Below are 56,489 nucleotides of genomic sequence, written 5' to 3'. Positions count from 1 at the left end.
TGGAATAAGCTCTTGACGCAGTGGTTGGCTGGCTTTCCTTTTGCCACGAGGCCAAAGCGGAAAACCTAGCCAACTGTGCGGGGGTGGGAAGACGAACCAAAATTTTCAATTTTTGGGTTCTTTCCCACTCCCTGCCTCTCCCACTAACCTCGTTTGCTTAGTAAGATCGACCAAGCAAACGACGTGTCGCAAAGAGCGTGAAGAAAATAGAACTCTAACGCCATGCGCTGGCGCCTTAGGCAGGCTGTTTTTTCTTGACGCTTTTAGCCCGTGCTTAATTATGTTTATGGCTACTATTATATCACAAAATTAGCCGCTGATAAGCCAAAGTGATAATATTCACAAAAAGTCTGCTCTCTTCTTATTAAAAGACAGACAGCTGTTTGACTATTTGAGGCTTGAGATATATCCGGCGCTCCTTTGAGTCTATAAAAAAACGGCTCCAGACCCTGACAAAAGTAAGATCAGAATCCGGAGCGGCTTTTTAGTTTCTAAAAGTGATTGACAATATACTGATAAGCTTCCTGAGCTGCTGTCGCACCGTCTCCGACTGCTGTCGTAATCTGGCGCAAATCTTTTTGACGGACATCGCCGACAGCAAAGATTCCTGCAGCCTTGGTATTCATGTGCTCATCTGTCGGAATCCAGCCTGCCTCATCGGTAATAGATAAATCTTCCACCATGCTTGAAACCGGATCAAGCCCGACATAGATAAAGACACCGCCGAATTCATGATTGGTCACCTGACCGGTTTTGACATTTTCAATATCAACGCTGGTAACTTTGACATCATTGCCTTTGATTTCCTTGACAACCGAATCCCAAATAAAGTCGACCTTATCATTGGCAAAAGCACGATCCTGCAGTACTTTTTGGGCACGCAGCTCATCACGGCGGTGCACAATGGTCACTTTATTAGCAAATCTGGTTAAGAAAAGAGCTTCTTCAACGGCCGAATCACCGCCGCCGACAACCAGCAAGTCCTGACCGCGGAAAAAAGCACCGTCACAGACCGCACAGTAAGAAACGCCTCGGCTGTTATAGGTTTCTTCCCCTGCTACTTCTAAAGGTCGGTGTTTGGCTCCTGTGGCCACAATAACCGTTCTTGTTTCATAGCTGGCATCTTCGGTGAGCACTTTTTTAAATTCGCCATGGTCTTCAACCGCAGAAACGATGCCGTAAAGATTTTCAACCCCAAACTTTTCAAGAGGTTCGTGCATCTTCATTGATAATTCAGGGCCCGAAATCATTTCGTAGCCGGGATAATTTTCAATGTCAGACGTATTGTTCATCTGGCCGCCCGGTGCCCCCTGCTCCAAGACAGCAACCTTGAGATTGCTTCTGGCTGCATAAAGAGCAGCTGTCATTCCTGCCGGGCCCGAACCGATAATAATTGTATCGTACATAGTTTCCCTTCCTTGCTTTTTTGTTCTTATATTCTAAATCAAATTTTCAAAATTTGCCAATGTTATGCTTTAATCATCAAAATAATAGCCATAAAAGCAAAAGACAAGATGGGAATCGTCACTAAATCCATCAAAAGAGCTTCGTAGAGAATGGTCAGGCGTTCTTTGGACGTCTTATCTTTTTTTCTGACCGCACGGTAAAGAATCCAGCCGGCACTGACTAAAACAACTGTTAAAGCAGACAAAAGCAGCCCTTGTACATATAAATTAAAAATCTCTGCTAACATATTACCACCCTAAATAAAAATACTCTAAGTCAAGAGTATTCTTATTATATCAAATAAAGGTTTTTTTGTAACTGGCAAAAAATTCTTTTGTCCGTTCTTCTTTTGGATGATTAAAGAGCTGATCAGGTGTTCCTTCTTCCAGAATATGGCCCTTCTCAAGGAAAAGCACCTTATCTGCCACTTGGCGGACAAAACTCATATCATGACTGACTAAAACCATGGTCTGACCGCTTTTAGCAGCATCTGCGATAGACTTTTCAACCTCACCGACAAGCTCAGGATCCAAAGCAGACGTAGGCTCATCAAGGAGCAGCACGTCCGGTTTCATCGCAAGAGCCCGAGCCAGCGCCACACGCTGCTTCTGTCCGCCCGATAAATGACGGGGATAGTGATTTTCGCGATCAGAAAGACCAACCTTGCGCAATTCTTCCTTGGCAATTTTGCTTGCTTCTTCGTCTGATAATTTTTTGACAATCTTAAGGCCTTCCTTAACATTGTCGAGTGCTGTCCGGCGTTCAAACAGGTTGAACTGCTGAAAAACCATGGCCAATTTTCGGCGCAGGATCAAAACGTCTTCCTTACTGATAGTCGTGAAATCCACCTTAAAATCATCAATCTCAATCGTTCCGGAATCAGGCTGCTCTAAGTAATTCATGCTGCGCAAAAACGTCGACTTGCCTGCACCAGAGGCACCGACAAGAGCAACAACTTCTCCTTTTTCGATATCAAGATTAAGGCCATCGAGCACCTTTTGTCCGGAAAATTCTTTGGTTAAATTGGAAATTCGAATCACTAGCGCACACCTCCTTCCACTGCCTGGTCGTTAACAAGGTTATCAGGGGCGGAAATCTCCATTTTCTTTTCAATCAGACGTCCGGCCTGTTCAATCAAAATGCTGACTCCCCAATAAATAATCGCTACCGAAATAAAACGTTCAAAATAGCGGTAATCGCTGCCGCCCAGAATCTGAGCCTGAGCAAACATTTCGACAATACCGGCATTGAAGGCCAGAGAGGTTCCCTTGGTCAAACCGATTAAGGTATTAATCAGGGTCGGTGTCGCAACGACTGCAGCATTAGGGATAATGACCCGGCGATAGACCTGAAGAGTTGTCATTCCAAGACTCTTAGCCGCCTCAATTTCTCCTGAATTAACTGATTGAATAGCTGCCCGAATGGTCTCACTGGTATAGGCAGCTTCATTAAAGGCAAAAGCTGTAATGGCAAAAACAGACGCCGGAATAGCATTGATATTAAAATCGGTTCCCAGTTTTTGATTCAGAGCTTTCAGCAATAGAGGAATCCCATAGTAGGTCAGCATGAGCTGAACCAAGATAGGTGTTCCCCGCAAAAAAGAAACAAAGAATGCCTGAATAGGGTAGAGAATTTTAACCCGATTAATTTTGACAATGGCAAACAGAAGAGCCAAAACCAAACCAAAGACAGAGCCGCCCAGGGTTAAAATCAGCGTTGTCGGCAGCTTTTCTAATATAGCCGGGATAGCATCAAATACAGCCCGCCAGCTAAAGAGTTTGCCGCTGGGCAAGCTGCTGACAAATTTATCATACCAGCTGATTGTTAAAAATGTACTAAACATCGTTTTCCTTTTCTATTATTTCTGAAGTGAAGACACATAATCACCGCCAAAATATTTTCGGCTGAGCTTTTTCAATGTTCCGTCTTTTTGCAGCACTTTGATGCGCTTGTTGACAAATTTTTGCAGTTCTTGACCGGTCTCATCCTTAGCAAAAAGAAGGTATTCCAGACCGTCTTTTTTACCGCCGACTTTTTCTTGGACATTGGCAACCTTCAACTGCATTGCTTGATCCTTGATAAGTGTTCTAAGAGAGATAGCATCGTAAAGCAAAAAATCGATTTTCCCTGCTTCAACATTTTGGAGGCGCTGAGTCAGGGTCACACTGTTTGCGACATAATGAATGTCAATAGCTTTCCCATCTGAATGGCGCTTATTCCAATTTTCAAGGATAGCAGCATAATTAGAACCTGCATATACCTCTACTGATTTGCCGGATAAATCATCTAAAGTCTCATAGCTGCCTTTTTTACTGGCAATGGCGTAGTTAGACTTTGAGACAGGATCTGAAAAGAGGTATTTTTCTGCTCTGTCTTCACTGTAGTTAAAATTATTGGCTGACATCTGATAACGTCCGGCATCAATCCCTGTTAGGATAGACGAAAAAGCCACGGTCTCAAACTGAGCTTTGTATTGTTTGGAGCCCTTAAAAATAGCTTTCACTAAAGCAATGTCATAACCGTCAAAGCGCTTGTCTTTTTTGTAGGTGAAAGGTGCCGTATCTGAATCTGTCGCTACAGTCACTGTTTCTTTTGCAGCTGCCTTAGCCGGCAGAGCCAAAGTCAAAACTGCTGCAAGCAAAATAAAAGAAGCCAGTAATTTTTTCATTTTCATATCGTTCTCTCCTCAAGTAAGTATACAGCTTATGCTGACTATCTTTCAGTCTATCACGATAAACAGACCCTGTATAATAGTTTTTTTCTATCGCAGTGATTAATTTTCTCTATCACTGCTGTGAAAACAGTTATCTTAGGCGACAATAGCTGAGGAGACTTTAATCATAGCATTTGTTTGCTTCTCTTTCAAAGAATTGAACTTGGTTGGCCAGAGAAAAAGAGCCGGAAACCACTGTCCGACTTTTATCTTGCTGCTTTATTGGTTTTAGTTTAACGCATGCAGCTTTGTTCATTTAAAAGCTCTGTCTTTTGGCTTTGCGGGCTGCGCGGCCTTTAGCACGAGCTTCTGAACGGCGGGCTTTGCGGCGTTTTTCATCCACTTTCCACTGAATTTTCTTTTTATAGCCCGGCTTGATTTTTTTCTTTTTCTTCTTCACCAAACCGATCATTTCAGTATCTAATTTCTGATAGGTTTTCTCCCGGTTTGCGCGGCGGTCGCGGTCATAGGTGTCCTGGATAGCACCGTTTTTCACAATCTTCGGTGTAAAGGCAATCCCCATTTTTTCAAGCTCTCTGATGTCTGAGTCATCGCTTGGCTGATAAAGAGTAATAGCTGTGCCCGAAAGCCCCATACGGCCGGTACGCCCCACACGGTGTACAAAGAAGGACAGATCCTGCGGAATAGCATCGTTGATGACATGGCTGATGCCGTCAATGTCAATGCCCCGCGCAGCAAGGTCCGTTGCCACGATGTAGTCAAATTGCAGCTGTTTCACCTGATTCATAATGCGCTTACGTTCACGCGGCGGAATGCCTCCATGAATTTTAGCAACTTTCAGCCCATTGGCTGTCAAATAGGCATGCAATTCATCAGCCCGCTCCTTGGTATTGACAAAAATAATCGCCAAGTAAGGGTTTAACAGCTGAGCAATTTCCAAAATCTGGCTGTTTTTATCGCGGCCCTTGGTGGAAATCAGCCAGTTATCAATCGTATCAGAGATAACTGTTGCTGTTTTGATTTTCTCTATGACAGGATTGCTCAGGTATTTTTTTAAGAAGGGCTGCAGCTTTTGCGGAATCGTCGCTGAAAAGACTAAGATCTGCACTTCTTTAGGCAGAGCAGCAGCAATCTTATCTACCGTATCTAAAAAGCCCATATCAAGTGTCATATCCGCTTCGTCAACAACAAAGGTCCCTGCCTTATGAATAGCAAGATAGCCCGATTGAACGAGATCATAGATACGCCCCGGCGTACCGATAACAATTTGCGGCTGACCGGATTTTAATTTTTCAATCTGACGCAGCTTGTCCGTTCCGCCAACATAATTGGCAAGGCGAATTTCCTTATCGGAAAAAGCCGCAATCTGCTTGGCAACTTCGTATATCTGTCTGGCTAATTCTCGGCTGGGTGCCGTAATCACAGCCTGAACCGCATCAAGGTTCTCATCCAGCTTTTCAAAAACAGGCAGCAAAAAAGTATGTGTTTTCCCTGAACCTGTCTTTGATTCTCCGACTAAATCCTTCCCCGATAAAACAAGAGGAATCAGGCGCTTTTGCACCTCTGTCGGTTCGTCAAAATGCAGGGCTGCCAAGGCCCGGTTAATGTAATCTTTAAATGCAAAATCTGTAAATGTCATAGGTACCTCATACGCTCTTATAACTTGATATTCTAAAGAGCATTCTCAATTATTATAACAGAAAATAAGACAGGAAAGAAGCCTCCTGCCTTATCCATTAAAAAATGCGGCAAATACCGCACTCTTATCTTCTTATAAATACAGCAGAGCCAGCGTCAACAGGCTTCCGCAGATGCCCAGAGCCCAAAGAAAAGCATCAACCTTCCACTCACTCCATTTAGCACCTGCTTTGGTCAGACTCAGACCTCCTAATTCCAGATGATGGTGAAAAGGAGTCATACGGAAAATTCGGCGTCCTTCGCCGTACTTTTTCTTTGTATATTTAAAGTAAGCAACCTGCATCATGACTGAAGCTGTTTCAAGAACATAGACAATCCCAATAAGCAGCAAGGTCCATTCCTGCCGCAGAGCTATGGAAATAGCAGCCAGCATTGCTCCCAGAGCGAGGCTGCCGACATCTCCCATGAAAACTTTGGCCGGTTTATGATTATAGACAAAGAAACCAAGCAAAGCGCCAATCATAACAATAATAATGAGAAGAATATCAAACTGCTGTTGCTGATAGGCAATAATCCCATAGGCTGTCAGGCTGATGACAACTGAAACAGAAGCCAAGCCGTCAATACCGTCTGTCAGGTTGACAGCGTTGGAAAAGCCGACGATCCAAAACAAAATAAAGGCAATGTAAAAGATACCCAGATGCAAAGGAAAGCCAAAGACATTTAACGAATCTGCTCCGCTTGGTCTGACATGGACAAAATAGAAAACTAAGCCGCCAATGATCTGCAGAGCCATTTTTTGCCCTGCTGTCAGACCTTCATTAATCTTCTTAAAAATCTTTAAAAAATCATCAAGAAAACCAACTGTCCCATAAATTAAAATGATGAACAAAATAGCTAACGTTGCCCCGAAAGCCGGTCCTTTTACAAGATTAACAAGAAAGGCAAATACGAAAGTCACCAAAACAGCAACTGCCAAAAAGACAGTTCCTCCCATGGTCGGGGTACCTGCTTTAGCCAAATGCTGCTTGACATCCTCATGCATCTGCTGGCCATTAATTTTTTTCAGCTGATAAAATCGGATGAAAGAGGGCATGGCAAGAACGGTCAGGATAAAAGACGCAATCCCTGCAATGATCATAGTGGTTAACATGTTAGTCTCCTAGAGTTATTCTAATTTTCTTCAAGTTTTTAAGTTTACTGCCTGCGCTGATGCTTTGCTTAACGACCTTCCCGGATTTTTTCCCTTTAAAGGTCACATTTATGCCGGTCCAGTCCTCGAATTTCTTAACATTTTTCTTGGTCCAGCCGTACATATCAGGCATGGTCTCAAAGTGACTGGTCAGCATTAGAACCTGCTGATTTTCTTTTAAGTTTGACCCGGCCGCAACAGACGTTTTGGTGATTTTGTTACCTGTTCCAAGGACAATAGGCTGAACGAGATTCTGACGAAGTTCGTCGGCTGTATTGCCCGGACTTTTTCCGATAACTTTCGGCAAGTGATACTTCGTCTGCTGATCCTCAGGGGTCTCAACCGGCGACAGCAGCGTATCTTTCATGAGAGTTGCTTCTTCCAGCACCGGATTGATGACATCCTGCCAAAAGCTTATGCTGAATGTTTCAGGCTGCTGCAGAGTCACATACATCATAAAGTCCGGATTTTCAGACGGAACCATGGCAACAACCGAATAGATATAATCTGTACTTCCTGTTAAATAACCTGAGCCATCTTCCGCAGCCATCTGAGCTGTTCCTGATTTAACAGCAACCGATTGATTGCCGACCTTGATGACAGGGCCGCCCAAATCTTTTGAATAAAGGGTTCCATAGTAGGGGTCTGTCCCAACAGTCACCATATATTGCCGCGTTTGCTTAGCTGCATCTGCTGACACAGGATTGCCGACAACTTCTTTTTTGGCTGTCCGGCTGGTGCCTGTTTTTGGATCATAAATTTTGGTGATGAATTGAGGCTCCAGCATCACACCATCGTTTGAGACGGATGAAAAAGCCCTGAGCATCTGCGTCTGCGTCACTCCGATCCCTTGTCCGAAAGCACTCATGGCTATTGTTACCACATTGTCAGACGGCAGCAGCCCTGAGGCTTCACTTCCCATACCAAACCGGGTCGGCATGCCAAAGCGGTAGTCGCTGAGATAACGAAGCCATTTATCATTGCCCATCTTTTGCTCCAGCAGGGTCATCCCGACGTTACTGGAATAAGAAAATCCTTGCGCAAAAGTCATATAGCCGCCCTGAGAGATCCCTTCATTGACAGCCCAGTCTTTGATGGTTGCATCAGCCAGAGAGAGACTGGCATTGTTATAAGTCTCGTTGGGGTTGAAAACCCCTTCGTCAATAGCTGCTGCAAGCAGCATGACTTTCATGGTTGATCCAGGTTCATAGTTGGTCTGATAAAGAGTATTTTGCCAGGTAAAGCCCTTAGCATCCAAGCCTTCCTTGGTGTCTGAATTAAAGCTCGGCCGCTGTGACGTCGCCAAAATTTCCCCTGTTTTAGCATTAACAAGAGTGGCACTGGCCTGAACACCCTTGGCCTTGCTTTGGAAGGTATCCATCTGTGTTTCCAAATAGGTCTGGATAGGCGCAGACAGGGTCGTATAGACATCTTTTCCGTCCACTGCTTTTTTAACGGTTGTCGCAGCCCCTAGCAGGGTATTGCCGTTTTTATCTTTTTCGTAGGTCACTTGTCCGTCTTTCCCGGACAAAAGCTTATCAAGAGCCGCTTCCATGCCTGTTGCACCAACTAAGCTCTTGCTGCCGTCCTTATTTTCTTTGACCTGCGCTAAGCCGATGAACTGTGACGCAAAAGTACCGTTTGGATACATACGGCCGGGGCTTGTCGTGAAAGCAACGCCCTTAATCTTTGCATCCTCAAGTGCCTTGGTAACAGCTGTCATCGTGCTGTAGGTGATATTTGACCCTTTGGTACCAAAAGAAACCTGAGTTAATTTTTTTTGCTCCAGCTGAGAAATAACATATTTTTTATCCATGCCCAGATGCTGATTGAGAATATCAGCAACTTTATTGTACTGATAAGGCTGCACATAAAGTTTTTCCCCAGCAGTCGACACATAGGATTTATCAATAACAGCATAGACATTATAGGTTGTTGAGTCTTCGGCAATCGGGTTGCCATTACGGTCGTAAATGGTTCCGCGCTTAGCCTGAACTTTTTGCACTGTCTGATAAACAGACGAAGCTCCTTTGGATAGATTAACGCCGAATTTTCTGTCTGTTCCGATAATGATAATAAAATTGATAATAAAAACAAAAAAGACAAAGACAGACAAAATCATTAAATTTTGTCCGACACGTTCGCGGTTTTTCTCAGGCGTCCTGCGATCACCTATGACATAGTCTAAAAAGCGCTTTTTAAAGTTGTTCATAGGCTAGTCCACCTTCTTAATATTATCTTTTTGAACAGTCATGCCCGCTTTCTGGGCAATATCGGCAATCCGGTCATAGCGGCTCAGCTCATTGACTTCCTGCTTGGCGTTGTTGTACTCTGTTTCCTTGTCATTGATCTTACTGTTTAAGTGGCTGATTTCCTGCTGAATCTGCAGACTTCGGCTCTGCAGGTAAATAATGCTGATAGACAGCGTGATAGCCGTAATGATGATAGCACCATAAAAAGCCTTTTCCAATCTGGTAAAGGTTCTGATCCGTTTCTGCAAGGCTTGCGAAATAGCTTCGCTGCGTTTTTCATTTGTCATGGTTTTTCTCTATTTTCGAATTTTTTGAATGACCCGCAATTTAGCTGAATGCGCACGGTTATTAGCCTCAATCTCTGCCTGACTGGGCAGAATCGGCTTGCGGCTGATCAAGGAAAACTTAGGCTGCAGGTCATCGGGAATAAAGGGCAGCCCCTTAGGAACATCAATGACTGCCGCCTTTTTAAACAGCTGTTTTACCAGACGGTCTTCCAAAGAATGAAAGGTAATCACTGATATGCGTCCGTTTACTGTCAGCAAATCCAGGGCCTGAGACAAGGACTCCTCAGCAGCTCCCAGTTCATCGTTAACTTCAATTCTGATGGCCTGAAAAATCTGCTTGGCAGGGTGTCCTTTTTTCTTAAGTTCCTTAGCCGGTTTGGCTGATTTAATAATTTCCGCCAGCTCTTCGGTCGTTGCGATTGCCTTTTCCTGTCTGGCTTTCTCAATCTTTCGTGCGATTTGTTTTGAAAATTTATCCTCGCCATATTTAAAGAAAATGCGCACTAAATCGTGATAATCATAGGTGTTTACGACATCAAAAGCTCTCAGTTCGGCATCTTGATTCATTCGCATGTCAAGCGGCGCATCTTTTTTATAGGAAAAGCCGCGTTCTTCTTCATCCAGCTGAGGACTTGATACCCCCAAATCATAGCAGATGCCGTCAATTTCAAAGACATTTTCCTCAGCCAGACGCTCTTTCAAATGGCGAAAATTATCCTTAATGAAAGTCACCTGCCCCGCCTCAACATAGGGCTGCAGACGTTTTTGGGCATTGTCAATTGCTTTTTGATCCTGATCAAAACAATAGAGATGTCCCTTTTTGCCAAGTTTTGAGAGCAAATACTCACTGTGCCCCGCACCGCCAAGTGTCGCATCAACATAGATACCATCAGGCTTAATATCAAGCCTGTCGATGGCTTCATGCAAAAGAACAGTGATATGATGAAAATCATTAGTCATAAGTTTTATTTTACCACACTTTTATTCTATAATAAACAAAAAAGAGAAAGCTCATCTGTTTAATTCCATGAGAAATGCACTTCAGATTAAAGACAGAGTCCTTTATGAGACCTTCTTTGACTTTGTTAAAAAAGATGTGCTTTCATATCCGGCTCATTACTGCTAAGCCGGAAGTATGAATCCGGCAAAAAGGACCGGAAAAAGTATCCGATCCCTAATCGTATCTAAGTGCTCGGGCAGCACCTTTTACAGCCTTATTCTCTGATTTGTCCCTGTCCGTTAATATAGAACTTGGTGCTGGTGAGAGCTTCCAGTCCCATAGGACCGCGGGCATGTATTTTCTGGGTTGAAATGCCGATTTCTGCTCCCAGACCAAAGACAAAACCATCGGTAAAGCGAGTTGACGCATTGACATAGACTGCTGCAGAATCGACTTCATCCTGAAAGTGCTCTGCCGAAGCGATATCTCGGGTAATGATGGATTCTGAGTGGTGGCTGCTGTAAGTATTAATCCAGTTGATTGCTTCATCCAGTGTATGCACTACCTTAACTGACAGGATATAATCTAAAAACTCGGTACTGTAGTCTTCGTCGCTTGCCGGTTTAGCATTTTGAAGAAAGGCCAGCGCTGATGGATCCGCACGAAACTCAACAGGATGAACCTTTTGGACAGCAACTTCCAATTTTGGCAGGAACTCCGCTGCTGCCTTCTCATGAACCAAGAGCGATTCGGCAGCATTGCAGACACTCGGGCGAGAGGTTTTGGCATTGATAACAATGTCAGCTGCCATATCAAGGTCGGCCGACTCATCAACATAAATGTGTACATTGCCGACACCTGTTTCAATGAAGGGCACCTTGGATTTTGCTTTAACCGTCTGAATCAACCGGCCGCTGCCGCGTGGGATCAAGACATCAATATAATCAACTGCCTGCATCAGCTCTTCTGCTACTGCATGGCTGGTATCTTCAACCAGCTGCACAATATTAGCATCAATTCCAAAATCAGCTAAGGTCTTGCGAAGCACCCCGACCAAAGCCTTATTGGAATGAATAGCATCACGGCCGCCCCGCAAGATAATAGCATTGCCGGTTTTAAAAGCCAGGCTGAACGCATCAACTGAGACATTGGGGCGGCTTTCAAAGATCATGGCAATGACCCCCAGAGGCACGCGCTTTTGAACGATTTTAAGACCGTCCAGATTGGTATAGCCGCGAATTACCTGACCGATTGGATCCTGAAGGTCAGCCACCTGACGGATACCTTCGGCGATTCCTTCAATACGTGCTGCATCCAAACGCAGACGGTCTGTCATAATATCAGAAATCTCATGTTCTTTAGCACTGGCAATATCACGCGCATTCTCAGTTAAAATATAGTCAGTCTGTGCCAGCAGATTTTCAGCTGCCTGTCTGAGAACTTGATTTTTTTCAGCTGTCCCCAGCTTAGCTAGACTAAGACTGGCTTTTTTAGCTTTGCGTCCTAACTCATCAATGTAGGTCATCACTCCACCTCATTTCCTTTTTGGATAAACCATGTTCCCAGATTGGCACCCTCCAGCATGCGCAGGATATCACGCGGATTGGCACCGTTCATGAGAACCATCTGCCCTTTGTTGTCAAACATCATCTGAGCACTTTGCAGCTTGCTGATCATACCGCCTGTCCCGAATTTACTGCCGGCACCGCCTGCTGATTTAAGAATATCTTCTGTAATCTCTGACACCTGCCGATACAAAACGGCATCCTCATAAATCGTCGGATTCTTATCGTAGAGACCGTCAATGTCTGACAGCATAACCAGCAAATCTGCTTCAGTAATCTTAGCAACAACAGCAGAAAGCCGGTCGTTGTCCCCAAACTTCGTTGCATGATCCATCTCATCAACACTGGTCGCATCATTTTCATTGACGATCGGTACAATCCCCATGGATAAAAGGGTTTCAAAGGTATTGGTAACATTGGCAAGACTTTCGGGATACTCGATAACATCACGCGTCAGCAAAATCTGTGAGACGTCCGTCTGGTAGTGTGAGAAAATCTGTGAGTAAAGGCTCATCATCGCTACCTGACCGACACTTGATACTGCCTGCTGCTGAGCTATTTCAGCCGGACGCCTGTCCATTCCCAGAACATCCAGACCAAAGCCCACAGCACCCGATGACACCAGGACAACCTCCTTGCCCTTGTTCATAAGACTGGCGATGACAAAGGCCAGCTGATCAATTTTTTCCAAATTAATTTTGCCGTTTGGCAGAATAAGAGAGCTCGTTCCAATTTTAATGACTAAACGTTTAACTGCTTCAAAATTCCGTTTCATAAGAAAAATTATACTATAAAAATAGTAAATATGCACTGATATTGAGGGAATATTTACTATTTCACTGCCATTTTTTCAGGCAGCCGGCAAAAATTGTAATCGAATTGCAAAGGGATTTTTGCTGAATTTTATCAAACTAATGATAAGCTAATTTTTGATCCTACGACTGCCCAAAATCATTAAAAAGAAAGGTAGATTTATGCAAAAGAAAATTTTCAGCAAACGTAAAAGTAAGGTCTTGGGACTTTGCGGTGCTGTTTTAACAGCTGCCGCTATTGCTTTAGGAACAGCCGGAGCGGCAGAAGCTGATGACAGTCCGCTACAGGCAGTACCAGAGACCACCCAGGCAGCACAAACTCAGCTGACACAAACAGCTGACACACCGACTCAGGCAGTGAGCACTGCTCTTGAACAAGCACAGACGGAAACAGCTCCTGATTCAAACCATGATTCAGCTTCTCAGGAAACAACTCCGCAAGCAGCAGACACAGCTGAGACACCTCAAACAAGTACTGCTGAGCAAACAACTCCAACAGCAGGAGAGCCGCAGACAAGTGCTGCAAATAGCTCTGCTTCCGATACAGCAGAGGAAACACAGCCGGCTCCGTCGCAGCCGTCAAGCACCCAGCCTGCAGAGCCTTCAGCTCAAACAGCCACAAATACTTCTGCTGCTGACAGGCCGGAAAGCAGTGCTGATGCGAATACGGCAGCTGTTTATGACAGCGTTAACTTTAAGGCCGAGCTGGAATCAGTCGGCAAAATTGCTCAGGTAGCAGATGTTGTTTACAATGGTTCAAGGGATGAATACATCACCGTCGATAACCCCAATGAGCCTTACCAGCCCGATACTGCAGAAATTGCCAAGTATCTCAACCAGTATTTAACAGAGCTCCGCCAGATTAACGGCATTGATTTTCCTGTGCCCCCGGTCAATCAGGTGATGCAGGACTTCGCTCAGGCCCGAGCCGATGAAGAGGCGTCCGAATCTGACGGACTGGAACACGATACTAAACTAAGCTTCCCTCAGGGCATGACCTGGTATGAAGAAAACGGCCACATGGACAACAATCTTCGCCGGACCAATGACGGCGGGCAAACGATCGCCTCAGACCAAGCAACTGCTTATTATCTGGCTCTTAACTGGTTTGCTGATTATTTTAATATTCTAAATGATCCAAACGACGGACTGCAATCATTCGGCCATGCTATCAGTATTCTTTCTGCTTCCGGAGATGCTATGGGGCTTGGTATTGCTGACGGACAGGGCGGCGAAGAACAGTCATGGTATGCTGAACTCATCTTTGGAGGTGCAGGAGGCACCGCTAATGAAGAAGGTTTCTCTGCTCAAAAAGACGCTGACGGCAACTGGGTGCTCTACTACAATGGCAAGCCCGTCAAGTTTCTTCCGGATACAACCTTCCATTATAGGACTTCTGCAGCTGCCAGAAAAGCCGCACCGGCTGATCCTCAGCCGCCACTTGCTGAAAAAGACAGCAATCCTGCTCTTCCTCAAAATCCGGATGCCGACAAGACTGAACCTACACCCGCGGCAGAATATCCTGCTCCAAACAGCCCGCAGGCAGCAAAACCCGCTCTAAACAACGACCCGGCAGCAATCAGTCCTGCTCCTTCTTTAGCTGGCTATTCTCCCAAAACAGCCCAAGCCACTGCTCAAAACGAGGCGGCAGAACGTCTTCCTCAAACAGGCACTAAGGCTTCCTTGCTGCCGGCCGCTTTAGGAATAGGCATAGCTCTTATCGGACTTAGCTTCTTAGCCAAACGCCGATTTAACCGATAAAATATTGTTTTTACTGTTTATAAAATAAAAATGGGACAGAAATCAATTTCTGTTCCATTTTCGTTTTAGGTTCCCAAGATGTCATTGTAACTTTACGTCTATCAACTTTTAGTCACTGTAACATCAAGGCCTAAGCAGCCTTGTCTGAGCGGCGGCTCAGCCAAACGCTAATTATGATAACTACAGCTACAAAGCCGATTATACCAGCTATCAGTGCACCTGAACCCAGCTGACCGATTTTGCCTAAGATGTATCCCGGAATCAGATAATCGGTATCTGCAAATGTTGATGCTGCCATATTCAAGGATCCTAGGAGCGGCAAAATCAATAATGGCAGCCAGCTTAGCAGTACACCATTGAAAGCTGAACCCAAGACAGCGCCTCTGCGTCCGCCGGTTGCATTTCCATAAACACCGGCAGCAGCACCACAGAAGAAATGGCCGACAACACCCGGAATAATGACTGTTGTATGCATACCAATCATGATAAACATAGAAATTGTTCCTACAATAAAGCTAGTAAAGAAACCAATCAGTACTGCATTAGGAGCATAAGAGAAAATAATTGGAACATCAAGAGCTGGTTTTGAGTTAGGTACCCATTTCTTAGCGATACCTTGGAAAGCGGGCACAATTTCAGCAAGAACCATGCGCACTCCTTGAAGAACGATTACAAAACCTGCCGTAAATGTTCCAGCCTGAATAACAGCATAGACAAGGGCACTGGTTCCGCCGCTCAAAGTCTTTTCAACATAAGAAGGTCCTGCGGCCAATGCCAGAACAATGTAAACAAGGCTCATCAAAATCATAATGGAAACAGTTGAATCGCGCAGAAAACCAAACGATTTTGGCACGTTAATATCTTCTGTTGATTTTGAATCATCGCCAAACCATTTTCCAATCCAGCCAGCAGCCGCATAACCAATATTTCCAGTATGTCCCATGGCAACTTTGTCATTGCCGGTTATTTTCCGCATAAAAGGCTGGCAAAGAGCCGGAGTAACTGTCAATAAAGTTCCTTCAAATAAGCCTCCCAGCAAAATAACCATAGCATTGGCTTTAATACCGGCACTCATCAAGATAACGGCGGTGATACATGAAACATACATCATGGCCTGCCCTGTTAAAAAGAGATATTTAAAGCGTGTAAAGCGGGCCAACACAATATTGACCACCATTCCGACAAACATAATCAAGGCCGTCTGGCTGCCGTAATCTTTCAAAGCGATTGCTACAACAGCCTCATTGCTGGGTACAACACCTTGAGTGTTTAACGCCACCTGAAACATTTTCGCAAAAGGCGCCAGCGCATTTTGCAAAACACCTGCACCGCCGGTTAGTACCAGAAAACCAACAACTGTTTTAATAGTTCCCGACATAATATCAGAAAACTTTTTCTTCTGCAGAATAAGTCCGATTAAAGCAATCAAAGCAACAAGTACAGCAGGTTGGGTAACAATAGAGACAAACAAATTCAGTATCGGTTTCATAATCAAGGATCTCCTTTTATTTTCATCATCAGTTATGAACAATTTCATTGTCATCCAGCAATTGAATAACCTTTTCCTTGATTTCATCTGCATCAATAATAGAATCCAGAGAAATTATTTTTTCATCTGGAAGATTGGTCAAGGCAGGCACTAAAGTTTTTTCTGCAAAGAAATAATCTGCCATATCCCCGCTGACGCTGCCTGAATCGGCATGCTCAACCGTAAAATCGTCCATATTAGCACCAGCCTCTTCCAGTGCCGCTTCAATATTCATCTGTACCATAAAGCTGGTTCCAAGACCGCTTTGGCATACTGCAAAAATTTTCATGATTATCCTCCTCAAAATAAAATACTAAGGGCGTCCGCGGATAACGTCAAAATAGAGAGTACGACGATGAATCGCTAAAGATTCTAGGAGGACTCATCTTTTTGACACAATCCGCAGCCCGTGTTCAATTAAAACAAGATCTCCGATCTAAATGCCAAACTTTCAGCTCGTTAACACGAAACGAATGTCATCAATACTTGAAGACTGAATGAGTTTTTGTAAATTTTCTTTTTGTGACAAAATTTTAGTAAGCTCCATAAGCGCTTCTAAATGCGCTGTGCTATCACTAGCTGCTAAACAAATAAAGACACTGATGGGATGCTTGGGATCATCCAGCAGATTAACCGGCTGATCTAATTTTAAAAGAGACATTCCCTTTTCAATCACACCTTCTTCCGGTCTGGCATGTGGAAGCGCCAAGTGATCACCGATATTGATAAAAGGTCCAAACTCTTTGACCTTATCAATCATAGCTTGTATATAAGTCTCTTTTATCTTGTGCCGCTCAAGCAAGGGCTGGGCAGCCAACTGAATCGCCTCCTCCCAATTTTTGGCCTCAGGTCTTATTTGAATGTAATCCGCTGTCAATAAATCCTCCAGCATATAAATCCTCCTTATCCTAGAGTAACAACTTTTCTAGCTGCTGCTTTTTATCTTTTAAAAAATGGTTAATAAAGTCAGCTGAGCTTAGTTTTTTAATAAACTGATTGAGTTTTTGTCTTTCATCGGCTGCTGATTCCGGATCAAATACAATAGCCACAATCAGCTGAACTTCACTGATTCTTGAAGACCAGTGCAAAACAGGCTTAGCTGTACGGAGTATAATAATGCGATTACGAATCCCTCCGCTGCCAAAATGAGGCATGACAGTTCTCTCAGCAATCTGAATATTGCCCACACTTTCTCTTTCTAAAAACTGCTGCTTAATATCCTCATTGACTAAGCCGTTCTCAGCTGCAATAAGACGACTTAGAAAATCATAAACAGCATTGCGATTCTCTAATTCTTCATTCAAATGAATATCAAATAAGTTACTTTTCATAGTTTATCTCATCAATTGCCTTACTAATTCTTTTCTTGTCTTCTGCTGTCATCAAAGCACTAACCAGAACCTTTTTAATCGGTGTCTCAATATCACTGTCAACACTTGTAATCAGCAATTTCACATCAGGATTGCACTCAAGCACAGCATCAGCATTGTGGACAGAAACAACATCAATAATATCAAGATTACTAAAGCTGTTTTCTATCTTTGTTCGTAACAGCTCCGAAATACCAATGCCTGATGAGCACATGACTAATGCCTTCAAAGGTTGCTTGGTTAACTCTCTAAAGCGGACAAAATAGAGTGCTAAAAATCCGATTTCATCGTGGTTTATTTTAGAAATTGTATAGCGTTCACTGACCGTGTCAGACAGCTCTTCAAGTTCCTTAAAAATGTCCGGATAGCCTATTTTTATCTGCTCCAGCATGCCATTTCTAATTCTGATTTTGTTATCAATCCGCCTCAGCATAGGGCTAATGTGATTGGCTAAATCTTTAAAGATACCATCAGTTACAGCTATTTTTTCTTGCCTAGTTACCGACATATGCTTAAAATAAAAATCTGTGACGGCCAGCACGCGCGGTGAGAAACGCTGCTCTGCTGAAATTTCTTCATTCTGAAAACGTGAGGAAATAAGATAACTATACAGATAATAGACTTCATCAGCACTGACAGGACAGCCGATAAAGCGGGAGATATCATCAATAACTCTCTGACTTTCTGCTCTTAGAACCTCATCATCATAAGCTATATTTTCCTGAGCCGAATAAGGATGGTGGTTATGATGCTTGCTGCGCTCAATCATAATGTAAAGATGAGAAAAGATATTGATATTATAAGGATAGGGAATAGCTGCTTTCAGATTCTTTTCAATAGAATAGAGTTCTGATAAAACAAAGGAAGCGACATTATAGTTAATCTTACTGTCATCCTTAGAAAGAGCTAAATTGTCAAGATCAATCATGCTGAAAGTTGATACCAAATCAGCAATGGCGCTGCGCAGATCAAACTCACTCCCTGAGATAAAAAGTTGCTGATGTTTAAGAGTAATTTTTAATCGATAGTCATCCAGCTGCTTTTGAATCTCTAACTTATCTTTCAAAATAGCCGCCTCAGAAACGAAATACTCTTGAGCCAAATCATAGACAGGAATTGATCTTGGGGCCACCAGCAGTAAACGCTCTAAAATCTTGCTGCGCCGCTCCAAAGGAGAATAATTTTCATCTTCGTGGAAAGTTTGGACATTTCCAACTGACTTTAAATAACGCTCTCTGTCAAGTATGAGCCCCTTCCCTTTCTCAGATAGAATTAAGGAACCGCCAGCATAGTTATCGTTTATTTTTTTCACCAAGCGATAGACCGTCTTTGAAGAAACCCCTAATTCTGATGAGATTTCTTCTGCGGTTGTAAAACCTTCCTTACTGTCGAGCAGGGACAGCAAAGCTTCTTCCTTTATATTTCTCGTAACCATACCACTCCCTCACTTACATCTTTATTTTATACTAAAAACAAACTTTGTAAACGCCTTCTTTTGTCTCTTTCAGTGGACATTATTTTATTGATTCAGTTCATTGGGTCTTACTATATACAACACCCTCTCATACTCTGCTTGTTATTTACAAAACCAAAAAAGGATTTTCTTTTTGCATACAAAGAGAAAATCCTTTTATTAATATATTTGTTCAGCTTTTTGAAATCAAGCTGGAATGTTCACGTTTTTTACCTTACAGTCAGAAAAATTTATCATTGACATTTTCTGATTATTTGGAAATAATATCTCCGGTATCGACATTGATAGTATAGCTATGCTCCGTTGTGTCTTTGGTTCAAATTCTGCCAGACCATCACCAGTATCTTGTTCAACACTTAAAATGGTAACATCTTTTTCTGCGAAACCGGCGGCGTCCTTAGGAGCAATAGCTTTGGCTTTGTCCGCTGAAATTTTTGTTTAGGAGCTGTCAGATTAATCTGCTTGAGAGTTGGCTGTCTCCTCTGCTTTAGTTTGTGCCTGCTGATTATCGTCATCAGTGTCACAGGCTGCCAGCAGCGAAACGGAACAAACAGTCAGTACGAGGGCTAATTTTTTTCATAATAAGTCCTTTCTATTTTTCGATTTTATCCCAGCTTGTGATAAGCAGTCAATAAAAATGCTTGTCGCTCCTATTTGATAACAAACGCAAAACTGACAAACAAAAATAAAAAGACAGCAGTGTGTACAAATACTGCTGTCTTTTTTGATGTTTAGCTGTGATCTCCGGGCTTTCTGCCGTGAAGTCCCTTTTGACGCTGGATTTCCTTGAGCTTTTCAGGCGTAATATCATTGCCCTGTTCATCAACAATTTTAAGCCCTTCAATATGATGGCGGAAACTCCGCCGGTAGCCCTCGATGTATTCCTCACGAAGCTTTGCCTGCTCAACTTTTTCAGCACCTGTCAACCCTTCACGCTTTTTCTTACGGGCGAGCTCGTTAATCCGATCAATTTTTACCTGTTCCATTTTCCCTCCTTTTACTAAGATACAAAGGGCGTTAAGAAAGCGAGAAGAAAATAGGAGCCTAACGCCATGCGCTTTGCGCATCAGGCAGGCTGTCTTTTTCTCGACGATTTTAGCCCGTGTTCAATTACATAAGATACGGCAGAGGATTGTTATCTAAGTGCTTTGCACTTGATAACAAACGCCAATCACCATAGTGAATTGGCTACCTCTCCCGCTAACGTCGTTTGCTTAGTAAGATCGACTAACCAAACGAAGTGTCGCAAAGGGCGTTTCAAATCCGTATAAAAATAGGAAACGGGCGCTGTGTCGCTAAGACACGAGGACGTTTATCTTTTTTACTAGGATTTTAGCCCGTGTTCAATTACTAAGATACGGCAGAGGATTGTTATCTAAGTGCTTTGCACTTGATAACAAACGCCAATCACCATAGTGAATTGGCTGCCTCTCCCGCTAACGTCGTTTGCTTAGTAAGATCGACTAACCAAACGACGTGTCGCTAAAGGCGTTAAAGCGAGAAGAAAATAGGAGGCTGACGCCATGCGCTTTGCGCATCAGGCAGGCTATCTTTTTCTCGACGATTTTAGCCCGTGTTCAGTTATTTTGTATTCATTTCATTAAAGGCCGCAATGGTTTTAGCTTTTTCTCCCAGAGCAGCGAGAAGTGCCAAGCGATTATCTCTTACAGCTCTATCTTCTGCCATAACCATGGTATGGTCGAAAAAGGCATCAATAATCGGACTTAAGGCAAAAAGTCTGTCCACATTTTCTGTCATGTCTTCTGTAAAATGAAGTTCTGTCACGGCATCATAAAGCTCTTGTTCGTGTTCATTTTCAAAAATAGCGGTATCTACTGATCGACTGTCTGCCTTTTCTGCCAGATTAAAGACACGAGAGAGACTTTCCACAGAAGCCTTAAAGTTAGGGTCTTGCGCTTTTTCTGCCAAAGTTTTTGCTGCCTCAACTTCCAGACGGACGATGTGTGTTGAGCTGTCCAGTACGGCTTCCCGAATATCTTTGGGTACAGATGCATCGATCATTTTCTCAACACGGCCGCGGATAAAGTCCATGACGTCAGACTGATTTTGATAGACCAGACTGTCGAATTTGAGCTCATACAAATTAGCAATCAGCTCGTCCAGCGGAATTTCCCAGCCAAATTTATCAAGGATACGGACAATCCCCTGAGTGGCCCGGCGAAGGGCATAAGGATCATTAGATCCGCTTGGAATAAGTCCGACTGAGAAGAAGGACAAAAGGGTATCTAACTTATCAGCAATCGCAAGAACAGCCCCTACTTTAGTATCAGGGAGTTCTCCTTCACTGCTGGTAGGCAGATAGTGCTCACGAACAGCAGCTGCAACAGCCCGATTTTCTCCGGCTAAGACAGCATACTTTTCACCCATAATGCCCTGCAGTTCATCAAACTCACCGACCATGCCTGTCAAAAGATCAAACTTATAGATGCTAGCTGCACGGTCTGTCTGCGCTTTTTCATCTTCTGTCAGCTCTGCTAAGTCCGACAGATAAGCCGCAATACTCTTCGTTCGCATCATGTGCTCATACAAAGAACCGATTTTTTCATGGAAGGTCACTAATTTTAATTTTTCAACCAGATCAGCAATCTCCAGCTTTTGGTCTTCACGCCAGAAAAATTCACCGTCTTCCAGCCGCGCCAAAAGAACTTTTTCATTTCCTTTGATAACATTATCAATAAACTGATCATTGCCGTTGCGGACCGAAATGAAATTCGGCAGGAGCTTGCCCGCTTGGTCACGGACAACAAAGTAGCGCTGATGGGTTTTCATTGAGGTTACTAAGACCTCTTCAGGCAATTCAAGATACTTTTGATCAAAACTGCCCATGAAAGCCGTCGGGTATTCAACGAGATTGAGAACCTCATTGAGCAGCTCCTCATCGATTTCAACACTCACATTGTAGGTTTTTTCAATGTTTCTGATTTGCTCGATGATCATATTCTCACGCTTAGCAGCACTGGCAATCACAAACTCTGCTTCGAGATCAGCTTCATAAGAATCTGCTGAAGCAATCCTTGCTTCCTTGCCCAAAAAGCGGTGCCCTCTGCTGGTGCGGCCGGAACTGATATCAAGAAAGTCAAGATCAATTTCCTCATCATCCAGAAGCACCACAAGGGTATGAACCGGACGGATATATTCAAAGGTATGGTTAGCCCAGTGCATGTTGACAGGAAAGGTCAGTGATTTTAAAACATCAATAACGCCTGCGAGAACTTCCTTGACAGGCTTGCCCGCTTCATTTTTAGTCACATAAGCATAGTCCTCACCGTTAACAGTGCGAAATTCAATATCATCTGTGGTCAGGCCCTTGCCGCGCACAAAACCTTGGGCTGCCTTGGTAAAATTCCCTTGGGCATCCAGAGCAATTTTTTTAGACGGCCCCTTAAAATCTTCCGAATAGTCACTCTGCTGATCCGCTAAATTAACCACACGGACAGCTAAGCGGCGCGGCGTCGAAAACATTTCAATTTTTTCAAACGACAGGCGGTTTTCTTCTAAAAACTGCCCCATTTTTTGCCGCAGCTGCTTCATGCTCGGTTTGACAACATAAGCTGGCATCTCTTCAAGTCCAAGCTCTACTAATAAATTCCTTGTCATTATTCTGCATCCTCCTTCAAGAGCTGTGCCCGAGTTTCATCATCTAATAACGGATAGGCTAAGCGCTTGCGCTCTGCTACAAAAGTCTTAGCCACAATACGGGCAAGATTGCGAATGCGGGCAATGTAGCCGGCACGTTCAGTAACAGAGACGGCGCCCCTAGCATCCAGCAAATTGAAGGTGTGCGAACATTTGAGCACATAATCATAGGCCGGATGTACTAGATGTTCGTCGAGGCAGCGTTTGGCTTCTGCTTCAAACTTTTCAAAATTTTCCAGCAGCATGTCCTGGTCACTGATTTCAAAACTGTATTTTGAGTGTTCATACTCAGGCTGGGTAAAGATTTCTCCGTACTTGACCCCCGGTGCCCATTCAATCTCATAGACAGAATCAACTTCTTGAATGTAAGAAGCCAGACGCTCTAAACCATAGGTCACTTCAGCGGTCACAGGCTGGGTCGCTAAACCTCCGACCTGCTGAAAATAGGTGAATTGTGTGATTTCCATCCCATCAAGCCAAACTTCCCAACCGAGACCCGCTGAACCGGTTGAGGGATTTTCCCAGTTATCTTCAACAAAGCGAATGTCATGTTCAAGCGGGTTGATACCAAGCACCTCAAGTGATTTCAGATAGAGCTCCTGAATGTTTGACGGACTTGGTTTCATAACCACCTGAAACTGGTGGTGCTGGTAGAGACGGTTGGGATTTTCCCCGTAACGGCCGTCAGCCGGACGGCGCGAAGGCTCTACATAGGCTGCATTCCAAGGTTCAGGCCCGATGGCACGCAGGAAGGTGTAAGGGCTCATAGTACCTGCACCCTTTTCGTTATCATAAGCCTGCATGAGCATACAGCCTTGATCATTCCAGTATTGTTGTAAAGTTAAGATAATTTCCTGAAATGTCATTTTTTTAGACATAATTTAGCTCTCTTTCTTAATAAGTGTATCTTGCGACGCTTTCGTTGCTAAAACGATTATTTTTAGCGACGAAAGCTAGTGCTTCGTCTAGGCAATCCTCATAGGGATTGCCGTTAGGTGCTTGCTCCTTTAGGAGCACTAGCACCTTTGACGAGGTGGAAGGTTAGTTTTTTTGACATTGCTGTCCTCCATATTATAAAATTTCTTGCGACATGAGTTTTTGATAGCCGATATTGCTAGCAAAAACGAATTAGTACAATGTTTGGCTCATTCGCCACAGCGACTGCTCTTTTTTGATAAACAGCTGGCGCTTGGAAATACAAAAAACCGTGTCTCAACTCCCAATATGCCAGATGACATAGGGGCGTTAAGAAACGCGGTTCCACCCTGACTTTTTACTTCATTTATTATTGATGATAATCAAAGAAAGCTCCAACCATTCCAATCTCATATCCGGCTTTCACCGCCCCGGACTCGCTTGAAAAAGATTTTGAAATAACACTCTTTCACGACAGCTATTATAGCAGAAAACAGCCCGCTTGTCTAATATTTTTAGAAATCACGCAGTGATACCAAAGCCTATTCACTTATTTTGTGGCAGCGCAGTTCAAAAATGAAAGCAAGCAGGAACAGTTAATTGCTAAAAAATTTGGGGGAGCTGTCTACCAACCATAAAATATAGAAAAACAACTTTTTTCGAAAGTTGTTTTTTAGCAATCTGCAAACTCTTCTGGATTTTCAGTTATATATTCTGCCAACCATTCCATTCCGTATGCTATTTCAAAAACTTCTAAAACCATGGAAATATCAGGTTGAAAGCCATAGTTTTGAAGCCTATTGATAAGTTCTTTTGGAGAAAGAACTTTAATCAATTTGATAATATCGCCAGCATCCTGTCTATCCCTATCTCGCCCGCTTTCTAGTTTCATACCAAGAAGATATAGCAATTCTGGAACTAAAACTGTGAGATGAGAAAAACTGTAAACTGTCTCACAAACGGTTCTAGGGGGTATTCTGTTGAGATTGGAAACGGAATTATTTAGCCATAATTCATCTGGTTCATTAACACCAAACCTATCCCCAACCGCCTTAATAATATTTCTGACTTTAGCATCTTCATTGTAAAAAGCATCAACATCGTGTGTCCCACGAAGGTTATAATATTCAAGAACGAACCCACCTACACAGATAATTTCTAATGTGATATTCTCTTTTGCCAACTCCGTATTGAGCGTTTCAAATAGGATTTTCTTATCCATAGTCGCCCTCTCTAATCCGTTTTAAAATATCTTTAGGCTTGCTCTTTCGATTAGCCTGCAACACGTGTTCTCGTGTATGCGTGCCCTCTGTCAGAGCATCCTGCAAGGTTATTTTCTGAAAAGGTGTTAAGGTAGGATTTTTAAGCAGTCTTTCGACATCTTCTGAGGTTAATTTAGTGTCATCATCTCGGATAACCTTATAAAGATAGCGAAACCATAAATCGCCGTCATGTTGGGCGTGTTCGCTGGCTCGTACCATGTATTCATACCAATTCATAGTCAGTCTCCTCTTGGATTATAGTGCATGGCTGTCCACAGCTTTTTATCAAAATCAGACAGCTCTTGCTTTTTAGGGTACAGCCATTCAGTTAAATCAGGCAGTTCTTTGTTGTATTTTTTCTTAAAGAAAGTATTGAACTCTTCCTTTGTCTCTGATATATCAGCCAAGGCTTCCAGTTCTGCTAAGCGTTTTGCGACAGCTTTCTTATTCATCATTTCTAGGTTCTCATAAATACAATGTTTGGATAATTGAGCATAGAACGAGCGGTGTTTTACGACAAAGTCTTTTGAGAATTTCTCATCCCACAGTTTCGTATATCTATCATAGAAATCATCAGAAATGCTAACTTGGTAAGGGATTAACTTGCTGTCAACTCTGCGGGAAATAGACCTCTCTAATTCAAAATGCAAATCGGTTTGGGGTTTAGCAGCCATAGAGCACCTCCTTGTATTTGGAACGAACGCAGACGTTTAAAAGCAATCGTGTTAATACCTCTCAGTCACTTTATTATAACCTAGCTATTCATCTCTGTAAAGCTGGGCAATGCTCCTAATATCGGTAATCTGCTCCGTTAAAATATGTGCCGGATCTCTTTATAGGATGAGCATTGACAGCTCCTTGTCGTTATACCATCTCCACAGCCTTATCAAGAATGTTGTTATTTTCAGGACCAAAACACTTATGAATGCGCTGCAGCATAAACCAGGCTGTCTTTTGTGTGACGCCAATATCTTTGGAAAGCTGAACAGAAGAAATACTTTCCTTGTGAGAGGTCACAAGCCAAATGGCCATAAACCATTTGCGCAGTTCAACCTTTGTATTGTCAAAGAGTGTACCCGTTTTAACATTGAAGTATTTTCCTGTATTTTTGCAACGGTATTTATTGCCTTTACATTTATAGACTTTTGAAGCAGGATCAAAAGGGCTGACGATAATATCACCCCAAATCATATTTTCCAAGTGATCTATACAAGACTGTTCTGTCGGGAAAGCAGACTGTAATTCCCATAAAGACCCAAATTCAAATGTCATAACAGTACTCCTTTATGTTAAGTCTATTATAGCATTATTTAGAACAAAGATAAACAAAAAGTGTAAAGCTCTACTATACAAATTTAAAAATTTTTGCTATAATAGAACTATCTTAAAACAAAGGAAATGATTAGTATGAACGCAATCACGAATCACGAATCACGAATCACGAATCACGAATCACGAATCACGAATCACGAATCACGAATCACGAATCACGAATCACGAATCACGCTGATTATGTAATCGGACGTGTTTTTTGTCAAGCATTAAAACAGGCTTTTTCACATTTTTGTGAGAAAGTCTTTTCTGTTGGTTTTGAAAATAAAACTTCAATAGTTGGAGGTGTAAAATGACACCTACACCTCGGACTATTGATAGAAGTTGGCAATCAGGAAACGAAAGAGCAGATAACTTATTCTTTTGGAGAAGTTTTGGTTTTGATGAAAAAGATGTTTTGACAGAAAATACAGATGGCATTGTTAAAGGGGCTTTGTTCGAGTTTAAGAATAGCATCGCTGACCTTAATACAGTACTCATACAAGCAATTCATTATCTTTCTAAATTAAGAAACAAGGGTGGAATCCCAATCCCTAGTAAAATTATATTGGTCGATATTAGCAAAGACCATGCTTATGTTTATGATGCAACAGAATATCGTTCAGAAATTTTACAAAACTACACCAACAGTGCTTCTAAAGATGTTAAACAAATGACTTTAAAAAATGCCACAAAACCAGAAAATGAGTTTGATTTTACTGTTTTTCAACCTAGCAGTCCTAAAAATGATAACTTAATTAAGCTATTTCAAATTGACGAGTATCAAAAATTTGATATCAATTTTCCAAATATTTTGGGTTGGGCAAATTACATTTACCACCATGACAAGTCAACAACAAAGTCTCAAATGTTTGAGATACTTAAAAATCCATCAGATTCCATAATTGAGAATTATATCTTGCCTTGGAATGGGAATGAAACAGATTTTGATACCGTAATGGATGCCTTGAATGATCCCGCTAATAGAAAAGATTTAGGGGCATTTTATACGCCGTTACCTTACGTAAAAGAAGCTACTAAACTTGTCCGTCAAGCTATCAGTAAGCTTCCCAAAGATAAAGATTATGTTATTTTGGATAGATGTGCTGGTACAGGAGCTTTAGAGCATTATCTTACTGATGAAGAGTTAAGACATGTTGTTTTAAATACTTATGAAATCAAAGAATGGCTTGTTCTATACAACAAGTATATTGGAAAAGTGAAAGCTATTATTCCTCCTCTAGCAGTCGTACAATCGAATAAAGGAAACTTGGTGAGCGGTGGGGATGCACTGGCTGAAGAATTTTTAACAATTCCTATGGAAACAGATGGAACGCATGCCACATTACAAGAGATTATCAATGATAAAAATATAGCTATAATCGGCTTTGAAAACCCACCATATTCTAATGAGTTGGCTCGTGCTCAAGAAGGAAATGTTAAGTCAAAAAATAAATTTAGCTATATTCGTACATTAATGTCTTCTGAATTCACTGGCGATAGTAACCATGCTAAAGACTTACTCAATCAATTTGTCTGGTCATTTGAAAAATACTTTATGCGAGAAAAACACGACTATTATGTGTTGTTTGCACCTGTAAAATATTGGAAGTCAGTAAGATTAATGCAAAAAAAGTTCATTGGTGGCTTTTTAGCAAATCGAGGAAATTTCAAAGCTCAAGAAAGTTCCGTTTTGGTGGCACAATGGAAGAATGAAGTTGACACAAAAACAGAAAGTATAACCGTCCCTGCCAAGGAAATATGGAAAGATAATAAAAAATGGGGAACCGGAAAAGGAGTCGCAGTTATTGATGTACCAGAAGATGCAGAGTTAAAAGATGTTGCAGATGTAACGGTTAAAAAAGTTTACACCACTCTATCTAAGTTATACTCTAAAAAGTTACCTACTGATGAAAAGGCAACGACCGTAGTTGGATATGATGGTTTTGAAACTCGTTTACGAAATAACAAAAAGTTCAATCCAGTATATAGTAAGGATATTTTGGCACATTTAGAGGCAAGTGGTTTTGGTTTAACCGCACAAGATATTCGTATGACTAGGATCTCAACTTATCACGGTTATGGTAGTCAAGTGAGAACTACTAATTATGCAGAGCAAACAGCCTTATTTGTTACTAAACAATATCCACAAAAGAATTGGTATGAGAAAGATGTTTACTATACGACAGCCGATAAGGGAGAGTTGTATAAACAAGATACTGATTTTCTAAGGAAAGCGACTTTATGGACGTGTATCTCACATAAAAATCACTGTCTAAGTTTTGAAGGTACAGACGGGCGATTTTACAATAATGAAATGTGCCTAGATGAAAATTCGTTGGTACGAAAAGAATTAGTAGAACAGGAAAAATATGGCAAACTTGATAGGGCAGATTTAATGTTACTTGGAGTTTTTGATGAACTATTGGAACTTTCTAAAAATACACAAGAATACAATCCTAAATATAATTATGGTACTTATCAAATTGAATTAGATATAAATACCTTTTATAAAGATGCTAACGACAAAAAGATATTCAATAACGAAAAAGTGAATACCAAATTAAAGGAACTAAAAACTAGACTAGCTAACTATTATTCAGAAGAACTTGAAGAAAAGTTGTTTAAATATGAGTTATTAAAATAGAACAAGACGATTTCCGCTTGGAAGTCGTCTTGTTTGATATTGTTGAAAATACTACATATTGTGATTAGTGTAAACTGATATATAATTTCCAAAATTTTAACCGACTAAAAATCCCTATCATTTAGTCTTTTTTCTTACCCGCATCTTTTTGCCTTCTGATAGCGTAGTAAGCATCTGTCCGCTCCGCATCGCTCAGGCCTTTGGCTTCGAGCTCTGCCAGATGGCGGTGGATTTTGATTTTTTCGACAAGGTAGGTATGGGTCTCCTGCAAATGCCGAATCTGCTCTTCTAAATCCTGCTTGGTCTTCTCTAACAATTCCGTCGACAGGGCATGATTGTGAAATTCTGCCAAAACTCTTCGTATATCCTGTAAACTCATTCCTACTCGGCGGTAGTGGGCAATGGCTTTTAGGCGGTCTATGCTTTGCTCATCAAAATCACGAATCCCACGTTCATTGCGCGGGATAACAACCATTCCTTCTTTTTCATAATAGCGGATAGCATGGGCAGACAGCCCTAAATCGTTGGAAACTTGCCTGATTGTTGTCATAATCAGCCTCCTTTTCTTTATCTTAACACCTTAGAGCGGGTCTAAGTCAAGCTATCATCGCAGCTTGAACAGTTAAAAATCGCCGTCATTATAAAGGCGATTTTTTGGTTCACTAATAGGCTCCGCGGATGTAATCATGCACTTCCTGCCAATAAAAATCCGAAATACGTTCAAGCTCTTCCGGGCGGAACGGTTTGGCTGTTAGGCTCGCTAAGTTGCTGTCTGCCTGCTGAATGGATTTAAATCCCGGAATTACGGCTGTGATTCCATCTTGCTGGAGCAGCCATTTCAGCGAAGCACTGGCTAAACCGCCGTGTTCATCACCAATCCACTTGATTTTTTCAACCAGCTCAATAGCTTTATCAAAAGGCAGCCCTCCAAAAGTTTCGCCAACATTAAAAGCTGCTCCGTCGCGGTTGAAGTTGCGGTGGTCATTTTCGGGAAAAACACTGTCTTTGGTATACTTGCCTGTCAAAAGACCGCTGGCCAGCGGTACTCGTGCCAGAATTCCGACATTTTTTTCTTTGGCCTGTGCAATCATTTCTTTAACAGGTTTTTGCCGCAAAACATTGACAATAACCTGAAGGCTGCTGGCCTTGGTATTTTCAAGGACAAATTTGCCTTGATTGTCTGTTTCCACACTGACACCGTAATAGCGGATTTTACCTTCTTTTTTCAAGTCTTCCAAGACGGCAAAGACATCTGACTGTGTCAAAATTTCCGTCGTCGGACAGTGAATCTGATAGAGATCAAGAGCTTCCATCTGCAGATTGCGCAGACTGTCTTCGCAATAGCTGCGCACTTTATCATAAGTGTAGTTTTCAGGGTTTGTGAAATCATCGCGGCGGCCGAATTTAGTCGCCACATAAACACGCTCAGAACGCTCTTTCAAAACCTCACCGATAAGGGCTTCACTGCGGCCGTTTCCATAGACATCTGCCGTATCAAAAAAATTGACCCCGCAGTCAATAGCGTGATTGAGCGCAGCCAGAGCAGACTCTTTACTGACATTGCCCCAGTCGCCGCCCAGCGCCCACGTGCCAAAACTAACTGCACTGATGGACATGTCTGTTGTTCCTAATTGTCTGTATTCCACAAGATTCCTCCTCCATATTTTAGAGCAAGCCCAGATGCTGAGCATGAAAAGCAATGTGCTTTTCGACAAAGCTGGCAATAAAATAATAACTGTGGTCGTAGCCATCATGCAAATCCAAGGTCACATCAATCCCATTGGCTTTGGCAGTCGCAGCAAAAATCTCTGGCTGCAGCTGCTCGGAATAAAAGGTATCAGCCAAACCTTGGTCGATCAAAATCGGAACAGCTTTTTCTGCCTGTGCCAAGAGTTTCGTACTGTCATAAGCTGCCCAAGCGGTCTGATCTTCACCGAGATAAGCTCTAAATGCTTTTTGCCCCCAAGGCACCTGACTCGGATTGACAATCGGTGCAAAAGCTGAGACCGATGCATAGCGATCAGGGTTTTTCAAAGCGATTTGCAAAGCACCGTGGCCGCCCATACTGTGGCCAAAAACAGCACGCTTATCTGTTACCGGAAAATTGGCCTCAATCAGCGCCGGCAGCTCGTCAACAACATAGTCATACATGCGGTAGTTTTTATCCCACGGGCTTTGGGTTGCATTGAGATAAAAGCCGGCTCCCTGACCTAAGTCATAAGCCTCATCATCAGGCACACCTTCTCCTCGCGGCGAAGTATCCGGCATCACAAGGGCAAGACCGTACTTAGCTGCATACTGCTGAGCACCGGCCTTGGTCGAAAAATTTTCATCTGTACAAGTCAAGCCTGACAGGAAATATAAGACAGGAACCTTTTGATAGACTGCTTGAGGCGGCAGGTAAACAGCAAAGGTCATGTCAGTCTTGGTCGTTTGTGACTGATGGCTGTAACGCTCATGCCAGCCGCCGAAGCTCTTTGTTCTGGACAGTTGTTTCATAGACAGTCTCCTTAGTAATGAATAACCGTGCGGATTGACTTCCCGTCATGCATCAAGTCAAAGGCATCGTTGATTTTTTCCAGCGGCATGGTATGTGTGATAAAATCGCTCAGGGCAAATTCACCGTCCATATACTGTTTGACAATACCCGGCAGCTGCGTTTTCCCTTTAACACCGCCAAAAGCAGACCCGCGCCAGACACGGCCTGTCACCAATTGGAAAGGGCGCGTATGAATTTCAGCACCAGCAGGTGCTACACCGATAATAATGCTTTCTCCCCAGCCTCTGTGACAGCATTCCAAGGCAGACCGCATGACCTCGACATTGCCGATACATTCAAAGGAATAATCCACACCGCCGTCGGTCATATCAATAATGACTTCCTGAATCGGTTTGTCAAAATCTGATGGATTGATAAAATCTGTTGCACCAAGTTCTTTAGCCTTTTCAAATTTATCCGTATTGACATCAATGGCAATGATGCGAGAGGCCTTGGCCATGCGAGCGCCAATGATGGCAGCCAGACCTATCCCGCCAAGTCCAAAGATTGCGACAGTTGCTCCTTCTTCAACCTTAGCAGTATTGAGAACAGCTCCCATGCCGGTTGTGACACCGCAGCCCAGCAGACAGACTTCTTCCAAAGGAGCATCATCTTGGATTTTAACCAAAGAATACTGAGACACTACTGTATGTTCTGCAAAGGTTGATGTTCCCATGTAATGGTAGATGGGCTGACCGTCCTTAAAGAAACGCACCGTTCCATCAGGCATAAGCCCATGCCCTTGTGTTTCACGGACAGCAATGCAGAGATTCGTTTTGCCGGACAGGCAGAACTTACATTTGCCGCACTCAGCTGTATAGAGGGGAATAACATGATCGCCGACCTGAAACTCTGTGACACCTTCGCCAACAGCCTCAACAATCCCTGCTCCTTCATGACCCAGCACACAAGGAAAAACGCCTTCAGAATCTTTTCCGGACAAAGTGTAGGCATCTGTATGGCAGACCCCTGTCGCTGTAATACGCACCATGACCTCGCCCGCCTGCGGCGGCATGAGATCTAATTCTTCGATTTTCAGCGGTTCGTTGGGTGCCCAGGCCACCGCTGCCCGTGTTTTAATATAATCCATAAAATGACTCCTTCTATTGATACTCTTTAAAAATCAGGCCAGATCAAGTCAGCGGCCTATCATTGTACTTTTCTTTGAGTCTGTACTTGTCAGACACAAAAGAGATAGAGCCAAGGAACAGCCTCAGCTCTAATAGTTTAAAAATCTCTGTGATCTGGCTTTGGTGCGGGAGTTGCCCCCGGCATGTGCTTAATCTTTTCAGCATCTTCTGCACTCAGCTGAATATCTGCAAAATCCAGATTTTCCTTAATCCGATCTTTGTGGACAGATTTTGGCAGCGGCAGGAAACCTTCGTACCAAGACCAAGCCAGTGCCATTTGAGCAACCGTTTTACCATATTTTTCAGCCAAGGCTTTCATATCCGCATTGCTGAAAATTTCTCCCTGACCAAGCGGTCCCCAAGCTTCAATGACAATATCGTGCTTGCGGCAGTAATCCACCACTTCTTCCTGATAGCAGCCCGGTGCCAGACGAATCTGATTGACAGCCGGTGCCACTTTGGCTGTTTTTGCCAGAGCTTCCAGATGATGCACCAAGAAATTGCTGACGCCAATCGAGCGGATGAGACCTGCTTTTTGAGCTTCTTCCATATAGCGCCAAGCTTCAGCATTACCTTCTTCCCAGTGATCGCGAATGGCTTTGGGATTAGGCCAGTGAATCAAATAAAGATCCACATAATCCAGCTGCAGTCTTTCTAAGGAAGCCGCCAGCGCTGCTTTTGCACCTTCATAGCTGTGAGCGTCATTCCACAGCTTAGTTGTAACAAAAAGCTCCTCACGCGGAACACCGCTGTCTTTAATGGCCCGTCCGACGCTTTCTTCATTCTTGTAATAAGCAGCTGTGTCAATATGACGGTAGCCTGCTTTAATGGCTTCCAGAGTCGACTGATAGGCTTCTTCCCCATCGGCTGCTTTAAAGGTTCCAAAACCGACTGCCGGAATTGTCAAACCGTTGTTCATTGTATACACTTTTGCCATTGGACAACCTCCTTTATATAACAATGGTCTATTACATTATAAAACACCAACAAATGGAGCACAACAGACTGCTTTCCCATGCTGACTCATCCAGACTGAGACTAGGGCTGTCTGATATCTTCATACAGGAAAATAAGAATATCGTCCTGCACCCATTTGTCCTTATTTTAGCACCTTAGAGCAGGACTAAGTCAAGGACTTCACTTAATAAACAGGAGCTGTTATTTGTCAGCCTGCTCATATTTTTTCTCTCCGTCCAGATAAGTAGCCGCAAGGTTCAAGTCATGGTCCAAAACAATAAAATCCGCCGGACGGCCTTGCTTAATCTGACCGCAGACCGGATCAAGTCCTAAAGAAAGAGCCGGAATAAGACTGGCCATGCGAACAGCCTCGGCTTTATTGGCGATTCCCCAATCAACAACATTTTTAAGACCGTCTTTAAGTTCCAAAACAGATCCTGCAAGATTGCCGCCATCCTTGAGCCGTGCTGTGCCATTGGCCACAATCACCGGAAATTCTCCCAGCATATAATCTCCGTCTGCTAAGCCTCCTGCACTCATACAGTCAGTAATAAGAGCCACTTGCTGGTGTCCCTTTTGCTTCATCAAAATATCGCAAGCCACCGGTGTGACATGGTGTCCGTCACAGATGAGCTCTGCATAGGTGTTAGGGAGATTATAGACTGCTCCTACCATGCCCGGTTCGCGGTGGCTGAGTCCGCGCATCCCATTGTAAGCATGCACCCAGACGCTGGCCCCGGCTTCAACAGCTTCAACAGCCTGCTGATAGGTGGCATTGGAGTGTCCCAGAGCGACAGTCACCCCTTTTTCTCTGGCATAGCGGATAAAGGCTTCACTGCCTGCACGCTCCGGTGCGATAGCGATTTTCTTTAAAAGCCCCTGACTGGCTGATAGCCAGGCATCCAGTTCTTGGCAGCTGGGATTGCGCATGTACGACGTATTTTGCGCTCCTTTATAGGTCTCCGTAAAGTAGGGTCCTTCAAAATAAAGACCTTGAATCCTAGCTCCGGTTTCCTGACCTGCAAAATCTGCAACAGTCTGACAAATGGCCTCCAATTCTTCAAATGAAGCTGTCAAAGCTGTCGGCAGGAAACTTGTTACACCGGCTGATAGCAAAGCCTGACTCATTTTTTCCAGCGAAGCTCTGCTGTTATCCATCGTATCTGCGCCGGCATAGCCGTGAATATGGGTATCAACCAAGCCCGGTGCTACTGAATATCCGGTGCAGTCAATAATATCAGCTCCCTGCGGCACTTCGCTCTGCCATTGTCCGAAACGGCCGTCCGTAATTTCTAAAAAACCCTTTCCCTTAACATTGTAGGGATAAAAAAAGTGATCAGCCTTAATATATTTTGTCATTGCAAGATGCCTCCATTTCTTTTATATTATACAGTAAATTTTCTGCTTTATAAATAAAAAACCAAGAGTTCACTGCTCTTGATTTTTAGAGTGCTGGCGTTTCGATAAGGCCTGGTTGATTTTTTGGGTTTTGAGATAAATATCCAAACGCACAAAGCACCAGATAATAACATAAATCAGAAAGTAATCGAGCCAGAAACTCGGATGAAGCAAAACGTCCTGCCAGCCGTTGTAAATCATCATAGCTAAAACAAGGCCCAAAGTGACTGAACAATGGACAGCCAAAAGCAACAGAAATGAAAAACGCTCACTTTCAAATATAAGACTGACCAGTCCGATGGCAGCACTCATGACTAAAATACTGATAATATTGCTTTTGCTGACCGGTGATTTCTGAATGTCAAAGAGAAGAACTAAGAGGTAGGTCAGACTGCCCGTACGAAGCCCCGACAGCATAGCACTGAATACTTTTTTCATTCCGGCTTCCTTTCTAAAGCCCCAGCTGAGCCATCAGGAGTTTAACATACTTACGGCTCACGCTGGACTTAATATTGTTGCTTAACTTGGCAATCATATTGCCCGAAAAACTGTCAGACAGTGATTCCAGATGGTCAAGATTAATCAGGGCATGCTTTGAAATTTGGATAAAGTTGGATTTATTCAGGCGGTTTAAAAAATGAACCAGTGTTTCTGTTGTCGTATAGACACCCTTTAAGGTATAAATTTTCAGGGTCGTCTGACTGACATCAGCCAAGATAATCTCACTGAGTTTGAGCATGATGATCTTATCCATACTCTTGATGGGAATGGCGCTGCTTGCAGGCAGCTGATAGTTATCAATATAATCAAGCAAGCGCTGAATATCATCCGTTTTTTCTGCTGCCTTGACCAAAACAAGGGGCGTATGGACTGGAATTTGTGAATCCAGTTCAAATTGACTTTTTACCACCTAAACTACCTCTCTAAACAAGGGATCGGCGCTGTAGCAGAGCAGTTTGCAAACTGAAAAGCACAAGCCCGGCCGCTAAGATACCTATCACTATATAGTATGTCTGAACATTTGTCAACAAATCCTGCCAATCTAAGCGTATGCCCATGAGTTTCTCAAAATGTTCTCTGGCATCGCTTTGACTGAAATTATCTTTGAGGGCATCTGCCATAAGTACCTGCCTGAACAAAGAAGCAATATAGGCTCCCGGTGTGCATTTCATCAAGATTTGAGCAAAGTCGGGAAGGGCACCGATAGGAACATAGGTTCCTACAAGAAAACCTGAAGCAGCTCCAAAAATAGTCGCCAGTTTGCCGAGATTGTCTACTGAGCTGATACGGCTGACCAAAAGCGCATTAAGCAGGGTTGATATCAGGGTATTTAAAAGCATAATAGCAATGAGCTGAGGCCACACACCGACCAAGAAAAACTGACCTGATCAACGATATAAAAGTAGCTTCCCATAATAGCAAGCATAATCAGCTGCATGGCAAAACCAACAAGGGCAGCACTGATAATATAGCTGAAAGACAAAGGCCAGTAACCAAGGTCCGTAATCAAGAGATCCTGACGGACATGACTTTCTTTGTCCTTTGTCCATTGAGACAGGCTGGACAAGGTCGTGGTAATTCCCGTGATAGCCAGTGTTCCTCCTATCAGCCATGTGTCTAAAAGCTGATTGGTATCGTCAATCCGCGACCAAGAAGACTCAATATTATCCTTAAGAAAAACAAGATAAAGAATGAAAGAAATAAGTGCTCCCATCAGCGAAAAAATCACACCGCTGCGGTTGCGGAAATAAAGAATACAGTTTCGTTTAACTAAAGCTGACATTTAACGTACCTCCTGTCCGGTCAGGGTCATAAATGCATCATCCATAGTGCCGGGACGAAATTCAAAATTATGAATAAAGTCTCGGCAGTGGCTCAGAATATCCATAGCCAGTTCAGCCGTTTCAGGCCTTAAAATGACTTCATTTTCTCTGACCTGTTCAATCTCAGTGTCTTTCAGACAGTCAAGCAGACGGTTCAGCTGATTGCTTTGCAGTTTAAGAATATTCTTGGCATATTTTTCCTTGATGAGGCTGGCTGTGCCCTGGGCAATGACTTGTCCATGATCAACAATATAGACCATATCAGCACTGTCTGCCTCATCCAGATAATGAGTTGTTAAAACAATGCTCAGCTGATCTTTTTGCTGAAGCTGATTCAGCAAATCCCAGATGGCCTGCCGGGTCTGAATGTCAAGACCCGTTGTCGGTTCGCCTAAAAAGAGAATATCAGGACTGTTAAGCAGCGCACGCGCGATATCAACACGTCTTTTTTGCCCTCCTGACAGGCTTCCATAGGCCTGGTTGATAAAATGCGTCAGCCCCAGCTTGTCAACGAGCTCCTCTATCTTTTGAGGGGCAACCTTCTTGTACTGGCGTGCCCGAATTTGTAAGTTTTCCTTAACGCTCAGCATATCATCTAAGACACTGTTTTGAAAAACCACTCCGATTTTTGCCTCCTGCGTGTAGATGACTTTGCCGGCATCAGGCTGGGAGAGGCCGATGAGCATTTGGATGACAGATGATTTACCGGCACCGTTAGGGCCTAAAACAGCGGTAAAGCTCCCCTTTTCAATAGCAATATCCAAATTATTGACTGCAATATGCTTGCCGTAAGTTTTAACGAGACCTTGCGTTTTGAGAATCATCATTAGAAAGTCCTTTCTTATTCTGTCTGACTGCAGTCTAACAAAAGTTTACTGGAAAAATCTCGGCTTTTTGGATAAGAGGTCAAAATACGAAGATAAGACGTTCAATAAGGAAAATGAAATCTTGCTTCCTCAGAACTGTCACGTGAAATGGGGATTGCTTTTTGAATTCTTTTGCTTATAATAAAGAATAGCGACACATGAGGTGTTTTTTTCTGTGTTCCGAACAAAACAGGGTGATGACTAATGAAACTTCCTATAGCAATGATTTTTTCCGGTCTGGGTGCGTTTTGCCTGGCCTATTCTTCCTTTACTAAAAATAAGCAGCAGATGCTGCGCTGGCAAATCAGCGATTACCTGTTCACCATCACAGCCAATCTCCTTTTAGGGGGTTACACAGGTGCTGTGACAATCAGCGTCTCCATCATCAGAAACACACTGATTATCAAGCAAAAAAACACCAAATGGATCACCATTTGTCTGGTACTAATTCAAATCGTCCTCGGCAGCTGGGTCAACAATTTAGGTTTTATCGGCTATCTGCCAATCATCTCTTCGGTGTCTTATACTCTAACGACCTTTCTAACCTCCAAAATGCAGATTCTGCGCTGGCTCATCATCGAAAACATGCTGCTGTGGCTGGTCTATGACATCACTATCAAGGCTTATCCGGCTGTCTGTATGGATATTTTCATCAGTCTGTCAAGCCTTTTGGCCATCTACAAACATCATAAGAATTTCCAGAAACTGTCATAAAAAAACAAGAGGCCGGAACAAAGCTTATCTTTGTCCCGGCCTCTTGCCGTTTCCTTATAAACTGCTTTAAGCCAGTATTTGCGGCAATACATACATCAGTCTCTTGCTTTTAAGACGTATTTCTGGATAGCCTCAGCTACACCGGCGTCATCGTTTGAGACGGTTACGGCATCTGCAATTTTTTTAACCTCTTGGGCAGCATTTCCCATGGCAACACTGAATCCTGCCATCTTCATCATTTCAAGATCATTAGCTGCATCCCCCAAGGCCACAATATCTTTTGTCTGCACATCCAGCTTTTGAGCCAATTCCCTCAAGCCGCTTGCCTTGGTAATTCCTTTGGGCATAGCTTCAAAAAGGTAGGACTGACTTCTAACCATGCTGAACTTTTCGGCTAATTCTCTTTCAAAATCAGCCTGAAAGGCATCCATCGCATCAGGCTCTCCCATGTACATGGCCTGAAAAACCGGTTTGTCTGCCGTCTTCACATCTGTCAAACTGACCGGTTTGGCTTCTGTAAAGACTAAGCCGGCATCATAAGCTACCAAGTCCGGTACTTCATCGGCCAGCACCAAATAATCCACATCGGCAATCAGGGTCAGGTAAATCTCAGGATAGCCCTCTAAAAGACTGTAAAGGTAGCGGATATCAGGAAAATCCAGTTTATGGTAACTCAGTAACTGCCAGTCCTCATTGATAGCATGAAGGGAACAGCCGTTATTTAAAATAGCATATTCCTTGGCTGCATCTAAGCCCAATTTGTCAAAATAGGGCTCTACGCCGCTTTGAATGCGCCCTGTGCAAATGACAATCTTGTGCCCTTTTTGAGCCGCCTCCCGAATGGTATCAATATTTCTCTGAGGAAGCTTTTTTTGACTGTCTAAGAGCGTTCCGTCCATATCAATAGCAATTAACTTAAGCAAAATAGTTACGACCTTTTCTAAATCAATCTATTGTCTAGTTTACCACATTTAAGAAAATAGCACATCCCCACCATAATAAGGGGTCTGTTAATCATGTTCTCATAAAAAAGAAGCGGAAAGATTGCTGCAGCAACAGCCTGCTTCTCCGCTTGTTTTTTAATAATTTTGAAGATGGCTAAACTTCGGCTCCCAATTCATACTTGGTTCCTTTTAGCGCACGTTTTAAAGACCATTTGCTGGGATTGCCGGTCACAGTGACTTCTTTTTTATCAAGATCAACTTTGACGCTGTCTACTTTTTTTAATTCTGAAAAACGTTTGGTGACGTTGTCAACACAGCCTTGGCATTTTAATCCGTTAATATGATATGTTTTTTCCATGATATTTTTCTCCTTTTTACAATTTTACTATTTTAAGACGCAGAGCATTTAACACGACAGAAACCGAACTGAAACTCATAGCCAGACCTGCAATCATCGGATCAAGGAGCGTTCCGCCAAAGAGATAAAGGACACCCATCGCAATAGGGATGGACAAAACGTTGTAGATAAAAGCCCAGAACAGATTTTCTTTGATATTAATGATGGTAGCCCGGCTGATTTTCAGTGCTTTGATAATATCAAGCATAGCCGGTTTCATGAGGACAATATCCGCAGATTCCATAGCAATATCTGTTCCTGATCCCATGGAAATACCAATATCCGCTGTCGCAAGCGCCGGAGCATCATTGATACCGTCTCCAACCATGGCAACTTTTTTGCCTTCGGCCTGCAAATCAAGAATGGCCTGCGTTTTTTCCTGCGGCAGAACCTGACTGATTACTGCTGTTATACCAACCTCCTTGGCAATCGCCTTGGCTGTTTCCTCATTATCACCGGTCAGCATGACAACTTCAATCCCCATATCCTGCAAGGCTTTGACAGTTGTCTTGCTGTCAGGCTTAACCTTATCAGCAATCGTAATCAAGCCCAAAAGTCGGCCGTCTCCGGCAACAAAAATCGGTGTTTGACCCTCAGCCGTTGCTCTCTTGAAATCATCTTGAGCTTTTTCAAGAGAAATATGATTTTGCCGCATAAGCTTTTCATTGCCAACCAAAAGCTCTGTCCCAGCTACGCGGCCTTTGAGCCCAAAGCCTGTCAGCGATGTGAAATCCTCAGCTTCAAGCAGGGTATGTCCTTCTTTTTGAGCATAATCAACGACAGCCTGACTCAAAGGATGCTCAGACAGAGCTTCCAGAGATGCTGTTAATTGCAGCACAGACGCATCAGACCCATATGAAAAGCTGCTGACAACTTCAGGTTTGCCACGAGTGATGGTTCCTGTCTTATCAAAAACGATGGTGTCAACTTGATGAGCTAATTCCAGCACATCACCGCGTTTGTAGAGAATACCATTTTCGGCAGCCCGGCCTGTACCCACCATAATAGCGGTTGGTGTTGCCAAACCTAATGCGCAAGGGCAGGCAATAACAAGAACAGCTACGCTGACTGTCATTGAAAAAGTGAAGTCCTGTCCCATTGCAAAATACCAGAACAATCCTGTCAGCAAAGCGATAACAATAATAACAGGAACAAAAACGGCAGATACCTTGTCAGCAATTTTAGCAATAGGAGCCTTTGTTTGCTGGGCATCCTCAACCAGTTTAATAATCTGAGACAAAAGAGTGTCGTTGCCAACTTTCTCTGCTTCAAAGACCAGGCTGCCCTGTCCGTTGATCGATCCGCCGTAAACCGGGCTGTCTGCTGTTTTTTCAATAGGAATAGACTCTCCGGTCAGCATGGACTCATCGATAGCAGAATGTCCGGAAAGCACACGGCCGTCAACCGGAATTTTTTCTCCCGGTTTAACCAAGATATGGTTCCCAATTTCTACATTTTCAATTGGAATACGGACTTCTTTGCCGTCACGAAGAATGACAGCTTCTTTTGCTGATAGGTGCATCAGTTTTTTGATAGCATCTGATGTTCGGCCTTTAGATAGAGTTTCAAAATATTTCCCCAAAGTAATCAGAGTCAAAATGACGGCTACTGATTCATAGTAGAGATGATGCACATGGTGAACATGTCCCAGATAGACATGATAGGTCCCGTAAAGGCTGTAGAGGAAAGCTGCCGTTGTCGCCAAAGCGACAAGCGAATCCATATTGGGATGTCCCTTAAAGAGCGAACGAAAACCGTTGTCATAAAAATTCCGGCTCAGTATGACGACTGGAATGGTCAAAAACAGCAAAACACTGGCATAGGCAATTGGTGCAGATTCCGGCGCCAGAAAGCTAGGCAGCGGCAGCCCTATCATGCTGCCCATGGAAATATAAAACAGCGGAATGGTGAAAACAGACGCCCATAAAAGACGCTTTTTAATCCCTTCCAGCTTATGTTCTTCCCGGTCTTCCTGACTTTCAGCAGTAGCCGGATCATAAATTTTAGCAGCATAGCCCGCATCAGCGACAGCCTTAGAAACAACTGCTTCATTGACCTTACCGGCGTCATAATCTATGGTCATCTTTTCAGTTGTCAAATTGACAACTGCACTGTTAATACCATCCAGTTTTTTGACTGCATTTTCCACATTGACAGCACAGGAAGCACAGGTCATCCCGTCTATCAAAAATACTTCTTCACTCATTGTGATACCACCTCCAAGTGTTCGTGACAAGAACATTGCCCGACAATACAATTACACTTAACTTCAGGAACGGCATTTGCTTTTTTGGACAACAGCAAAGCTTCTAACTCCTCAATATCAGACAAAGTCATGGGCGTCTCTTCAATCAAATGCTTCACCAAAGCTTGATGCTTCGTGACACAAATGCGGGAGAAAACTTCCGACACCTGCTGCTCCAGAGCTTCCTCTTCTGAAATTAAGCTGGAATAGATATATTTTCTTCCTTGACGCTGGCTGGTTACATAGCCTTTTTCTGATAAACGAGTGATTAACGTTTTAATCGTTGAAGCAGACCAACGATAGGCCCGACTCAGTACAGCAATGATTTCACTGCTGCTTGTTTTCTGTTTGGCCCAGACAACGCGCATCACTTCCCACTCTGCATTTGAAATAGTTGTCATTTAAGCTCCTCCTTTCAGCAAGATACCTCCCTAATGTTCTGAGAACAAATAATCCCATCTGCTTCTAACAGCCAGACGTAAGATCAGCAAACAGGCACTCTCAGCAGTAAGACATTAGGGAATCAGATATACTTGTTTACGTTTGTAGATATATTTTATTCTTTTTGTTTACATTTGTCAACATAAACAGCTCAAAACAAAAGAAAAAGCCTTCATTGGACTTATAATCCTCACGAAGGCTTTGACACCTATTACCTGCTTTTGCAGCAGCTGACAAACAAAGGGAAAAATCGTTTTTGTTTGCTCAATTTCTTTTTTCCAAATCCCTAAGCATTTGGTCAATTTTATTGCCGTATGCAATGGATTCGTCCTTGATAAACTGGAGATCCGGAATCTTATACATGGTCAGGTTTTTCCCTAATTCACGCTTTATGGTTCCGGTCGCTTTTTCAAGACCCTGCTGCGCTTTTTGCCCGTCTGAAGCCAGATCGCTCATAATCGTATAATAGACCTTAGCCAAGGACAAGTCGCCCAGCATTTGGACATCCGTTATCGTTACTCCCTGAACGCGCGGATCACGAACCTTCTTTTGCAAAATCTCATTGACTTCACGTTTGATTTCCATCCCGACGCGATCAACACGGTGGTTTGACATAATTAAGATACCAAGAGCGAACGAAGAGCAGAACAATTTAGCCTGTCTAAGAAATCAGCAGTTCTTATCAGTTTCCTAAACGTCAGGCTCCTCCTTCGGGTTCAATTCCTTTCACTAAATTTTTAATATTTCTCTTTTAGTGAGAAAATATTCAACTACGTCTGCACGCAGAACTTATTTGCGCTTAATTTCTTCCATGATATAGGCTTCAATAGCATCATCAACTTTGATGTCATTGTAGTTTTCAATCATCAAGCCGCCTTCTTGGCCGTTAGAGATTTCTTTGACGTCATCCTTGTAATGTTTAAGGCTGGCCAGTTTGCCATCGAAAACTACGACACCGTCACGGATAACGCGAACGCTGGAGTCACGTGTCACTTTACCGCTGGTTACTAGGAAGCCGCCGATTGTACCCACTTTAGAAACCTTGAAGGTTTCACGGATAAGAGCTTCACCGATAATTTTTTCTTCAAATTCCGGATCCAGCATTCCTTTCATGGCATCTTCCACCTCTTCAATAACTTTATAAATAATTGAATGCAGACGGATTTCAACATCATCAGCCTCTGCCTGCTGGCGAGCCTGCGGTGTCGGACGGACATTAAAGCCGATAATAACAGCGTTAGAAGCCTCAGCCAAGGTCACATCTGATTCATTGATAGCACCAACGGCTGAATGGACAACATTTACCTTGACACCTTCAACATCAATCTTAAGAAGAGAAGATGCTAAGGCTTCAACAGAACCCTGAACATCTGCTTTGATGATGACATTGACCGATTTCACTTCACCGGCTTTAAGGGTATCAAAGAGATTGTCAAGACTGACACGGTGCGTCAGCTGACGCTGTTTCATCAAGGCACGTTTAGCACGTTCTTCACCGGCGGCACGAGCAGCTTTTTCATCTTCATAAACCGCAAAATGGTCTCCCGCCATAGGCGCTTCATTTAAGCCGGTAATAGATACCGGTGTTGATGGCAAGGCTGTTTTGACACGGCGGCCAAGATCATTAGTCATAGCACGGACACGGCCGAAAGTATTGCCGGCAACAATCGGGTCTTGAACATGCAGGGTTCCTTGCTGAACTAAAAGCGTAGCAACGGCTCCCTTACCTTTATCCAGACGCGCTTCAATAACAGTACCGATGGCACGGACTGTCGGATCTGCCTTGAGTTCTTGGATTTCCGCAACAAGGAGGACTGTTTCCAGTAGCTCTTCGATGTTTTGGCCGAATTTTGCTGAGATTTCAACAAATTCAGAGTCACCGCCCCAAGCTGTTGAGATAACACCGTGTTCTGCCAATTCTCCGATAACACGCTCCGGATTGGCACCCGGCTTATCAATCTTGTTGATAGCAACAATAATCGGCACATCGGCTGCTTTTGAGTGGTTAATCGCTTCAATGGTCTGAGGCATAACCCCATCATCAGCTGCGACGATAAGGATAGTAATATCCGTCACAGAAGCCCCGCGCGCGCGCATGCTGGTAAAGGCCGCGTGCCCCGGCGTATCTAAGAAAGTAATTTTCTTGCCGGCTTCTTCGATCTGATAAGCGCCGATATGCTGAGTGATTCCGCCTGCTTCACCTGTGGCAACCCGTGAATTGCGAAGCGTATCAAGGAGCGTTGTCTTACCATGGTCAACGTGTCCCATGATCGTCACAACAGGTGCACGTTCCACCATATTTTCCGGATTGAGATAGTCATCCTCAACGAAGAAACGCTCAATATCAGCCGTGTCAACCTCAACCTTCTTATGAGCTTCAATACCATAATCAACCATCAAAAGTTCAATCGTATCTCCGTCCAAAGATTGGTTCTGCGTTGCCATCACTCCCATCATAAAGAGCTTCTTAACAATTTCTGCAGGTTCACGCTTGATACGTTTTGCAATCTCAGCTACTGTCATGCCTTCTGTATATTCAAACTCTTTAGGCAATTCATGGAACTTGCGCTCAGTCACAGGTTTTGGACTGCTGTCATGACTGCGATTGTTTCTGCCTTTTTTATTTTTCTTGTTCCAATTACTATTTCTTTGGTTTCTCACTTGGTTTTGCTTATTCCGATTTTTCTTGTTTTTATTTTGTTTTGGTCCGTCCTCATTTTCATGTGCAAAATCACGTGATTTATCTGAACGGGTCTGTTTTTTCCGGCGTTTGTCCGGTGCTGCCGGACTTGGAGCTGCGGCTGCCGGCTGAGTTTGCAGCGGTTCCGAAGGTACTGCTGCCTGAGCAAGCGCTGCTGCAGCGTTTCGCTCTTCCTCTTTAGCCTTTCTGGCTTTTTCCTGAGCCTGCGCTGCCTGACGCCGCTTATTTTCTTCAGCTTCATGGAAACGCACTTCACTCTGACGGGAATATTCAGCATTCTGCTCCGCTTTTAAAGCAGCTGCCCGCGCCTTAAAATCGATACGCGGTTCTGCTTGGATGCCCCTTGAAGAAGCTTGGCGGTTAGCTGCCTGATTGCGGCTGTCGCGGCGATTGTCATTTTGACGGCCGCGGCTGCGGCTGTCTCCCCGGCGGCTGTCCTGACGGTTTTGATAACGATTGTCATTGCGACGGTCACGGTCATTGCCGCGGCTGTTTCGCCCTTCATTGCGGCGGCCGCTGGCACGCCGTTCCGCTTCTGCCTTGGCACGCGCTTCACGTTCTGCCTTAAAATTCCGATTTTGCGGTCTGGGACGAGCCGGCTTAGCTTCTGCTTTAGCATCTGCAGCCGGTTGCTTATCTTGCGGTTTTTCCGCTTCTTTCGGAGCTGCTGCAGCCTTTGGCTTCTGCGGAGCTGCAAAACTTTCTGCAATGCGCTTAGCATCCTGCTCATCCACGCTCGAAGCGTGGCTTTTTACTTCTAGGCCCAACGATTTTGCCTTTTCGACAACTTCTTTACTTCCTTTGCCAATTTCCTTGGCAATTTCGTATAATCTTTTCTTAGACAAATCTTGTCCTCCTATTCTTCTAATCCATAAGAGTCCTCATTTTCTTTGAAAATCCAGTGTCCGTAACAGCAAGCACTTTTCTGCTTCTGCCGATAGCGGCACTTAATTCCAGTGTTGAAAACACTGTGGAGACTTCTATATCATAATAGTTGCTTTTATCCGTCACTTGCTTGGTCAGATTAGCTCCGGCGTCATTGGCTAAAAAGACAAGCCGGGCTTTTCCGGTCTGAATGGCTTTAATAACCTGTTCTTCACCGGAAATAAGACGTCCCGCCCGCTGAGCCAGACCTAATAAATGTGACAGCTTTTCTAACTTATTCAAGACCCAACTCTCTTCTTTTCACCTTATGATCAACGAAAGCAATCAATTCATCATAGAAGCTCTCAGGAACTTCCATGGCAAAGCTGCGGTTAAAAACCCTTTTTTCCTTAGCCTTCAATGCTTCTTCGTTATCAATCTTGATATAGGCACCCCGACCGTTTTTCTTGCCGGTAGGGTCAATAAAAATTTGGCCTTCCTTGGTTTTGACAATGCGGAGCAAATCACGCTTATCAATGATTTCACCCGAAACAAGAGACTTTCTCAACGGTATCTTTCTTGTTTTTGCCATCAAACACCTCCGACTTTTCTACTCAATATCGTCTGAGACAAGTTCCTGAGCAAAATCAGCCTCAGCAGTTTCTTCAGAACCTGCTTCCTGATCAGACAGCTCCTGAGCTGCCTCATCTTCCTGTGCCCATTCAACTTCCATTTCTTCAAACTCACTGGCTGATTTAATATCAATGCGGTAACCCGTCAAATGAGCTGCTAGGCGGACATTCTGCCCGCGGCGGCCGATTGCAAGAGACAGCTTACTGTCCGGCACAACAACTGTCGCATGCCTTTCATCTTCTTCATCAAAGAGGACCTGATCCACCTCAGCAGGCGCAATAGCATTGTAGATAAATTCCGCCGGATCATCAACCCACTCAATGACATCAATATTTTCTTCAACAGGTACCCAAAGGCCGGTCTTTTGATCCAGACGTTTAGGATGAAACTTGCTGGTAACTTTTTTGATGTTGGCACCTTTACGGCCGACGATTGTTCCGATAGCATCAACATTAGGATTGTGACTGCGAACAGCAACCTTGGTACGGTCTCCGGCTTCACGCGCCACACTCATGATTTCAACCGTTCCATCAAAAACTTCCGGAATTTCCTGTTCCATGATACGTTTGATAAATTCCGGATGGCTGCGGCTGACGAAAACATTAACCCCTTTAGGATTATTTTCAACCTTGTAAACATAAACTTCAATACGGTCGTGAGAAGCAAAAGTCTCTCCCGGAATTTGATCTTGGCGGGACAGCTGGGCTTCAATCGTTCCTAAGTTAACATAGATAAAGCGATCATCAAAACGCTCCACCGTTCCAGTCATGATTTCTCTTTCATGCTCTTTATATTCATTGAAAGTTACCTCACGCATCTGACGACGCATTTTTTCCATGATAGTCTGTTTGGCAGACTGAGCAGCCACACGGCCGAATTCTTTGGGACTTTCTTCAAAACGAATTTTATCGCCCAATTCATAAGCCGTACTGATGGCAAGAGCATCTTTGAGGCTGATTTCAAGGCGGCTGTCAAAGACTTCCTCAACAACCTCACGCACAGTGAAAACTTTAAAGTCACCTGTTTTTTCATTAAACTCAATTTCAGCACTCTCAGACTGACCATAGCGCCGTTTATAGGCTGACTTTAGTGATTCTTTAACCGCATCAATAATATCGTCTTTGTTAATGTGTTTTTCTTCTTCCAAAATACGGAAGGCTTCTAGCATTTCTTTACTCATAATTAAGATACTGAGGGCATAAAATGAACAACATCAAAATGGGAGATTAACTGACGGACGTTTTCGTCCCGGAAAACCTGCCTTTTGACACAGTTTGCAGCCCGTGTTCGTTTCCTTTCCTAAGATAAAATATGAGGGATTACAGCTTCACAGCCATACGAGCCTTAGCTACTGTTTTATAAGGAATCTCGACTGTTTTTTGACGTGTCTTGTCCATATAAGCGATTGTCAGCGTTTCACCATCAAAGGCAAGCAAGTCACCTTCAAAAACCTTTGTTTTGTCAATAGCCTGATAGAGACTCACATTGACATACTGACCGACAGCATCAGCCAGACTTTCTGCAGTTTTTAGCGGACGTTCAAGGCCGGGGCTGGACACCTCCAGCATGTACTGATCCGGAAAAGGATCCGGCTGAATTGTATCGAGCAGGGGGCTGATAATATCTGTCAGCTCTGCTGTATCTTCGACGGTGATTCCTCCCGGTTTATCAACCAGAATACTGAGAACATAATCCCCGCCCATTTTTTCATACTCAACATCAACCAGCTCAAACGGTTCAGTAATAACAGGCCTTACTGTCTGTGTCACTATATCAATAATCGTTGCGATTGCATTTCCCTCCTTACACACACAAGGAGCGAAGTCACAACTTCGCTCCTTTCTGTATTATTTCCTACTATTATAACATAAATTGAGGAAAATGCAAGTCTGACACGGGATTTTTACTATCCGACCCGCTTTTTATCTTTGAAAAATCTGAAATTTTAAAGAGTGCTTTATCTCTTATATCTCATCTTTCAAGGAGAGGAGGGGATTCGAACCCCCGAGCCCCGTTAAGGACTACACGCTTTCCAAGCGTGCGCACTCGGCCACTATGCGACCTCTCCGTAAAGAGCGAGACTAAAATCTCGCCTCAACACGATAGATGGGCTGGCCTTTCTGAGAAAACTTCTCTTCGTACTCGGTCAGCACATTATTTTCATAATCACTGGCATGCAAATCTAACCATACCTGCTCTAAAATCATACCATATTGTGAGAAACTTGCCAAGCTATATTCGAAAAGTTGGCGATTATCTGTCTTAAAATGGATTTGACCTTTTTCCGGCAGAATCTTTTGATAAACCTCTAAAAAGTTTTTATGGGTCAGGCGCCGCTTCTCATGACGCTTTTTGGGCCAGGGATCGCTGAAGTTTAAGTAAATCAAATCAACTTCATGATCCGCAAAATAATCGCTTAGGCTAGAGCCATTGGCCAAAAGCAGCCGAACATTGGGCAGCCGGCCTTCCAGCACCTTATCCAAGGCGTGGCTGAGAACAGAAACCTGAAGATCAATTCCAATGTAATTAATTTGAGGATTCTGAGCAGCCATCCCTGTAATAAAGCGTCCTTTGCCGCTCCCAATTTCAATGTGAACAGGATTATTATTGCCAAAGACCGTATGCCAATTTCCCTTTGCTTCTTCCGGTTTTAAAATAACATACTGAGGATTATTTTCCAGATGCTCCTCAGCACCTTTTCGTTTTCTGACTCTCATGCTTTCTTTCTAAAAAGAATCTCTGAACTTGCGCAGTTCATAGATTTCCTGATTGACATTTTCCATATCACGGTTTTCATAATATTTTAAAATCTGTGACAGATAAGAAAGCTGACCATACCACCTAATCTTTTGGTAAACTTTGCTGTTTTTCTTGTAACCGTAGTAAGTCAGCCATTCCGCCCAGCGCGTATGCGGAATATAGTGGCTTAAAATATGTGCCACATCGTACATGCGGTCTGTCACACGCACAGAATCCCAGTCCACTAAGTAAATCAGACCGCTCGTGGTCACGACCCAATTGCTGTGTCTGACATCTCCGTGAACAATCGTTGCATACTCTTTTTTAAAATCGGGCAGATTTCGCTTCATCTCCGCAACCACAGACTGCAGGTAGGCATTTTCTGCAATTTGATAAGGAGCACTGCGCTCCCAAGACAGCAATAAATCAAGCGGCCCTTCGACTTTATAGTTTAACTGCAGCAGCTGATTGACTAAGGGCTTTGATTTGTGCATCTGCAGCAAAATCTGAATGATTTGCTTGCTGTTCATATCAGCTCTGGTTAAGAGCCTGCCGTCCAGCCATTCCTGAGCGCTCATCATATCACCGTTGCCCAGACGCTTGGCCCATAAAAGCTGCGGTGCAATCTGTTCCTTGGCTAAAGCTGCCAGAATCGGTGTCGTGTTGATTTTCACAAAAATTTTATCACCGTTGGGATAAGTGCCAATATAGGCTTGACCGCTTTTCCCTTTTAAGGGTGTTAAGGTTAAATCTTTATCTGATTGGATCACACTCTTCCCCTCCTTTTCTTCTCGAATCACTAGTCCTATTTTACTTGTTTTAAACGGCTTAGTCAATTATCTTCTTTATTTTGTAAACCAGATAAAATTCATTTAAAATAATCATCGCTGCCGCCAGAAAAAGCGCCTTCTGCCAAGAAAGGCTGACGCACATCTCAACTGCTGTCAAAAGATATAAGACAGCTCTTAGAAATTGCTTGAGACTAGCTTTTTTAGTTTTTGGGGCAAGCGGAAAAAGGCCTGTCAGATACTGATAGTCATAGTGCTTATACAGAGCCAGCAGCTGAAAGAGCAGAAGGTAATTAAAGAGCACGGCTAAACCTGCTGACATCAAAGGCTGATCAATAAAAATGAGACTGATCAGACTTAAAATTCCCAAGCGAACAGCAAGACCCAGATAATCACCGCTCCGCAAAAAAGCACGTAAATAAAGATGGGTCCACGTATTGCTGTGTTTCTGCGATAAAAAGCCAGTCACAAAATCCAGATAAGAGCGGCGCTTGACACTGGCAGAGAGTCCTTTAACATTGGTGAAAAGAGAGAAAAACTTTAAAATTGCCTGCTGCCGCTTTCTTTCCTGACTGATCGCCTTGGTCCAATTAAGTTTTCCGCCAGACAAAAAAATGTGTACTTTTTTTGCCATAATCAGCCATTTTAAAGTAAGAAAAGCCAGTAAAAAGAGCACAAAAGCTGCCACAGACATCCCCAAGCGCAAAAATAAGGGTGCTAAGAGCAAAAGAAAAAGAAGCTGCAGCGTTCCCCAAAAGAAGAAAGCGCGCTTTTGAGCCTGTTTGATTATGGAAACCACTTCTTTTTCCTTAGCGATTAAAAAATGCCGATCAGCCGTCTCCAGATAAGTGGCTGTATTTCCCCAAAACAGCAAGACTGTAACTGCCAAAGATAAAATAATGATGATTGGCAGATGATTGGCTGGAAAATGCTTTAACAGCTGACTGTACTGCACCATGAGAAAACCCAGCAGAAAAATCAGCACTAAAACAAAATGGTCATTGAATACATAACGCAGATATTTGCTGCTTTGCCTGATAAAAGCCAAGCGCCTTTTGCTAAATATCGTTTTCATAAGTCAATCCTCTTTTGTTAAAGCCATATAAATATCATTAAGACTGGCTTTAGGACTGCCAAAAGCTGCCCGCAGCTCTTCCAAATTGCCCTGAGCTCTTATCTGTCCGGCATGCAAAATAACAAAGCGGTCGCACATTTTTTCTGCCGAATCAAGGACATGTGTGGACATCAAAATAGACTTCCCTTTTGCCTTTTCAGCCGCTAAAAGCTCTGTCAAATCTGAGATAGCCACAGGATCCAGTCCTAAAAAAGGCTCATCAACAATAAAAAGGCTGGGATCAACAATAAAAGCACAGATAATCATCACCTTTTGCTTCATGCCCTTAGAAAAATGACTGGGAAACCAATCGAGCTTATCTTCCAGCCTGAACAGCTCCAAAAGCTTATGGGCACGGTTCATCGCTTCTTTTTGTTCGATATCATAAGCCATGGCTATCGTCTCAAGGTGCTCTTTCAGAGTCAGTTCCTCATAAAGACTGGGGGTTTCAGGAATAAAACCGATTTTCTTGCGATAAGCCTCTTCTTGATCAGACAGGGTCAAACCGTCAATACTGATCTTTCCTTCATAGGGGGTCAACAGACCGATAATCTCATTGATCGTTGTTGACTTACCGGCCCCATTGAGTCCGATAAGACCTACTAACTCACCGTCTGCCACTTGGAAACTGATATTTTTTAGGACAGGGATATTGACATAACCGCCTGTCAAGTTTTCGATTTTTAACATGACGTTTCTTTCTAACTTTGATATACTATATTATAACAAAAACAAGCTAAGAAGGTGATTTTTAATGGACAATTGTATTTTTTGCAAGATTATAGCAGGTGACATCCCTTCATCAAAAATCTATGAAGATGACGATGTTTTAGCCTTTCTTGATATTTCCCAAGCTACCCCAGGCCATACGCTGGTTGTGCCTAAAGAGCATGTCCGCAATGCGCTTGCTATGGATGAAAAAAGTGCAGCCAAGCTGTTTGCCAAGATTCCAAAAATTGCCCGTGCCCTCAAAAAAGCAACTGAGGCCGATGGACTTAATATCGTTAACAACAATGAAGAAGCAGCCGGACAGACCGTTTTTCACGCCCATGTGCACCTGGTTCCCCGCTTTGCCGGCTCAGACGAATTTGCCATCCACTTTGTCGAACACGAACCTGACTTTCCTGCCCTTGCTCAGTTAGCGGAAAAAATTCATAAGGAGATTGAGGCATGAAAACAAAGACTTTCATCATCTCAAGTATTCTTGGAGCTGGCCTTTACCGGCTCTATCAAAAGCGAGATTCCATCAAAACTTCGCTGACAGAATCCAAGCAGCATCTGGATCAGGCAAAGGCTGATGCTGACAATATTAAAAACAATTTGCTCACCATCAATCAGCAAAAAGAACAGCTGGCTGCCATCAGCCAAGAGCTGACGTATAAATTGCGAGTTCTTCAGGAAGAAAGCCAGTCTCACTTGGCAGAAATTAAGAAAACAGCTCAAAAATACAGTCAGAAAGATTAATCGGCTCACAGCATAAAACAAGAGAGGTAAGCACTGTGATAGACTTACCTCTCTTTTTTGCTGTTTAATAGCCAGAAGCAGGCTGCTGGTAATTCCCTTGATTGTAATAACCGCCCTGATTAGAATAAGCACCTGAATCAGATGCGCTGCCCGAACTATAGCCGGAGTTGGCACCTGAGTCTGAACTGTAACCATAAGCTGAGCCGGATCCGTAATCAGAATAGCCGCTTGAACCTGAATAATCACTGCTGCCGGCATCCGAAGTGCTTGACTCACTGTCATAGACACTGGTATCGCCATAGAGATTTTCGTAGAGACTGGCTGTTGTTTTCAGGTTTTCCGCAGTAGATTTTTTTCGTCCCAGCTCCTTCTTAATCCGATTTTGCACTTTGAGCATTTCTTTGGCTGTCACCAGCTGATAAGAACCGCCGTCAATAGTAGCTGATTCTCCTTTAAGCTGATAGGTTTTAACATTTTTAAGAGCATCGCTGTAGCCCAGAAGATCAGGAATAGTAGAGCTGGAAATTTTGATATTAGTCTGCATATTCTTGCTGACAGCAGACAGGATTTTACGGTATTTGCTGACACTGTCCAAGGCCAAAATCTTTTTCAGGACCTTGCTGATAACTTCACGCTGGCGCTTTTGCCGGCCATAATCGCCGTCCGGATCATCGTAGCGCATGCGGGAATAGACCAGAGCCTGCTCACCGTTAATCTTATGGCGGCCGGGCTCTACAGACGCCGTAAACTCAGGTTCATGATCTTCTATAGAGATAGGAAAATCAAAGTGATTGGTCACTGTGATACCGCCGACAGCGTCTACCAGCTGTACCAGACCTTTCATGTTAATCTGAACATACTTGTCAATCGTAATGTCAAGCATATCCTGAACAGTCATGATTGCCATCTTAGCTCCGCCGGCAGCATAGGCTGCGTTCAGCTTGGCATCATAGCCCGTTTGATCGTTATTTTTAGGTCCGGACAGTTTAATCAAAATATCGCGTTCCAAACTGGTCATAGTTGTCTTTTTCGTCTTTGGATTAACAGTTACCAAAATCATGGAATCACTGTTGCCCTCCCATTTGGAAGTTCTTTCGGCTGAGCCGGTATCTACTCCCATCAGCAGAATACTGAACGGTTTTTCGTCAGCAATGACATCTTTCCCTGACCCTGTCCCGTAGTCCTTAAACGTCTTTGAGAATTCTCCCAAAGAAAAATTATAGATACTTGTCGCATAAACTCCCAAGGCCAGAAAGCTTGTAAGAACTATGGTGACAAGCATGATTAAAATTTTTTTACCAATTTTCATCTGTTTTTTGTTAATCTATCAGTTTTCCCATCAGGTAAACATCAAGAAATTCTCCATCTTTTGTTTTTGCACCACGTTTCTTGATGCCTTCAATTTCAAAACCAAACTTTTCATAAATATGTACAGCCTTGGCATTGCGCCGCTGAACAGTTAACTCCAGTTTTCGGATGACAGCGCTGTGTTTCGCCCAGTCCAGTGCTGCTTCCATCAGGATCTGGCCTATGCCATAACCCCAATAGTCTTTTAAAACTGCCAGAAAAACTTCCCCGATATGATTGATACGGGTGTGTCCGTGAGCTGAGACCATCAAAACGCCTACGACACTGTCTGCAATCTTAGCGACCAGACAGATTTCATTGAAGGATTGTGCTTTCTGCTCTATAAACTCAAGCATTTCCTGGGCATTCATATGAGGGCTGTCCTCATCCTGCGTAATAAAATCAGTCTCTCTTGTCAGCTGTTTCAGGGCTGCTGACAAACTTGCTGCATCCTCAGGCAGCACCTCGCGAACAATAACCTCTTGCTCAGTCATGATCAAGTTCCTCTGCTAATTCTTGACTGCGTGACCCATGCGGAATAAAGGTCAGCTGCCTGCCCTCTGCTAACTTATCTAACCGAACGGTCAAATAATCGTCAAAAAGAGCGGCATCTAGCAATTCTCCCCATTCAATGACAGTCACGCCGTCGCCAAAAAGAAAATCATCTAAATCAATAGAATCAGGGTCATCGCCGATACGATAGACATCCAGATGATAAAGCGGAAGGCGGCCTTCATACTCGCGAACAATTGTATAGGTGGGGCTTTTAACCATCTGTTTTATACCCAAACCCTTGGCAATTCCCTTTGTAAGAGTCGTTTTTCCTGCTCCTAAATCACCTGTCAAAATAAGAACGTCCTGAGCTTTAAGCTTTTGACCGATTTTTTCACCAAAAGCCAGAAGCTGATTTTCATCTTGGCTGTAAAACATAGACATATTATATCAAAATGTTTTACCTCTTCCAACTATTTTCCGAAAAAGAAGAAAGATTTTGCCGTTTAGCTCAAACAGCATCAAAAAAAGAAGGACAAGGCTCCGCCAAGTCAGCGCCAGAGTCCTGTTCCTTCTATTGGTATAAAAAATAAATATTCCAAGCTGACCTAACTGCCTGTTTTAAACTGATTATAAGATTGCCAGACTGATAAAGTTCAAAATGAAAAGAAAATCAAGAATCCAAATAATCGGATGGATATCGTTAGCTTCCTTTTTAATGACTTTTGAAAATGTATAGAAGAGAAAGCCGGTTGCAATTCCTTGAGTAATGCTGTAAGCCAGACCCATGAAAATCGTCGCGAAAAAAGCTGGAATTGCTTCGCTCATATCAGACCATTCAATGTCTTTAAGACTTGACAGCATCATAATCCCCACAATCAAAAGCACGGCTGCTGTTGCCTGTGTCGGAACAATAGCAAGCAAAGGACTGAAGAAACTTGAAACAGCAAAAAGGGCTGCTACTACAACTGCTGTCAGACCTGTACGGCCTCCGGCACCGATACCCGCTGCAGATTCAACAAAGGTTGTAACATTTGATGTTCCGGCAATGGCACCGACGGTGGTCCCTACCATATCTGAAAACAGAGCCTTATCCATCTTGTTTTTCAGCCCATTTGACTGAGACTCGTCTGTCACATCAAAAATGCCTGCTTTAGCACCTGTACCAATCAAAGTACCGACATTATCAAAGATATCAGTTAAAGCAAAAGCTAAGATTGTCATCAGTACTTCAGGAATACGTCCGGCATCAGAAAACAAAGCTCCTAAGCCCTTACTTCCAAGAGCTGCCCCAAAAATAGTTCCCAAATCCTTGACGGCTGCTGCCGGGTTATTTGCCGAAAAATCAATAGCTGACAGATCAACAATCCCCGCCAGAATAGCAATGACAGTCGTCAGAATAATAGATAAAATGACACCGCCCTTGATATTTTTAATAATGAAAAAGGCAGTGATAATAATCCCGATAACAGCAACGACAACCGCAGGATTGTTAAAGTTAACCAGCGATGGTGTCGCTGAAGAATTGGCTGTAATTGAAGCCAGGCCCTTTGCAGCGCCCTTCCCGGAAACCGTATAAGTTCCGGGATCAATGGCAAAGCTTAATAAACCAGCGTTTTTTAAACCGATATAAGTTAAGAAAACACCAATACCGGCACTGATCGCTTTTTTCAGACTGTCGGGAATTTCATCAATAATCATCCGGCGAACCCTAGTCAGTGTAATAATAATAGAGATGATACCGCAGATAAAGACCATGGCTAAGGCTTCCTGCCAAGTATAACCCAGCGAGAAAACAACCGTATACGTGAAGAAAGCATTGAGCCCCATACCCGGCGCCATAGCGTAAGGGATATTGGCATAAAGCCCCATCATCAAGGTTCCGGCAATGGATCCGATAATGGTAGCCAGAAACACTCCTTGCGAAGGCATTCCTGTCTGGCTCAAAATAGATGGGTTAACAAATAAAATGTAACTCATAGCAAAAAAAGTCGTAAAACCAGCCAGCACTTCGGTACGGACAGTGGTCTTATTTTCTTTCAGTTTAAAAAACTTTTCCATTTTAAAATCAAGTTCTCCTTATATTATATTTAGTGCAGTTAGCTACTGCCAAAGCCCAAGTGATACACTTGGAATAAGCCACTGTGGATTAGTTAATCTTC

Annotated in this window: 54 protein-coding genes, 1 tRNA gene and 5 pseudogenes; 5 read left to right on the top strand and 55 right to left on the bottom strand. The window is 43.3% G+C overall.

The window, feature by feature from the left end; genetic code table 11:
- Nucleotides 1–491: 491 nt before the first annotated feature.
- From trxB to proB, 12 genes are all read right to left on the bottom strand, one after another.
- Complete coding sequence (gene trxB, locus AC4HAN_RS09690) at nt 492–1,406, bottom strand: thioredoxin-disulfide reductase (RefSeq protein ID WP_491092324.1); 915 nt, start codon at nt 1,404–1,406, stop codon at nt 492–494.
- A gap of 62 nt (nt 1,407–1,468) precedes the next feature.
- Nucleotides 1,469–1,693 (bottom strand): DUF4059 family protein, encoded by a 225-nt coding sequence (locus tag AC4HAN_RS09685; protein ID WP_027974880.1) that lies wholly within the window; start codon nt 1,691–1,693, stop codon nt 1,469–1,471.
- A 49-nt stretch (nt 1,694–1,742) separates the two neighbouring features.
- A complete protein-coding gene (locus AC4HAN_RS09680; RefSeq protein WP_491092323.1) occupies nt 1,743–2,486 on the bottom strand; it encodes an amino acid ABC transporter ATP-binding protein in 744 nt (247 codons plus the stop codon).
- A complete protein-coding gene (locus tag AC4HAN_RS09675) occupies nt 2,486–3,289 on the bottom strand; it encodes an amino acid ABC transporter permease (RefSeq protein WP_491092322.1) in 804 nt (267 codons plus the stop codon). The genes AC4HAN_RS09680 and AC4HAN_RS09675 overlap by 1 nt, the downstream gene beginning before the upstream one ends.
- 15 nt (nt 3,290–3,304) lie before the next feature.
- The gene (locus AC4HAN_RS09670) at nt 3,305–4,120 is read right to left on the bottom strand and encodes a transporter substrate-binding domain-containing protein (RefSeq protein ID WP_491092321.1); all 816 of its coding nucleotides are present in this window, start codon (nt 4,118–4,120) and stop codon (nt 3,305–3,307) included.
- Between the two features lie 295 nt (nt 4,121–4,415).
- Nucleotides 4,416–5,759, bottom strand: coding sequence for a DEAD/DEAH box helicase (locus AC4HAN_RS09665; protein ID WP_491092320.1), 1,344 nt, complete (start codon nt 5,757–5,759; stop codon nt 4,416–4,418).
- A 132-nt stretch (nt 5,760–5,891) separates the two neighbouring features.
- Nucleotides 5,892–6,911, bottom strand: a complete 1,020-nt coding sequence (gene mraY / locus AC4HAN_RS09660) for a phospho-N-acetylmuramoyl-pentapeptide-transferase (RefSeq protein ID WP_491092319.1) — start codon at nt 6,909–6,911, stop codon at nt 5,892–5,894.
- 1 nt (nt 6,912) lies between these two features.
- Complete coding sequence (gene pbp2x / locus AC4HAN_RS09655) at nt 6,913–9,162, bottom strand: penicillin-binding protein PBP2X (RefSeq protein WP_491092318.1); 2,250 nt, start codon at nt 9,160–9,162, stop codon at nt 6,913–6,915.
- A gap of 3 nt (nt 9,163–9,165) precedes the next feature.
- A complete protein-coding gene (gene ftsL, locus AC4HAN_RS09650; RefSeq protein WP_491092317.1) occupies nt 9,166–9,489 on the bottom strand; it encodes a cell division protein FtsL in 324 nt (107 codons plus the stop codon).
- Nucleotides 9,490–9,498: 9 nt separating this feature from the next.
- Nucleotides 9,499–10,449, bottom strand: a complete 951-nt coding sequence (rsmH, locus tag AC4HAN_RS09645; protein ID WP_491092316.1) for a 16S rRNA (cytosine(1402)-N(4))-methyltransferase RsmH — start codon at nt 10,447–10,449, stop codon at nt 9,499–9,501.
- A gap of 254 nt (nt 10,450–10,703) precedes the next feature.
- On the bottom strand, nt 10,704–11,954 hold the full coding sequence (locus AC4HAN_RS09640) for a glutamate-5-semialdehyde dehydrogenase (protein WP_491092315.1): 1,251 nt from the start codon (nt 11,952–11,954) through the stop codon (nt 10,704–10,706).
- Nucleotides 11,954–12,769, bottom strand: a complete 816-nt coding sequence (gene proB, locus AC4HAN_RS09635) for a glutamate 5-kinase (RefSeq protein ID WP_491092314.1) — start codon at nt 12,767–12,769, stop codon at nt 11,954–11,956. Before proB ends, AC4HAN_RS09640 begins: the two co-directional genes overlap by 1 nt.
- Before the next feature lie 199 nt (nt 12,770–12,968).
- Between proB and AC4HAN_RS09630 the strand changes: the two genes are divergently transcribed.
- Complete coding sequence (locus tag AC4HAN_RS09630) at nt 12,969–14,567, top strand: putative cross-wall-targeting lipoprotein signal domain-containing protein (RefSeq protein ID WP_491092313.1); 1,599 nt, start codon at nt 12,969–12,971, stop codon at nt 14,565–14,567.
- Nucleotides 14,568–14,697: 130 nt separating this feature from the next.
- Here the strand turns inward: AC4HAN_RS09630 and ulaA are convergent, their stop codons facing one another.
- The 13 genes and pseudogenes from ulaA to AC4HAN_RS09565 all read right to left on the bottom strand — a co-directional run.
- Nucleotides 14,698–16,056 carry a PTS ascorbate transporter subunit IIC gene (gene ulaA, locus AC4HAN_RS09625; RefSeq protein ID WP_491092312.1) on the bottom strand — a complete coding sequence of 453 codons (1,359 nt, stop codon included), beginning with the start codon at nt 16,054–16,056 and terminating at the stop codon, nt 14,698–14,700.
- Nucleotides 16,057–16,084: 28 nt separating this feature from the next.
- Entirely contained in the window at nt 16,085–16,384 is a 300-nt protein-coding gene (locus AC4HAN_RS09620; protein WP_491092311.1) for a PTS sugar transporter subunit IIB, read from the bottom strand.
- A 162-nt stretch (nt 16,385–16,546) separates the two neighbouring features.
- The gene (locus AC4HAN_RS09615; protein ID WP_491092310.1) at nt 16,547–16,987 is read right to left on the bottom strand and encodes a PTS sugar transporter subunit IIA; all 441 of its coding nucleotides are present in this window, start codon (nt 16,985–16,987) and stop codon (nt 16,547–16,549) included.
- Nucleotides 16,988–17,003: 16 nt separating this feature from the next.
- Entirely contained in the window at nt 17,004–17,426 is a 423-nt protein-coding gene (locus AC4HAN_RS09610; RefSeq protein ID WP_491092309.1) for a PTS sugar transporter subunit IIA, read from the bottom strand.
- Nucleotides 17,416–18,900 carry a BglG family transcription antiterminator gene (locus AC4HAN_RS09605; RefSeq protein ID WP_491092308.1) on the bottom strand — a complete coding sequence of 495 codons (1,485 nt, stop codon included), beginning with the start codon at nt 18,898–18,900 and terminating at the stop codon, nt 17,416–17,418. The genes AC4HAN_RS09610 and AC4HAN_RS09605 overlap by 11 nt, the downstream gene beginning before the upstream one ends.
- A gap of 289 nt (nt 18,901–19,189) precedes the next feature.
- A pseudogene (locus tag AC4HAN_RS09600) lies at nt 19,190–19,497 on the bottom strand (PepSY domain-containing protein).
- A gap of 173 nt (nt 19,498–19,670) precedes the next feature.
- The gene (locus AC4HAN_RS09595; protein WP_491092307.1) at nt 19,671–19,925 is read right to left on the bottom strand and encodes a DUF896 family protein; all 255 of its coding nucleotides are present in this window, start codon (nt 19,923–19,925) and stop codon (nt 19,671–19,673) included.
- Between the two features lie 595 nt (nt 19,926–20,520).
- Nucleotides 20,521–22,557 (bottom strand): glycine--tRNA ligase subunit beta, encoded by a 2,037-nt coding sequence (gene glyS / locus AC4HAN_RS09590; RefSeq protein WP_491092306.1) that lies wholly within the window; start codon nt 22,555–22,557, stop codon nt 20,521–20,523.
- Entirely contained in the window at nt 22,557–23,474 is a 918-nt protein-coding gene (glyQ, locus tag AC4HAN_RS09585) for a glycine--tRNA ligase subunit alpha (protein WP_491092305.1), read from the bottom strand. Before glyQ ends, glyS begins: the two co-directional genes overlap by 1 nt.
- A 710-nt stretch (nt 23,475–24,184) precedes the next feature.
- Nucleotides 24,185–24,733, bottom strand: a complete 549-nt coding sequence (locus AC4HAN_RS09580) for a DUF6036 family nucleotidyltransferase (protein WP_491092304.1) — start codon at nt 24,731–24,733, stop codon at nt 24,185–24,187.
- Nucleotides 24,726–25,010, bottom strand: coding sequence for a hypothetical protein (locus AC4HAN_RS09575; protein WP_027975008.1), 285 nt, complete (start codon nt 25,008–25,010; stop codon nt 24,726–24,728). The genes AC4HAN_RS09580 and AC4HAN_RS09575 overlap by 8 nt, the downstream gene beginning before the upstream one ends.
- 2 nt (nt 25,011–25,012) lie before the next feature.
- Nucleotides 25,013–25,447, bottom strand: a complete 435-nt coding sequence (locus AC4HAN_RS09570) for a hypothetical protein (RefSeq protein ID WP_491092303.1) — start codon at nt 25,445–25,447, stop codon at nt 25,013–25,015.
- 199 nt (nt 25,448–25,646) lie between these two features.
- Nucleotides 25,647–26,045 (bottom strand): annotated as a pseudogene (locus AC4HAN_RS09565) (transposase); the annotation flags it as partial.
- Between the two features lie 352 nt (nt 26,046–26,397).
- Here AC4HAN_RS09565 and AC4HAN_RS09560 point away from each other — a divergent pair.
- Nucleotides 26,398–28,731, top strand: coding sequence for a hypothetical protein (locus AC4HAN_RS09560; protein ID WP_491092302.1), 2,334 nt, complete (start codon nt 26,398–26,400; stop codon nt 28,729–28,731).
- A gap of 121 nt (nt 28,732–28,852) precedes the next feature.
- Here the strand turns inward: AC4HAN_RS09560 and AC4HAN_RS09555 are convergent, their stop codons facing one another.
- The 10 genes and pseudogenes from AC4HAN_RS09555 to AC4HAN_RS09510 all read right to left on the bottom strand — a co-directional run bounded on the left by AC4HAN_RS09555 (nt 28,853) and on the right by AC4HAN_RS09510 (nt 37,402).
- Nucleotides 28,853–29,281, bottom strand: coding sequence for a MerR family transcriptional regulator (locus AC4HAN_RS09555; protein WP_491092301.1), 429 nt, complete (start codon nt 29,279–29,281; stop codon nt 28,853–28,855).
- Nucleotides 29,282–29,393: 112 nt separating this feature from the next.
- Nucleotides 29,394–30,377, bottom strand: coding sequence for an aldo/keto reductase (locus AC4HAN_RS09550; protein WP_491092300.1), 984 nt, complete (start codon nt 30,375–30,377; stop codon nt 29,394–29,396).
- 19 nt (nt 30,378–30,396) lie between these two features.
- A complete protein-coding gene (gene fghA, locus AC4HAN_RS09545; RefSeq protein WP_491092299.1) occupies nt 30,397–31,230 on the bottom strand; it encodes an S-formylglutathione hydrolase in 834 nt (277 codons plus the stop codon).
- 11 nt (nt 31,231–31,241) lie between these two features.
- Nucleotides 31,242–32,360: an S-(hydroxymethyl)glutathione dehydrogenase/class III alcohol dehydrogenase gene (locus AC4HAN_RS09540; RefSeq protein ID WP_491092298.1), complete on the bottom strand. Its 1,119-nt coding sequence runs from the start codon at nt 32,358–32,360 to the stop codon at nt 31,242–31,244.
- Between the two features lie 137 nt (nt 32,361–32,497).
- Nucleotides 32,498–33,337, bottom strand: coding sequence for an aldo/keto reductase (locus AC4HAN_RS09535; RefSeq protein ID WP_491092297.1), 840 nt, complete (start codon nt 33,335–33,337; stop codon nt 32,498–32,500).
- A gap of 221 nt (nt 33,338–33,558) precedes the next feature.
- A complete protein-coding gene (gene nagA, locus AC4HAN_RS09530) occupies nt 33,559–34,716 on the bottom strand; it encodes an N-acetylglucosamine-6-phosphate deacetylase (RefSeq protein WP_491092296.1) in 1,158 nt (385 codons plus the stop codon).
- A 69-nt stretch (nt 34,717–34,785) separates the two neighbouring features.
- Nucleotides 34,786–35,193, bottom strand: a complete 408-nt coding sequence (locus AC4HAN_RS09525) for a DUF3021 domain-containing protein (RefSeq protein WP_491092295.1) — start codon at nt 35,191–35,193, stop codon at nt 34,786–34,788.
- Nucleotides 35,194–35,206: 13 nt separating this feature from the next.
- On the bottom strand, nt 35,207–35,665 hold the full coding sequence (locus AC4HAN_RS09520) for a LytTR family DNA-binding domain-containing protein (protein WP_491092294.1): 459 nt from the start codon (nt 35,663–35,665) through the stop codon (nt 35,207–35,209).
- Nucleotides 35,666–35,678: 13 nt separating this feature from the next.
- A pseudogene (locus AC4HAN_RS09515) lies at nt 35,679–36,538 on the bottom strand (ABC transporter permease).
- Nucleotides 36,539–37,402, bottom strand: coding sequence for an ABC transporter ATP-binding protein (locus AC4HAN_RS09510; RefSeq protein ID WP_491092325.1), 864 nt, complete (start codon nt 37,400–37,402; stop codon nt 36,539–36,541).
- Nucleotides 37,403–37,648: 246 nt separating this feature from the next.
- Between AC4HAN_RS09510 and AC4HAN_RS09505 the strand changes: the two genes are divergently transcribed.
- Nucleotides 37,649–38,158, top strand: a complete 510-nt coding sequence (locus AC4HAN_RS09505; protein WP_491092293.1) for a YgjV family protein — start codon at nt 37,649–37,651, stop codon at nt 38,156–38,158.
- Nucleotides 38,159–38,253: 95 nt separating this feature from the next.
- On the opposite strand, the gene AC4HAN_RS09500 is transcribed toward AC4HAN_RS09505, so the two are convergent.
- From AC4HAN_RS09500 to AC4HAN_RS09425, 16 genes and pseudogenes are all read right to left on the bottom strand, one after another.
- Nucleotides 38,254–39,081 carry a Cof-type HAD-IIB family hydrolase gene (locus AC4HAN_RS09500; protein WP_491092292.1) on the bottom strand — a complete coding sequence of 276 codons (828 nt, stop codon included), beginning with the start codon at nt 39,079–39,081 and terminating at the stop codon, nt 38,254–38,256.
- 175 nt (nt 39,082–39,256) lie between these two features.
- Nucleotides 39,257–39,460, bottom strand: coding sequence for a copper chaperone CopZ (gene copZ / locus AC4HAN_RS09495; protein WP_491092291.1), 204 nt, complete (start codon nt 39,458–39,460; stop codon nt 39,257–39,259).
- Nucleotides 39,461–39,476: 16 nt separating this feature from the next.
- Nucleotides 39,477–41,705 (bottom strand): heavy metal translocating P-type ATPase, encoded by a 2,229-nt coding sequence (locus AC4HAN_RS09490; RefSeq protein WP_491092290.1) that lies wholly within the window; start codon nt 41,703–41,705, stop codon nt 39,477–39,479.
- Nucleotides 41,702–42,145, bottom strand: a complete 444-nt coding sequence (locus AC4HAN_RS09485) for a CopY/TcrY family copper transport repressor (protein WP_491092289.1) — start codon at nt 42,143–42,145, stop codon at nt 41,702–41,704. The genes AC4HAN_RS09490 and AC4HAN_RS09485 overlap by 4 nt, the downstream gene beginning before the upstream one ends.
- Before the next feature lie 304 nt (nt 42,146–42,449).
- The gene (gene rbfA, locus AC4HAN_RS09480) at nt 42,450–42,800 is read right to left on the bottom strand and encodes a 30S ribosome-binding factor RbfA (RefSeq protein ID WP_491092288.1); all 351 of its coding nucleotides are present in this window, start codon (nt 42,798–42,800) and stop codon (nt 42,450–42,452) included.
- A 174-nt stretch (nt 42,801–42,974) separates the two neighbouring features.
- Nucleotides 42,975–44,975 (bottom strand): annotated as a pseudogene (gene infB, locus AC4HAN_RS09475) (translation initiation factor IF-2); the annotation flags it as partial.
- A gap of 125 nt (nt 44,976–45,100) precedes the next feature.
- Nucleotides 45,101–45,731 (bottom strand): annotated as a pseudogene (locus AC4HAN_RS09470) (translation initiation factor IF-2 N-terminal domain-containing protein); the annotation flags it as partial.
- Nucleotides 45,732–45,750: 19 nt separating this feature from the next.
- The gene (locus AC4HAN_RS09465) at nt 45,751–46,053 is read right to left on the bottom strand and encodes a YlxQ-related RNA-binding protein (protein ID WP_491092287.1); all 303 of its coding nucleotides are present in this window, start codon (nt 46,051–46,053) and stop codon (nt 45,751–45,753) included.
- Nucleotides 46,046–46,342 (bottom strand): RNase P modulator RnpM, encoded by a 297-nt coding sequence (gene rnpM, locus AC4HAN_RS09460; RefSeq protein WP_491092286.1) that lies wholly within the window; start codon nt 46,340–46,342, stop codon nt 46,046–46,048. The genes AC4HAN_RS09465 and rnpM overlap by 8 nt, the downstream gene beginning before the upstream one ends.
- Nucleotides 46,343–46,360: 18 nt before the next feature.
- Nucleotides 46,361–47,563, bottom strand: a complete 1,203-nt coding sequence (gene nusA / locus AC4HAN_RS09455; protein ID WP_491092285.1) for a transcription termination factor NusA — start codon at nt 47,561–47,563, stop codon at nt 46,361–46,363.
- A gap of 139 nt (nt 47,564–47,702) precedes the next feature.
- Nucleotides 47,703–48,194, bottom strand: a complete 492-nt coding sequence (rimP, locus tag AC4HAN_RS09450) for a ribosome maturation factor RimP (RefSeq protein ID WP_491092284.1) — start codon at nt 48,192–48,194, stop codon at nt 47,703–47,705.
- Between the two features lie 170 nt (nt 48,195–48,364).
- Nucleotides 48,365–48,451: transfer RNA gene (locus AC4HAN_RS09445), tRNA-Ser, on the bottom strand.
- Between the two features lie 13 nt (nt 48,452–48,464).
- Nucleotides 48,465–49,100 carry a tRNA (guanosine(46)-N7)-methyltransferase TrmB gene (gene trmB, locus AC4HAN_RS09440; RefSeq protein WP_491092283.1) on the bottom strand — a complete coding sequence of 212 codons (636 nt, stop codon included), beginning with the start codon at nt 49,098–49,100 and terminating at the stop codon, nt 48,465–48,467.
- A gap of 9 nt (nt 49,101–49,109) precedes the next feature.
- Nucleotides 49,110–49,892: a cell cycle regulator CcrZ gene (gene ccrZ / locus AC4HAN_RS09435; protein ID WP_491092282.1), complete on the bottom strand. Its 783-nt coding sequence runs from the start codon at nt 49,890–49,892 to the stop codon at nt 49,110–49,112.
- A gap of 58 nt (nt 49,893–49,950) precedes the next feature.
- Nucleotides 49,951–50,985: an ABC transporter permease gene (locus AC4HAN_RS09430; RefSeq protein ID WP_491092281.1), complete on the bottom strand. Its 1,035-nt coding sequence runs from the start codon at nt 50,983–50,985 to the stop codon at nt 49,951–49,953.
- A gap of 3 nt (nt 50,986–50,988) precedes the next feature.
- A complete protein-coding gene (locus tag AC4HAN_RS09425) occupies nt 50,989–51,714 on the bottom strand; it encodes an ABC transporter ATP-binding protein (RefSeq protein ID WP_491092280.1) in 726 nt (241 codons plus the stop codon).
- Nucleotides 51,715–51,778: 64 nt separating this feature from the next.
- Here AC4HAN_RS09425 and AC4HAN_RS09420 point away from each other — a divergent pair, with 64 nt between their 5' ends.
- Together AC4HAN_RS09420 and AC4HAN_RS09415 are read left to right on the top strand one after the other, a co-directional pair.
- Nucleotides 51,779–52,198, top strand: coding sequence for an HIT family protein (locus AC4HAN_RS09420; RefSeq protein ID WP_491092279.1), 420 nt, complete (start codon nt 51,779–51,781; stop codon nt 52,196–52,198).
- A complete protein-coding gene (locus AC4HAN_RS09415) occupies nt 52,195–52,488 on the top strand; it encodes a hypothetical protein (protein ID WP_491092278.1) in 294 nt (97 codons plus the stop codon). The genes AC4HAN_RS09420 and AC4HAN_RS09415 overlap by 4 nt, the downstream gene beginning before the upstream one ends.
- 64 nt (nt 52,489–52,552) lie before the next feature.
- Here the strand turns inward: AC4HAN_RS09415 and lytR are convergent, their stop codons facing one another.
- From lytR to AC4HAN_RS09395, 4 genes are all read right to left on the bottom strand, one after another.
- Nucleotides 52,553–53,797, bottom strand: coding sequence for a glycopolymer--peptidoglycan transferase LytR (gene lytR, locus AC4HAN_RS09410; RefSeq protein ID WP_491092277.1), 1,245 nt, complete (start codon nt 53,795–53,797; stop codon nt 52,553–52,555).
- A gap of 10 nt (nt 53,798–53,807) precedes the next feature.
- A complete protein-coding gene (locus tag AC4HAN_RS09405; RefSeq protein ID WP_491092276.1) occupies nt 53,808–54,329 on the bottom strand; it encodes a GNAT family N-acetyltransferase in 522 nt (173 codons plus the stop codon).
- A complete protein-coding gene (gene tsaE / locus AC4HAN_RS09400) occupies nt 54,322–54,765 on the bottom strand; it encodes a tRNA (adenosine(37)-N6)-threonylcarbamoyltransferase complex ATPase subunit type 1 TsaE (protein WP_491092275.1) in 444 nt (147 codons plus the stop codon). The genes AC4HAN_RS09405 and tsaE overlap by 8 nt, the downstream gene beginning before the upstream one ends.
- Nucleotides 54,766–54,957: 192 nt before the next feature.
- Nucleotides 54,958–56,388: an NCS2 family permease gene (locus AC4HAN_RS09395; RefSeq protein WP_491092274.1), complete on the bottom strand. Its 1,431-nt coding sequence runs from the start codon at nt 56,386–56,388 to the stop codon at nt 54,958–54,960.
- Nucleotides 56,389–56,489: the final 101 nt, after the last annotated feature.

The sequence above is a fragment of the Streptococcus sp. ELY_86 genome (assembly GCF_058314495.1).
The sequence above is the reverse complement of the archived record's forward strand: the minus strand, read 5'-3'. Positions and strand labels throughout refer to the sequence as shown.

What these genes read in the sequence shown, in the direction of transcription:
- AC4HAN_RS09525 (WP_491092295.1), bottom strand. Translation starts at nt 35,193, where the DNA reads ATGAAAAAAGTATTCAGTGCTATGCTGTCGGGGCTTCGTACGGGCAGT.
- AC4HAN_RS09420 (WP_491092279.1), top strand. Translation starts at nt 51,779, where the DNA reads ATGGACAATTGTATTTTTTGCAAGATTATAGCAGGTGACATCCCTTCA.
- rbfA (WP_491092288.1), bottom strand. Translation starts at nt 42,800, where the DNA reads ATGTCAAACCACCGTGTTGATCGCGTCGGGATGGAAATCAAACGTGAA.
- AC4HAN_RS09685 (WP_027974880.1), bottom strand. Translation starts at nt 1,693, where the DNA reads ATGTTAGCAGAGATTTTTAATTTATATGTACAAGGGCTGCTTTTGTCT.
- nagA (WP_491092296.1), bottom strand. Translation starts at nt 34,716, where the DNA reads ATGACAAAATATATTAAGGCTGATCACTTTTTTTATCCCTACAATGTT.
- AC4HAN_RS09490 (WP_491092290.1), bottom strand. Translation starts at nt 41,705, where the DNA reads ATGAGTGAAGAAGTATTTTTGATAGACGGGATGACCTGTGCTTCCTGT.
- AC4HAN_RS09675 (WP_491092322.1), bottom strand. Translation starts at nt 3,289, where the DNA reads ATGTTTAGTACATTTTTAACAATCAGCTGGTATGATAAATTTGTCAGC.
- pbp2x (WP_491092318.1), bottom strand. Translation starts at nt 9,162, where the DNA reads ATGAACAACTTTAAAAAGCGCTTTTTAGACTATGTCATAGGTGATCGC.
- AC4HAN_RS09535 (WP_491092297.1), bottom strand. Translation starts at nt 33,337, where the DNA reads ATGGCAAAAGTGTATACAATGAACAACGGTTTGACAATTCCGGCAGTC.
- AC4HAN_RS09615 (WP_491092310.1), bottom strand. Translation starts at nt 16,987, where the DNA reads ATGCTGGAGGATTTATTGACAGCGGATTACATTCAAATAAGACCTGAG.
- fghA (WP_491092299.1), bottom strand. Translation starts at nt 31,230, where the DNA reads ATGAAACAACTGTCCAGAACAAAGAGCTTCGGCGGCTGGCATGAGCGT.
- AC4HAN_RS09395 (WP_491092274.1), bottom strand. Translation starts at nt 56,388, where the DNA reads ATGGAAAAGTTTTTTAAACTGAAAGAAAATAAGACCACTGTCCGTACC.
- ftsL (WP_491092317.1), bottom strand. Translation starts at nt 9,489, where the DNA reads ATGACAAATGAAAAACGCAGCGAAGCTATTTCGCAAGCCTTGCAGAAA.
- AC4HAN_RS09605 (WP_491092308.1), bottom strand. Translation starts at nt 18,900, where the DNA reads ATGGTTACGAGAAATATAAAGGAAGAAGCTTTGCTGTCCCTGCTCGAC.
- trxB (WP_491092324.1), bottom strand. Translation starts at nt 1,406, where the DNA reads ATGTACGATACAATTATTATCGGTTCGGGCCCGGCAGGAATGACAGCT.
- rsmH (WP_491092316.1), bottom strand. Translation starts at nt 10,449, where the DNA reads ATGACTAATGATTTTCATCATATCACTGTTCTTTTGCATGAAGCCATC.
- copZ (WP_491092291.1), bottom strand. Translation starts at nt 39,460, where the DNA reads ATGGAAAAAACATATCATATTAACGGATTAAAATGCCAAGGCTGTGTT.
- lytR (WP_491092277.1), bottom strand. Translation starts at nt 53,797, where the DNA reads ATGAAAATTGGTAAAAAAATTTTAATCATGCTTGTCACCATAGTTCTT.
- AC4HAN_RS09555 (WP_491092301.1), bottom strand. Translation starts at nt 29,281, where the DNA reads ATGACAACAATCAGGCAAGTTTCCAACGATTTAGGGCTGTCTGCCCAT.
- AC4HAN_RS09415 (WP_491092278.1), top strand. Translation starts at nt 52,195, where the DNA reads ATGAAAACAAAGACTTTCATCATCTCAAGTATTCTTGGAGCTGGCCTT.
- AC4HAN_RS09510 (WP_491092325.1), bottom strand. Translation starts at nt 37,402, where the DNA reads ATGATTCTCAAAACGCAAGGTCTCGTTAAAACTTACGGCAAGCATATT.
- AC4HAN_RS09670 (WP_491092321.1), bottom strand. Translation starts at nt 4,120, where the DNA reads ATGAAAATGAAAAAATTACTGGCTTCTTTTATTTTGCTTGCAGCAGTT.
- AC4HAN_RS09430 (WP_491092281.1), bottom strand. Translation starts at nt 50,985, where the DNA reads ATGAAAACGATATTTAGCAAAAGGCGCTTGGCTTTTATCAGGCAAAGC.
- AC4HAN_RS09620 (WP_491092311.1), bottom strand. Translation starts at nt 16,384, where the DNA reads ATGAAAATTTTTGCAGTATGCCAAAGCGGTCTTGGAACCAGCTTTATG.
- mraY (WP_491092319.1), bottom strand. Translation starts at nt 6,911, where the DNA reads ATGTTAACCACTATGATCATTGCAGGGATTGCGTCTTTTATCCTGACC.
- AC4HAN_RS09575 (WP_027975008.1), bottom strand. Translation starts at nt 25,010, where the DNA reads ATGAATTGGTATGAATACATGGTACGAGCCAGCGAACACGCCCAACAT.
- glyQ (WP_491092305.1), bottom strand. Translation starts at nt 23,474, where the DNA reads ATGTCTAAAAAAATGACATTTCAGGAAATTATCTTAACTTTACAACAA.
- AC4HAN_RS09665 (WP_491092320.1), bottom strand. Translation starts at nt 5,759, where the DNA reads ATGACATTTACAGATTTTGCATTTAAAGATTACATTAACCGGGCCTTG.
- ulaA (WP_491092312.1), bottom strand. Translation starts at nt 16,056, where the DNA reads ATGAAACCGATACTGAATTTGTTTGTCTCTATTGTTACCCAACCTGCT.
- AC4HAN_RS09405 (WP_491092276.1), bottom strand. Translation starts at nt 54,329, where the DNA reads ATGACTGAGCAAGAGGTTATTGTTCGCGAGGTGCTGCCTGAGGATGCA.
- AC4HAN_RS09505 (WP_491092293.1), top strand. Translation starts at nt 37,649, where the DNA reads ATGAAACTTCCTATAGCAATGATTTTTTCCGGTCTGGGTGCGTTTTGC.
- AC4HAN_RS09570 (WP_491092303.1), bottom strand. Translation starts at nt 25,447, where the DNA reads ATGGCTGCTAAACCCCAAACCGATTTGCATTTTGAATTAGAGAGGTCT.
- AC4HAN_RS09580 (WP_491092304.1), bottom strand. Translation starts at nt 24,733, where the DNA reads ATGGATAAGAAAATCCTATTTGAAACGCTCAATACGGAGTTGGCAAAA.
- tsaE (WP_491092275.1), bottom strand. Translation starts at nt 54,765, where the DNA reads ATGTTTTACAGCCAAGATGAAAATCAGCTTCTGGCTTTTGGTGAAAAA.
- nusA (WP_491092285.1), bottom strand. Translation starts at nt 47,563, where the DNA reads ATGAGTAAAGAAATGCTAGAAGCCTTCCGTATTTTGGAAGAAGAAAAA.
- rnpM (WP_491092286.1), bottom strand. Translation starts at nt 46,342, where the DNA reads ATGGCAAAAACAAGAAAGATACCGTTGAGAAAGTCTCTTGTTTCGGGT.
- AC4HAN_RS09630 (WP_491092313.1), top strand. Translation starts at nt 12,969, where the DNA reads ATGCAAAAGAAAATTTTCAGCAAACGTAAAAGTAAGGTCTTGGGACTT.
- AC4HAN_RS09425 (WP_491092280.1), bottom strand. Translation starts at nt 51,714, where the DNA reads ATGTTAAAAATCGAAAACTTGACAGGCGGTTATGTCAATATCCCTGTC.
- AC4HAN_RS09610 (WP_491092309.1), bottom strand. Translation starts at nt 17,426, where the DNA reads ATGAAAAGTAACTTATTTGATATTCATTTGAATGAAGAATTAGAGAAT.
- AC4HAN_RS09485 (WP_491092289.1), bottom strand. Translation starts at nt 42,145, where the DNA reads ATGACAACTATTTCAAATGCAGAGTGGGAAGTGATGCGCGTTGTCTGG.
- AC4HAN_RS09595 (WP_491092307.1), bottom strand. Translation starts at nt 19,925, where the DNA reads ATGGAACAGGTAAAAATTGATCGGATTAACGAGCTCGCCCGTAAGAAA.
- trmB (WP_491092283.1), bottom strand. Translation starts at nt 49,100, where the DNA reads ATGAGAGTCAGAAAACGAAAAGGTGCTGAGGAGCATCTGGAAAATAAT.
- proB (WP_491092314.1), bottom strand. Translation starts at nt 12,769, where the DNA reads ATGAAACGGAATTTTGAAGCAGTTAAACGTTTAGTCATTAAAATTGGA.
- glyS (WP_491092306.1), bottom strand. Translation starts at nt 22,557, where the DNA reads ATGACAAGGAATTTATTAGTAGAGCTTGGACTTGAAGAGATGCCAGCT.
- AC4HAN_RS09560 (WP_491092302.1), top strand. Translation starts at nt 26,398, where the DNA reads ATGACACCTACACCTCGGACTATTGATAGAAGTTGGCAATCAGGAAAC.
- AC4HAN_RS09640 (WP_491092315.1), bottom strand. Translation starts at nt 11,954, where the DNA reads ATGACCTACATTGATGAGTTAGGACGCAAAGCTAAAAAAGCCAGTCTT.
- AC4HAN_RS09540 (WP_491092298.1), bottom strand. Translation starts at nt 32,360, where the DNA reads ATGGATTATATTAAAACACGGGCAGCGGTGGCCTGGGCACCCAACGAA.